The following is a 55,725-nucleotide window of genomic DNA, read 5'->3' on the forward strand; positions in this document are numbered from 1 at the left end:
TCGATGCCGCCGGCGATCGCCAGGTAGCTGCGGCAGCCGGCGTCGATGACGGCGCCGACCTTCAGCGTGGAACCGGCCTTCACCGCGTGGGCCTGCCACCAGGCCAGCGGCGCGCCGTTCAGCGTGGCGGCGGTGGGTGCGCCGGTGAGGGCGATCACCGTGTCGCAGTTGAAGCGCAGGGTCGGGCCGCTCATCGTGCATTCCAGGCCGGCGGCGCCTTCCGGGTTGCCGACCAGGCGGTTGGCGGCGCGCAGGGCCAGGTCGTCCATCGGGCCGGAGGGCGGTACGCCCACGTCCCAGTAGCCGACGCGGCCGGGCCAGTCCTGCACCGAGGTCTGCACGCCGGGCTCCAGCACGTCGAAGGTGGCCGGGCGGTAGTCGAAGGTATTGAGGTAGCGGGTGGTCTGGCGGCCGGCGCGGAACACCTCGCCGTCGAGGATCTGGCGCAGGTAGGCCCGGTTGGTCTCGATGCCGTACACGCGGGTGGCGTCCAGCGCGGCGATCAGCTTGTCGGTGGCGGCTTCGCGGCTGTCCGCGTGGACGATGATCTTGGCGACCATCGGGTCGTAATAGGGCGGCACTTCCGAGCCGGTGGCGACGGCGGTTTCGACGCGCACGCCGGGCGGAAAACGCACCTCGGTGAGCAGGCCGGAGGACGGCTGGAAGTTCTTGGCCGGGTCTTCGGCATACAGGCGCACCTGGATGGACGCGCCTCGAGGCTGCGGTGCGGCGGCGGGCAGGTCCAGGTCGCCGGAGGCGAGCAGCACCATCCACTCCACCAGGTCGGTGCCGGTGACTTCCTCGGTGACGCCGTGTTCCACCTGCAGGCGGGTGTTCACCTCCAGGAAGTAGAACTCGCCGCTGTCGGCGTCCATCACGAACTCGACGGTGCCGGCCGAACGGTAGGCGATGGACTCCATCAGGCGCACCGCGGTGGCGGCCAGCCCGGCGCGCTGGGCGGCGGACAGGCCCGGCGCCGGGGTTTCTTCGATGACCTTCTGGTTGCGGCGCTGCACCGAGCAGTCCCGCTCGCCCAGGGCCAGCACGCGGCCGCGGCCGTCGCCGAAGACCTGCACCTCGATGTGGCGGGCGGCGGTGACGTACTTCTCCAGGTAGATGCCGGCCTCCTTGAAGTTGGCGCGGGCCAGGCGGTCCACCGAGGCGTAGGCCTCGTCCAGCTCGGTCTCGCCGCCGATCAGGCGCATGCCGATGCCACCGCCGCCGGCGGTGCTCTTGAGCATCACCGGGTAGCCGATGCGGGCGGCCTCGCGGCGCGCCTCGTCGACGCCGGACAGCAGGCCGCTGCCCGGCAGCAGCGGCACGCCGGCCTGCTCGGCCAGCTCGCGGGCGGTGTGCTTGAGGCCGAAGGCCAGCATCTGGGCGCGGGTCGGGCCGATGAAGGCGATGCCGGCGGCCTCGCAGGCGTCGGCAAAGTCCGGGTTCTCGGACAGGAAGCCGTAGCCCGGGTGGATGGCCTCGGCGCCGCTGACACGGGCCGCGGCGAGGATGGTGTCGGCCTTGAGGTAGCTCTCGGCGGCGGGGGCTGGGCCGATGCACACCGCCTCGTCGGCGAGGCTGACGTGCAGGGAGTTGGCATCGGCTTCGGAATGCACGGCCACCGAGGCGATGCCGAGCTTCTTGAGCGTGCGGATCACCCGGCAGGCGATGGCGCCCCGGTTGGCGATGAGGACTTTGCTGAACATGGTGGAGGCTCTCGGAGCGAGGGGGCGGGTCGTCCCGCCCGGTCATCCTGTCCGCCCGGGTCGTCCCGGGGGCCGGCGAGTGCCGGTTGATATGCGATGCAGCCTGGCCTTGGGAGGCCGCAAGAAAACGCCGGGCCCTCGGGGGCCGTCAGTTCCAGATGAGGAATTGAACGGGGGTGGGGTTGTAGGCGTTGCAGGGGTTGTTGAGCTGCGGGCAGTTGGAGACCAGCACCCACAGGTCCATCTCTGCGCGCAGTTCGACGTACTTGCCGGGGCCGGACACGCCGTCGTCGAACTTGAGGCCGCCGTCGGCGGTGACCGGCACGTTCATGAAGAAATTGACGTTGGGCACCAGGTCGGCCTTGGTCAGGCCGGAGTCGGAGTGCTGGATGGCCAGCAGGTAGTTGTCGCGGCAGCTGTGCATGTACTTCTTGTGCAGCGCGTAGCGCACCGTGTTGCTCTCGGCTGCGCAGGCACCGCCCAGCGTGTCGTGGCGGCCGCAGGTGTCGGCGACGATGCTCAGCATCGGACGGCCTTCGTTGCTCATCAGCACCGAGCCGGTGGTGAGGTAGATGCCGCCCTGCTGCAGCAGGGTCTGGGTGGCGCTGTAGTGCTCGTCGGTGTCGTGGCGGTTGTAGAAGATCACGTCGGCGGCCTGGTTGCCGTGCAGGTCGACGATGCGCAGGGTCTGGCCCTGCTTCACTTCGTGCAGCCAGGGTTCGCCGGCGGGCAGCACCACATCGGTGACGGCCCGGGCCGGGTCGAGTTCGCTTTCCCGGAGGCGGATGGCGGTGGCGGTCATGGCGGTCTCCTCAGGCCAGGTAGTGCAGATCGGTGTTGTGCAGTGCGCGGGCGCCTTCCGGGCGGAACTGGCGGCAGTAGTCGTCCGCCGCCGCCGGGCCGGAGCGCCAGGCGACGATGCCCACCGGCGCCGGCGCGTAGTCCGGGCGCGGGTCGAGGGGGTGCGGCGCGGCGGACACGGCGACGATCGCGTCCATGTCGAGGCGCACTTCCACCATCGCGCCGGCCGGCGCGTGATTGGGCTGGAAGTGGAAGCGGCCTTCCTCGTCCACGCTGACCTTGCTGAAGAAGTTCACCGGCGCCACCAGGTCGCGGCGGCGCAGGCCGTACTTGCCGATCTCGATCAGCAGGCCGTCGCGGCCGGCGCGGTACATGCCGTTGCGGTACTGCTGGTAGGGGTGCTGGCCGTATTTGTCGTGCATGCGCGGGGCGTCGAGCAGCAGGCCGAGGGGGTCGTGCCAGCCGAGGCTGTCGGCGGTGATGGAGGCCATCGCGCAGCCCATGTCGCTCATCAGTACGTGGCCGCGGCCGTAGTGGGCGGTGTGCTGGGCCTTGAGGGAATCCGGCATGTTGTAGCGCTCCAGCGGCTGGCGGGCGTTGTAGAGCACCATCGACAGGTTGGCGCCGGCGGCCTGGGCGACCAGGCGCAGGGTGGTGCCGCGGGGCAGGACCCACGACCAGTGGCAGCCGCCGGGGACCACGTCGGAGAACAGGATCTTGTCTTCCGGCAGGTCGGCGGCGAGCTGTTGCCAGCGGGTGTCCACGTCCACGGCGTCGGTGGGGGTGAGCAGGGCGTTCATGGGTTCAATCCGTGGTGAGGGCAGCGCCGGCGTCGCTGGCGGCGTTGAGGCGGGCGAGCTGCTCGAGGTCGGTCTTCATGCCGGAGGTCTCGCGGATGCGTTCCAGAATCTCGCGCTTCAAGGCGAGAAACTCGGGGGCGAGCTTCATGTCCTGGTGCCGCTCGGCGGGCAGGGGCACGTCGTAGAGGGTGTCGATGCGGCCGGGGCGGGGCGCCATCAGCACGATGCGCTGGCCCAGGTAGATGGCCTCTTCCACGTCATGGGTGACGAACACGATGGTGCTGCCCTCCATGCGGTGCACATGGCGGATGAGGTCGTGCATCACCTCGCGGGTCTGGGCGTCCAGCGCGCCGAAGGGTTCGTCCATCAGCAGGATCGGCGGCCGGCTCATCAGCGCGCGGGCGATCGCCACGCGCTGCTGCATGCCGCCCGACAGCTGGCCGGGGTAGGCGTCGGCGACGTGGCTGAGGCCCATCAGGCGGATCAGCGCGTCGGCGCGACCGGCGGCCTGCTCCACGTCGGCGGAGGTCCGGTCGTTGGTGTGGGCCTTGAGCTGGCGGCAGAACTTGATGTTCTGGGTCACCGTCAGCCACGGGTAGAGGCTGTAGTGCTGGAACACCATGGCCCGGTCCACGCCGGGGCCGGCGATTGGCTGGCCGTTCACCGCGATGCTGCCGCGGCTGAGGCTCTCCAGCCCGCCGATCATGCGCAGCAGCGTGGATTTGCCGCAGCCCGAGGCGCCGACGAAGGTGACGAACTCGTTGGGGCGGATGGCCAGGTTGGCCTTGTCGAGGGCCTGCACCGCCTGGGCGCCGTGACCGAAGGTCTTGAAGGCGTCGCGGATGTCGATGCTGGCGGTCATCGGTGTCTCCCGGCGAGGTAGGGGAAGGCCTTGCGATGGACCAGGCGGAAGCCCTGGTCGATGAGGAGGCCGATCAGGCCGATCAACAGGATGCCGGCGAAGATCTTGTCGGTCTGCAGGAAGCGCTGAGCCTTGAGCACCGCATAGCCGAGGCCGGAGTTGGAGGCCACCAGCTCGGCCACCACCAGGTAGGTCCACGCCCAGCCCATGGTCACCCGCAGGGTGTCGAGCAGGGCCGGCTTGGCCGACGGGACGATGACCTTCTCGAGGATCTCGCCGCGGGTGGCGCCCATCGTCTGGGCCGCCTCGATCTGCGCCAGCGGCACGCGGCGCACGTCCTCGGCGACCATCAGCACCATCTGGAAGAAGGTGCCGATGAAGATGATCGCCACCTTGGAGCCTTCCTCGATGCCGACCCACAGCATGACCAGCGGGATGAAGGCTACCGCCGGCATGTAGCGGACGAAGTCGGTGAGGGGCTCCAGCAGGGCCTGCACGGCCCGGTAGCTGCCGATGAAGAGGCCCAGCGGCAGCGCGATGGCGGCGGACAAAGCCCAGCCGGCCACCACGCGCCAGGTGCTGATCGCCACGTCGGCGGCCAGGTCGTCGTCGGTGGCCCAGCTCCAGATGCGGGCCAGCACGTCGGCCGGGCCGGGCAGGAAGACCTTGTCGGTGCCGTCCAGCTGGCTCGCCACCAGCCACGCGACGAGCGGCGCGACCAGCCCGAACAGGGCCAGCAGCCAGTACTGGCGCGGGTCGATGGCGGCGCGGATCTGCCACAGGGAGCTGCCGCCCCCGCCGGCTCGCTTGCTTGCGCTCATGGCCGTCTCACTTGCCGAGGGCTTCGGCGAGCAGGCTGGCGTCGACGCCCTTGGCGGCGTCGGGCTTGCCGTCGATCAGCTTCTTGTCGAGCAGGAAGGCCGAGATGGTCGGGGCGACGGCCTGCAGGGACCTGGCGTCGGCCGGCGTCAGCGCGGCCTGGTTGGCCGCCGCGTCGAAGAAGCGCGTGCCGGGCAGGAAGACCTTGTAGTCCTCGGGCTTCATGCCGACCACCCTGGACATGATCTTCGCCGCCTCGTCCGGGTTGTCGCGGATGAACTTCTCGGTGTCGAACCAGGCCCGGATCATGCCGACCAGGTCCTTGTGCTTGGTCTTGATGGCCTTGTCCTGGGCCACCAGCAGGTCGGGGATCAGGCCCGGCATGTCCTTCGACGTGAACAACGGCTTGCCCTTGCCGCTCTTCTCGATCTGCGCGACCCACGGGTTCCACACCACGGCGGCGTCCACGCGGCCGGCCAGGAAGGCCGCCGCAGCGTCGCCGGCGGACAGGTTCACCACCTTCACGTCCTTCTGGGTGAGGCCGTTTTTGGCCAGCGCGGTGGCGAGCACGAAGTGGGAGATGCTGAACTCTTCGAGGGCGATGCGCTTGCCTTTCAGGTCGGCGAAGCCCCTGATCTTGTCGCTGACCATCAGCGCGTCGTTGCCGGCGGAATTGTCATTGACCAGCACCGCCTTCACCGGCACGCCCTTGGCCAGCGGGCCCATGGTGTCGGACCAGGTCTGGCAGTTGGCGTCGAGCTGGCCGGAGGACAGCGCGGAGATGGAGTCGGTGTAGTTGGCGAACCACACCAGCTTCACGTCGGCTTTGTATTTCTTGAAGAAGCCCTTCTGCTCGGCCACGTACCAGGCCACCCAGCCCGGCCAGTCGGACACGCCGACCTTGATCTCGGCGAAGGCCGGCGCCGGTGCGGCGAGCAGTGCGCTGCCCAGGCCGAGCACGGCGAGGGTGGTCTTGATGCGCTTGAGGAGGGATGCTCCGCGGCGGGACGGGGTGGCGGCGGCGGAGGTGGCGCGCGTGTCGCGGAGGACGGTCGGACGAACGCGGCGGGTGTCGGTCTGGTACATGAAGGGCTCCTGTCGTTGGGACAAAAAGGGCGAGAGGGCGCTTCATCCAAAGCGTTCCTCCCGGGCTTTTATCCCTCCGTGGAGCCACGACATGCCTGCTCGGCTTATCGTAGCCGGCAGCTCTCGGACCAGACATCCCCCGATATGTGCGCATATCCGAAACGGGACCGGAACCCTAGCCACCCTTCGATGAAGCGAACGCGATACAGCGCGATTCGCTCCCTCTCGCCGATCGTTTAGCAATAGCGGTGCCAGTTATCGTGACGATCCTGTGAAAGCCTTGTGGATACTGGCGTGCCAGGCTTTCGCCGGGTGGGCCGCGGGTGGCCACCGGGGCGGCGGGCACGCCATGCCGGCGGGGTGAATGCACCGCCGTGGTGCCGCCTGGAATGGGCAGGCACGCCGCGGGTGCATCGTTCGAGGGTGGGCTGCGCCCGAATGGGGCGTGGCGGATGTGCCTGCCATGTATATGCAAAAGTCGGCCCGCTGCCGCCCCGCGCCGGCTGGCCCGCTTTCTGCTAGGAGGACGGCGCGCATATCCGGAACCTCAATCGGAGTCTTCTCTCGTGATGCTTGATAAAGCCATCGCAGGGTCCCTGTGCGCCCTGTCCGTCCTCGCCAGTTCCGCCAGTCCCGTCCTTGCGGCCGATGAAGCCGCGCCGCCCTACACCCTCACCGGGCATGTCGATCTCGCCAGCCGCTACTACCTGCGCGGCGCGACGACCACCTACGGCAACGCCAAGCCCGGCCTCGGCAACCAGGGCGCGGACGCCCCCGAGTCGGACCGCTTCACGCCCCAGTGGGGCGTCGATTTCACCCACGAAAGCGGCTTCTACCTGGGCTACTGGGCGTCGGCGATCAACTACTCGTACAAGCAGCTGGGCCGTTCCTACGACCAGTACGCGGCCACCGGCAACGTGGCGGTCAGCGACTTTCAGGAGGGCAAGTCGGTGGAGAACGATCTCTACGGCGGCTACACCGGCAAGCTCGGTGACGTCTCCTACACTCTGGGTCTGACCGCCTACTACTACCTCAACGGCCGCCACGCCAACGCCACCGAGACCAAGCTCGGCCTGGCCTGGCAGGAATACGCGCTGAACGCGCAGACCCTGCTCAACGACACCGTGTGGGGCAACCGCGGCGACACCTACTGGACGCTCAACTACACTCGCCCGCTGCCGGCCGAACTTACTTTCACGGCCAGCCTCGGCTGGTACACCTACGCGCGGGAGGGCAAGTACCTGGGCACCGGTGATGTCGTCAGTGGCGCATCCTGCGCGCCGGGCACCGCCTTCGTCGTCAATGGCTGCTTCGCCGGCAAGGGCCCGGTCAGCGACGGCTTCCGCCACCTCGTCCTCGGCCTGTCCCAACCCATCGGCAGCACCGGCCTGACGTGGACGCTGCAGGGCATCATCGGCGGCGACAACCGCTTCGGGGTGAACCAGGTGAGCAAGCTGGTGGGGCTGATCAGCTACGGGTTCTGAGCGAGGCGATTTTCTCGGGTTGCGGGGCCGATGTCCCCGCATCTCGGTGCCGAACCTCGGCTCGGAAAGCCCGGATGGTGCAGGTGGAAACCCGCTAAGTTGGTGTGTTCACCAACGTTCTGGGAGATCTCGGTAAAAAATACAAAGTAGATGGTTGATGCTTTGTGCATAATCATGCCTTCGAAACGCACGGGGCAACAGGAAGCCGGAACTTCTTGGGACCCAACTGACGAAGGACAACAGAAGTGCACTTTCTCCAGCGTTGGATGACATATCTGGCATCGCTAGTGCTGTCAGCGTGTGTGGTATTGCCACACACCAGCGGTAGCAAGCATCAAGAGGTCTTTGCAAAAACTATACTGATTCCCTTGGCGGACGGAAATGCAGCCTATTTCTTGCGTCGTTGCACTCTTGATTCGTGGGGTGTTGGCTCGTGGCCCTGTGAGACCCAATCCCATAACGCTTTATTGGTCAGGCCGACAGATTGGGAGCCAAGCAGAGAAATTAGGTCGATAGTCGCACCAAAAAAGCAACCCAGTTCGATCACGCTGCCAGGCGAGTTGTATATCGGGTACGGGCAGGCGACTTTTGAACGTCCAATCAGCGGGACGTATGACACTGATGCCGAGTTCATTGGGTACTTCCCCGGCACGGGCCTCGTCTGGCTGGAGTCGAAGCTTCCATCGTCCGAACTGTCGGAGAAGACGTTTAAATATAAAGTAATTGAGATATATGAGACTCAAAAGGAGCCCTTCGCCCCCCGGCTGGTTTTACGGAGCGGTCAAAATGTTTGGGTTTTTGTAGAGAAAAATGTCACTTGCGGAGATGGAGCGTGCTTTTCCGTCAATAGCGTACTTGGTCCGTCCAGCCCGGAGTTGCCTGAATATTTGAACCGCAAATTCATGTTGTTTCATGCTGATGTCGGTGTTGATCGCTTTCTCGAGCAAGTGCTCCCTAGCCGAAAGGATGGTAAGAAGTCATCTAATGCCCGCATGCCCCCTCCTCCGGGAAGTATCTTTAATTTTGACTTGATAAAAGTCGTGCCACGAAGCCGAAGTTCTCCGTATGTCGAAGAATATAAATGCTACAGCGAAACTCACCACATAGAAAAAATTGCCTGGATGTTATTGCCGGTGCCTTTTCCAGTCGGGTTGAAAGGAACAGAAAAGAGGTATTTTCATAGTTGTCCGAAAACGGCAAGCAATCAGAATACGGCTACTGCCCTGAACAGATTGGAGTCTGTCCCATAAATAGTGGTTCCTAATCGGAATTAGAAAATACTATCCCTAATACTCCATAATTCTATTATTGCTGGACTGCGGCCATTGACCGGAAACTCTTGGAGAATTGTTCCGTGACGTATCAGCTGAAAATGTAGGTCTCAGCCCCTTTCTGTAGCGGACTATCGTCAGCTTGGCGGTGGCAATCCTCTGTGTCGACGGCATTTCCCCGCCGTCGTTGGCAAAATTGACCGGCATCAATTCCCCGATCTGTATCGGCAGTAAACCATTCCATCTGTTCCTTCTGCGGCCGGGCTGGTGGCGAAGAATGACGGCTGCCGAGCAATGGGGAAAACGATGACTGCCAATATCATGACTGCAACCGTGGCGGGGCCCGCCTTCGAGGAGGCGCCAGGTGGGCGGATTCCCGGCAACAAGGGGATCTGGGTGGGGATCTGCTGCGAGTTCATCGAATTCCTGGTGCTCTTCGTCGTCTATTTCGTCGCCCGCGCCCATTTCCCGGAGGCCTTCGAGAAAGGCGCGGAGGGTTTGTCCACCACGCTTGGCACCGTGATCACGCTGGTGATGGTCAGCAGCAGCTTCTGCATCGCCTGTTCCACGGCGCTGATCCGCGCCGGCCGGCGCCGGGCCTCAATCGCCTGGCTGGTCGGCGGGCTGGTGCTGGCGCTGGGCTATCCAGTCGCCAAGATCATCGAGATCCAGTGGAACCTGGCCCACGGCATCGACGGGCAGGCCGGCATCTTCTCGGGCGTCTATTACTACCTGACCTTCAACCACATGGTGCATGCGGTGTGGGGCATCCTCGGCATCCTGTGGGTGCTGGCGCGCCACCTGGCCGGCGGCTATTCCGCCGACGACTACAGCGGCCTGGAGGCGCTGGCCTGCTACTGGCACGCCACCGACATCATCTGGCTGGTCATCTTCTCCTTCTTCTACGTGCTGGTGTGAGCATGAACGACATACACCGTGAATCGGCGGCCCCGTTGGCGCCGCTCGTCAAGACCTGGCTCGGCCTGCTTGCGCTGACCGGGCTGTCCCTGCTGCTGGGTCATGGGTTGCACGGCCAGGTCGGGTTGCAATGGCTGGTGGCCGCCATCCTGTGGCTGAAGGGCTGGCTGGTGATCCGCCATTTCATTGAGGCCGACAGCGCCCATCCGCTGATCCGCCGCGTGCTGTACGGCTTCATCACGATCACGCCGGTGCTGCTGCTGGTGACCGCCCTGTTCGGCCGCCAGCTGGCGCGGCTGACGACGCTGTAGGCAGGCGCGGCCTGCACTGTCGCGGCGGTGGCCGCGGAGATCACATGTAGGCCGCCAATAATTGCCGGATCCCGATAGCCGCCTGCCGTTTCCGGACAGGCGGCGGCCTCGTTCCGACATATCGTCCTTCCGCCCGCCCGGCCTCCGGGTTTCAGGGCGGGCGCGTCAAGCGGACCACAACGATATGAGGAGACAAGGCATGACGGCGAATACTTTGACGGCCGTTCTGGATTCCGTTCTGGACCAGGCGGTGAACCGGGCCGGCGGGGTGCCCGGCGTGGTGGCGATGGCCACCGACCGGGATGGCAATTTCTATGAAGGCTGCGCGGGCCGGCGGGAGCTGGGCGCCGAGCCGGCGATGACGCTCGATTCGGTCTTTGCGATCTTTTCCACCACCAAGGCGCTGACCGGCACCTGCGCGATGCAGCTCATCGAGGAGGGGCGCCTGTCTCTCTCCGATCCGGTGCGCAAGTACCTGCCGGAGTTCGCCGAGCTGCAGGTGCTCGACGGCTTCGACGCGGCGGGCCAGCCGCGCACACGGCCGCCGAAGCGCGAGGTGACGATCAACGACCTGTTCCTGCACACCTCCGGCCTCGGCTACGAGTTCTTCAGCCAGGACGACCTGCAGTACCGCACGGCGAAGGAGATCCCGACCATCGTGTCCTGCGAGTTCCCGGCGATCCGCACGGTGCTGCTGCACGATCCGGGCGAGCGGTGGACCTATGGCGTCAACATCGACTGGCTCGGCCTGGTGGTGGAGGCGCTGCGCGGCCAGCGCCTCAGCGCGGTGATGAAGGAACGGATCTTCGCGCCGCTGGGCATGGCCGACATCGGCTTCACGATGTCGGAGTCCATGCGCGCCCGCCGCGTGACCATCCACGAGCGGGCCGCCAACGGCGCGCTCAGCCCGTTGCCGGAGCTGGTTTTGCCGCAGCCGCCGGCGATGGACTGCGGCGGCCACGGGCTGTACGCGACGGTCGGCGAATACATGAAGTTCATCCGCATGCTCCTCAACGACGGCGCCGGCCCCCACGGCCGCGTGCTGCGCCCGGAGACCGTGGCGCTGATGGCACGCGACGGGCTCGGTTCCCTCGAATGCACGGGCTGGCCCACCTCGATCCCGTCCCTCGCCAATGCCGGCAGCTTCTTCCCCGGCGTGCCGAAGGGCTGGGCCTACACCTTCATGACCAACCGGGCGCCGACTCCGTCGGGCCGCCCGGCCAATTCCCTGGCCTGGGCCGGGCTGGCCAATTCCTTCTACTGGATCGACCGCCAGACTGGCATCGGCGGCTACTGGGCGACCCAGTTGCTGCCCTTCCAGGACTGCGTGTCCTACCCCCAGTTCGTGGAGTTCGAGACGGCGGTTTACCACCACCGCTGAGCTTCCCCCGAAAAATTGCCGGCGTGCGACAGGCGACTGCCGGATTGAGACAAGACCCGATCCGGGGCCTGCCACAGTAGGCCCCAGGGCGTCAGGCCGTCCCGAACGCGAGAGACTGCCGCCGCCACCAGAGGAGAGTTGGAGACATGAAACGACGTACCCCCATGGGCCGTCGCTGGCACGCTGCTGCCTGCGCCGTGGCCCTCGCGCTGCCTGGGCTGGCTTGTGCCGTGACCATCGATGCCGGCGACTACACCTACCTGCCGGTTGGCACCAGCCTCGCCGTCGGCTACTACCAGCATACCGAGGGCCGCCAGCTCTACGCCGGCGGCAGGAAGGTGGCTGATCAGGCCCGCGTCGAGGCGGACGTGGGTATCCTGCGCGGCGTGCATTATGTGGACATCGGCGGCCTCACCATGGCGCCCCAGTTCCTGCTGCCCTTCGGCCGCGTGCATACCGGCGGCGATCTGGCCGGCGTGGACGCCACCAATGGCGTCGGCGACCTGATCCTGGCGTCCACCATCCACCTGATGAAGGACCCGGAAGGCCGCCGCGCCTTCGCGGTGACGCCGTGGTTGTGGCTGCCCACCGGCCGCTACGACCGCAACGCGCCGCTCAATCCCTTCGGCGAGAACCGCTGGAAGTTCGCGCTGCAGACGGGCTGGATCACGCCCTTGTCGGAACGCCTTACGCTGGATCTGATCGCCGACGGCCAGGTCTTCGGCCGCAACGGCGACTATGGCTCCACCGGCGCGACGCTCCGGCAGCGCCCGGCCTGGGAGCTGCAGTCCCACCTTCGCTACAATCTCGGCGCTGCTACGTGGGTGGGCGGCATGCTGTCCCAGGCAGGTGGCGGCGAGACGGAGATCGACGGCGTCGCCCAGGGCGACCGCCAGCGCCGTACCAAGGCCTTGCTGAGCGTGGCCCATTTCGTGGCGCCGGGCTGGCAGGTGCTGACCTCGCTGGGGCGGGATCTGTCCGTCCGCAGCGGCGTCAAGGAGGATGCGCGGCTCAACCTGCGCCTGCTGAAAGTGTTCTGAGTTCGCCCTTCGCCCCGGGAGCGCCGCCCGGGGCGGTCGCAAGGTCTTGGGAGCTGCCATGGAAAGCCTGTGCAATGCCCTCGTCGTGGACGCCGGCGGACGGCCGACCGACGCCCACCAACTGATCGTCACCCGCGACTTCGACGAGCTGGAGGCGTGGACCCGGCGCGTCTACATGCCTTATTCGGTGCGCCCCACCGGCAACATCCTGGTGCCGAGCTCCGACCTGCACGCGGTGCATATCGGCAGCATGATCCTCAGCCGCTTCTCCTATGGCATTCCCGTCCATCTCAGCGACTTCTCGGAAGGGGCCGGGATGGGCATGGCGCTGACCACCGTGCGCGGCGCCGGCAGGCACTGGGTGGACAGCCACGAGCCGGCAGAGACCGCAGCCGGCGAGAGTTTTCTCGTCGATACCAGCCGCACCGAATACTGGGCCGATTTCGATCCGGACCACCTGCAGGTGAACATCACCTTCCCGCACCGCTACCTGGAGGAGCTCTACCTGCGGTGGACCGGCCAGCCGGCTCACGACGCCTTGTGGCGCCTGAAGATCCGCTTCGGCGGCGCCGGTTCGCCGTGGCATGCGCTGCTCGCCTACTGCTGCCGCTGCGTGGCGGAGTATCCACGCCAGGTCAGCGAGGGGCCGCTGGGGCGCCAGCTGGAGGAGATGCTCGGCACCCAGATGCTGATGGAGTGGACCCGCCGCTGGGGCGAGCTGCCGGCCCGCCCGTGCGCGCTGGCGCCGCGCTACGTACGCCAGGCCGAGCAGTACATGCGCGAGCATGCCCGCGAGGCGCCGACCCTGAGCGCTGTGGCGGCGGCGGTGGGGATCAGCGTGCGGGCGCTCAGCGGCGCGTTCCGGGAGTTCCGCCGCACCACGCCGATGGTCTTCCTGCGTGAGGCGCGCCTGCAGGGCGTGCGCCAGGCTCTGCTGGCGGCCCCGCCGGAGAGCACTGTCGCGGCGATTGCGGAGCAGTGGGGCTATTACAGTCTCGGTGTCTTTGCGGCGCGCTACCGGGCGCGCTTTGCCGAGAACCCGTCTGACACCTTGCGGCGCATGGGGCGCTGATGCGCGCCGCCGCAATGGGTCAAAAACCACAATCCTGGTGTGGTTTATTACAAAGTGGCACGTTCATGTCTGCCACAAAACCGTTGAGCGCGCTCTAATAGTTGATATAACAAAATTTATATAACTGGTACGGAACATGCAGGCGGTTGGTTTCTTGTTCCTGCAGGTTGTCGGCGACAGAACCGGCACCGCGGAACAGATGCTGATCGCCTAGTGATTTTTATCGGAGAAAGGATTCGTCTCATGTTCCGCCGTTTTGTCAGCCTCGCGCTTGCCCTGCTGGGTGCGTTCGCGGCTACCACCGCCTTTGCCGGTCCCGACTGGTACCTGATCGAACATGGCCGCCAGCTGAAGCGCGCCGCCCTCGCCAGCGGCGAGGCTCAGGTTGTCGTCCAGCCGGTCAGCTACGGTCCGCGCGCCCAGCCGGTGGCGGCCAACCGCAGCATCGAGCAGGCTCCGGCCGTTGCCGTGCCCACCAAGCTGGCCTGCGGCCAGACCGCGGCTGCAAGGGGCTGCTGACGCGCCGCTGCCGCTGGCAGCCCGCTTCCATCGGCCATCGCGGGCGTATCGTCCGCGATGGCCGATCTGCTTTTTGAGGTGCGGGATTTCAGGTTGCGGCTGCAGATGGATGAATCTGCGTTTATGGGAGGCGGTGCGCCAGGGCCGGGTCGAGGCTGGCCATGAAGTGTTCCACGGCGCGGGTATAGGCGTTGTCGAGGCCCAGCTGGCTGTTGATGTCGCCGTGGGACAGATCCTCGCCGAGCACCTGCACTTGCATGCCCAGCTCGTCGGCGCGGCCGGCGAGGCGCCGGGCCTGCTCGCAGGAGTCTTCCCGTCGGGTCGAGCAGACTGCCAGCAGCGGCGCGGCGCCCGGCGTCAATGCGTGGTAGGGCGACAGGGCGCGCCAGTAGGACGGGTCGGTGCCGAAGGGGCGGTCGTAGAGGCGCAGATGGCGCTGGTTCATGATCGCCTCCACGTCCATCGCGGCGCTGTCCAGCGCCACTGTGCCGAGTACGGGCAGCGGTTGCGGCGTGAAGCGGGCCGACGGCGAGACCGCCAGCAGAGCGGCCAGGTGGGCGCCGGCGGAGTGGCCCATCAGCACGAAGCGCTGAGGGTCGCCGCCCCAGGCCACGGCCTTTTGCTGGGCCATCGCCAGAGCCCGCGCCACATCGCTCAGCTGCACGTCGACGCCGGCCTGCGGCAGCATGCGGTAGTTGATCGAGATGAAGACGATGCCGCGCGTTACCCAGCGTGTCACCTTGGCGTCCACCACGCGCTCCATGGCCTTGTCGCCGATGGCCCAGGCACCGCCATGGACCATCAAGATCACCGGTGCGTCGTGGGCCTCGGCCGGAATGTACACGTCCATCGTCTGGGCCGGATCGGCACCGTAGGCGACGTCGGTCAGCTTGCGGACGCCGGCGGGCAACGCGTTTGTTGCACTGGCGCGGGCCGCTTGCCGTTCGCGCAGGCGCTCGAGCAGCGGACCGGCGTCGGCGGCGGGCGCCAAGATGGCAAGGGCGAGGGCCGCACACAGGCGGCGGGCGACGGGCTTCATCGGGGCATTCCTCATGGTGGCCTTGGGTCAGCGCGAACACGGAATCGGGGTGCCGCTAGGGTCGCTGCAGGTTGCCGTGTGGCTCACGCCGTCGCTCCGGCTGTAGGTCGTGCTGCCCTGGTAAGTATTACCCTGTGAGCCGGTGCCGGTCGTCGTGCGCTGACCGCTGATGTCGCCGTCGGTGCTGCGTGTCATGCTGCCCTGGCTGCGTACCGAACCGTTGGGGCCGCTGGCTGCGAAGCCTCCCGTGCGTTCAGCGCTGCCGTCTGCATTGCGGGTAAGGTGGCTGGCACGCATGCCCTGGCGACCTTCGGTGCCCCGGAAGGCGCCGCCACGGAACGATTCCCGGTTGCCGGCTCCGTCGCCATGCGTGACGCGTCCGTGGACGACGGCACCGCCATCGGCACCATGGAAGCGGGTGATGCGCTCACCGGCGTGGGCTGCCGTCGTGAGGCCGAGGGCAAGGCTCAGGGCCGCAAGGGCCGCAAACCGGGGAAGCGTTACGGACATGACGTACTCCTTGGAAAGGGGGTATGCCAATACTCTAGCCCGGTCGCCGGGTGCAGGCGATTCTGGCGGTGGCACCGTTCGTTAGGTTTTGTGATGCTTCGTCGCTTTTGTCATCGTTTGCAATAAACCCGTGGCGCCGCTTGCCTGCACCTTCAATACCGGCCGGCGGCACAATGGTGACTCTACCCAAATCCAGTTCCGCCATGCCCAATGCCCGCATCCTGGTCCTCGACGATGAAGCTGAACTGCGCGCGCTGCTGCAGCGCTACCTAAGTAGTCAGGGCTTCGAGGTGCGCCAAGTGTCCGACGGTGAGCAGCTCGACCGTCTGCTGGCCCGGGAACCCTATGACGCTCTGGTGCTTGACCTGATGTTGCCCGGTGAGGACGGGTTGTCCATTTGCCGACGCCTGCGGGCCAACGGGGAGGCTATCCCGATCCTGATGCTTACGGCCCGCGGCGATGCCGTGGAGCGCATCATCGGGCTTGAGATGGGGGCCGATGACTATCTGCCTAAGCCCTTTGAGCCCCGCGAACTGGCGGCCCGGCTGCGGGCCTTGTTGCGCCGTCAGCAACTGGCCCGCGGCAGTGCGTCATTGGCGGGCGACGGCGTGGTGCGTTTCGGTCCCTTCGTCCTTGACCTGGGTGCCTGCCGGTTGAGTCGGGATGGCCGGGAGGTGACGCTTACCTCCGGCGAGTTTGCCCTGCTGCAGGTATTGGCGAAGCACCCGGGCCGACCCCTCGGGCGGGAGCGCCTGCTCGATCTGGCCTTCGGATCTCGCAAGGACAACAGTGAGCGTAGCGTGGATGTGCAGGTTCTGCGCCTGCGCCGGGTTCTTGAGGAGGATCCTGCCACGCCGCGTTACATCCGTACCGTCTGGGGGGCGGGCTATGTCTTTGTCGGTGATCGGGAGACCCCACCGTGACGCGGCGCTTCGGCTGGCCCCGGAGCCTCTTTGGCCGTCATGTGCTGCTGATCATCTGCTTGATCCTGTGTGCCGAGTGCGGCGTTGTCACGGCTTACTACGTCTTCGTCCAGAAGCCCCGTATCGAACGGATGAGTGAGGTCACCCTGCGTTACCTGAATCTGTTGTCGGGGGCCGTGGCCCACATGAGCGTCGCCGAGCGGCAGCGCTTCCTCGCCGATCTGGGGCGGCAGAATGCGTCGGCGTGGGTCTCGCAGGGGCAACCCGAAGGATTGGTTACCCCTCCCACGCTGCTGATGCGGTGGGCGCTTGAGCGCCTGCAGGCACGCTTGGGGCCGGATGTCCGCCTTGGCTGGTCGGCGGGGCCGCCTTCTCTCCTGTGGGTTCGTACCGACCTGGGTGGCGAGTCCTGGTGGCTGGGGCTGGAGGCCGGCGGTCTGGCCGCGGAGCGCAGCAGGCTGGTCCTGGGGGTAATGGTCGGCGCCGGCGCGCTGGCGATCCTTGGTGCAACGCTGATTCAGCGTCACCTTCACCGCCCACTGGCGCTCCTCCAGCAGGCAGCGGAGCGTCTGGCGGCCGGCGAATACCCGGTGATCCATATCGCGGCCGCGCCCACCGAGATCGCTGGCTTGGCGATGGCCTTCAATGGCATGGTGCGCCAACTGGAGGCCAACGAGAAGGAGCGGGCGCTGATGTTGGCGGGGCTGTCCCACGACCTGCGGACGCCACTCGCAAAATTGCGGCTGGCGGCGGAAATCCTAGACGTGGAAGGCGAAGACGAATTGCTCCGGGGCATGGTGCGCAATATCGGGGTGGCGGAGCAGATCATCGAACAGTTCATCGATTTTGCCCGTCTGGGGGCGGAAGAGCCCCGTGTGCCGTGCGACGTGGACGAACTGGTGGGCGATGTCGCCGCCAGCTTGGCAACGCCACGTCTCATCGTGGAGAGACCGGCGAGTACACTCCCGACCCTGGTTTGCCGGCCGCTGGCTTTGCGACGGGCGGTGGTCAATTTGGTGGAAAACGCGCTGAAATACAGCGATGCCACGGTGTGGATGTCCGTGGGTACCGGCGTGGATACATTGCTCATCACCGTACGCGACCAGGGGCCCGGGATTCCTGAGGAGGCGTTGAGCGCGATGCGACAACCTTTTGCCCGCCTGGACCAGGCTCGCGGTGGCCCAGGCGGGGCGGGATTGGGGCTGGCCATTGTCGAGCGCGTCATGGCCTTGGAAGGGGGGCGTCTGGAACTGATCAATCGGGACGGCCTTGAGGCGCGGCTCGTGCTGCCGCTGGCGAGCGTAACGTGATCACTTCCGTGGCCGGCATCAGCCGCCCTGGGCTTGAGCCACGGTTTTCTCGTTGTGCGTGGCCTCGATGCGTTCGTAGAGTTCCTGGGCCTTGATCGGCTTGGTCAGGTAGTCGTCCATGCCGGCGTCGAGGCAGCGTTCCCGGTCGCCGTTCATCGCGTTGGCGGTCATCGCGATGATCGGCACCCGCGGCTGCCCGGCCGCCTGTTCCAGGCTGCGGATCTGGCGGGTGGCTTCGAGGCCGTCGAGTACCGGCATCTGCATGTCCATCAGGATCACGTCGAAATGGCCGGCTCCGACCATGTTCACCGCGTCGGCGCCGTTCTCCGCCAGGCTCACCGCGTAGCCGCGCTTCTGCAGCAAGACCTGCGCGAGGCGCTGATTGACCGGGTTGTCCTCGACGAGCAGGACCCGCGCGCCGCTGGCGGCCGCCTCTTCCGGCGGTGTGGCCGCTGCGCTGGCAGGCGCGGCGGTGTCGGCTGCGGCAGCCGTCCGGCAGGGCAGCGTGAAGTGGAAGGTCGAGCCTGCGCCCGGCGCGCTGACCACCCAGATACGGCCGCCCATCAGCTCGATCAGGCGGCTGCAGATCGACAGACCCAGGCCGGTGCCGCCGAACTTGCGGGTGATCGACGTATCTTCCTGGGAGAAGGCGTCGAAGATGTGTCGTTGGGCCGCCGCGGCGATGCCGATGCCGGTGTCACGCACCGAGAACTGCAGTTCCTGGCCGTCGCCGCGGCCGACCTTTACCGCCACCTCACCGGCCTCGGTGAACTTCACCGCGTTGCTGAGCAGGTTGATGAGCACCTGGCGGATCCGCAGCGGGTCGCCGCCGAGCATGCGCGGCACGTCGTCGGCCACCTGGAAGCGTACCTGCAGGCCCTTCTCCTCGCCCTGCAGCGTGACCGGGCGCAGCGCGTCCCGCAGCAGTTCGCGCAGGTCGAAGTCGATGTTCTCGATGGCCAGCTTGCCGGCCTCGATCTTCGAGAAGTCCAGGATGTCGTTGATGATGGTCAGCAATGCGCCGGCGGAGGAGCGGACGATGTTCAGGTAGTCCCGCTGTTCGTCGTCGAGCCGGGTGTCGAGGGCCAGCTCGGTCATGCCGATGATGCCGTTCATCGGTGTGCGGATCTCGTGGCTCATGTTGGCCAGAAAATCGCTCTTCGCGCGGTTGGCGGCCTCGGCGGCGTCGCGGGCCTGTTCCAGCGCGAGGCGGCCGGCCTCCCGTTCGGCGACCAGCCGGCCGATGGCGGCGGTCACCGCCTCGATGTCCTGGTCGGATGGCGTGCTCGGCGCCGGGCTGGGCAGAGCCTGCAGGCCGGCCAGTACCTCGCGCAGGGAGGTCAGCGCCTTCTCGCGCTGGCTGAGTTCCTGCTGCAGGCGGGCGGCGGTCTGGTTGAGCACGTCGAACATCGGGCGGAATTCCAGCGGCAGGTCGGCGAGCAGTTCCTCGTCGTCCTGGGGCACGCGCGCTTCGTGCCGGCTTTCGTCGAAGCCCTTCACGCGGCCCAGGCTGCCCAGCCACAGCTTGAGGGGGAACCAGATCAGTACGAGGCCGCCGGTGAAGCCCAGCAGGGTCAGCAGCAGCGCCGTGCGGAACAGCCGCCACAGTCCGCCGGCGATCATGTCCACGTCGAATTCGAGGCGTAGTACGCCGTAGTCGCGGCCGCCGGCCGAGATGTTCCGATTGACTTCGTAGAGGTCGGCGGCAACGCGTTTGCGCAGCCAGTCCGGCGGTGTGACCGGTGGCTTGTCCCGGTTGACGCTGCGCAGGCCGCCGCCGGCCAGATCGATGAAGGTGGCGGAGGCAAACTGGGAACCGAGGATGGATTTGTCGAGGGTGCGCTGGATGGTGTCGTAGTCGCCGATCACCGCGCTGTCGGTGATGGTCTGGGCAGTCACCTCGATCAGCATCGTGGCCGACTGCTGGGCGGTTTCCAGTTCCTGAGCGAACTGGTACTGGTAGAACATGACGAGCCCGCCGCCGATGAAGAACAGCAGCGCAACCGAGTACAGCGCGTAGATGCGTGTGACCAGTGACTGCGGCAGCAGCCTCGAGAGCTTGCCCATGGGCCGGGGTCTTTATCCGTCAGCGCAGGGCGGCGGGGGCGCTCTGGTAGAACTTGCGATACGACACATAGTCCGCGCCGCTGGCGGGGATGAAGTAGGCGTCGCTGCCGAGGCCGACTTCCTGGGATGCGCGGTGCAGGATCTCCTGGCCGTGAGGATCCCTGTGCATGCCGAGGAAGGCCGCCGAGACGGCTTTCAAGTCCTTGTCGGGCACCCGGCCGGAGACCATCAGCGCCAGGTCGTGGTAGGGCTCGGAGGTCCATAGCACGCGGAACTTCTTGCCTTCCCGGTTGGCGTAGCCTTCCACCAGCATGGAGTTGCTGCCCACTGCTCTGGCCTTGCCGGCGAACAGCTGGGCCATCGCCGCGTTCTGGTTGCCGCCGAAGACGGTCTTTACGTCCACGCCCCTCGACAGCAGGTAGGCGTACGGCACCTTGTAGCCGATGAAGGCTTCGGGGCCGGCAAAAGCCACTTCCTGACCCTTGAGCTCCTCGATGCGGGTGATCGGCGAGTCGGCCGGCACAACGATCTGGCCGCGCAGCGGTGGCGCGTTGCGCCGCCCGAAGACCTTCCAGCCCAGGGATTCGCGCTCGGGGCTGAACAGGTGGTTGGTGAACACGAACTCCACTTCCTGGGCCAGTACGTAGCTGGTGGTGTCGGCCGACGTGCGGCCGATCTTGAGCTGCAGTCTGACCCCGCTCTTCTCCGAGACGTACTGGATGATCGGGTTCCAGTAGGCGGCCGTCTTGTTGATGTCCCACTGGTTGACCGGCGAGAAGCGGTAGACCGTCTCCTCGGCATGGGCGGTGGCGATGCCCAGGGCCAGGGCGAGGACAGTGGCGAAGCGGACAAACATGTCGGATCTCAGCAAAGGGAGGCGCCGCCGATTATAGACATTCAATCCCGGCGTTGCCTTGGCGTGCCTCATGGCGCCAGCCGCACCTTGTACCAGCCGCCGTCCGGCTGCAGGCGGTAGGCGATGCGGTCGTGCAGGCGCGAGCTGCGGCCCTGCCAGAATTCCCAGTAGTCCGGCACCAGCCGGAAGCCGCCCCAGTGGGGTGGGCGCGGCGGGTTGAGGCCGAAGCGCAGGCCGTATTCGGCGGCGCGGGCGACCAGTACGCCACGGCCGGCAATCTGCTCGCTCTGCGGCGAGGCCCATGCGCCGACGCGGTGGCTCAGCGGGCGGCTGGCGAAGTAGGCATCGGACTCCTCGGCGGAGACCTTCTCGACGCGGCCCTCGATGCGCACCACCCGTTCCAGCTCGACCCAATGGAACTGCAGCGCAGCGAAGGGATGGGCTTCCAGTTCCCGGCCCTTGCGGCTGGCGTAGTTGGTGTACCAGACGATGCCGCGCGCGTCGTAGCCCTTGATCAGCACGATGCGGGTGGACGGCCGCCCGTCGGCGCCGACCGTCGCGACGGTCATCGCATTGGGTTCCGGCAGGCCCCTGTCCAGCGCTTCCTGCAGCCAGGCGACAAACTGCTTCAGCGGGGAGTCGGCCGCCTCGTGGTCGTCGAGGCTGCCGTGTTCGTAGCTCTTGCGCAGGTTGGCAAGTTTGGGATCGTCATTCATTGCGGCTTGGGACAGCGGTGGAGATGTGGAATTGTGGCACTTCGCGGGCATGTTGGCCGGGCTGCCCGCGGAAATGGCGCGGTGGTATCGTGAGTGCTCCCGTCCGAGGAGCCCGTCGATGGCCGCTGTTCCCCGTCTCCGCGTGATGTTCTCCAGCCGAGCGCTGTCGCCCGTGTTCGGCGGTGAGTTGCTGACCGACCTGCGCCTGGAACTCAAGGCGCGTATCGAGGGCATCCGCGTTGGCGGGCATCAGCTCTTCGAGGTGTGGATCCACGAGGACGATCCGGAGCCGGCCGGCAAGACCATCCTCGAAGGTTCGCTGGAGGAGATCGCCAAGGCCGACATCGTGCTGGCGCTATATACCGGTGAGGCCGGCAGCGCGGACCACGGCAGCGAAATCGGCATCTGCCACGCCGAACTGCAGGAAGCCCTCACCCATCGGCGCGACGTGGTGTCGGTGATTTCACTGGAACCGACCTTTCCGGCGGTGGAACATCGTGACAAGGTGTTTCAACAGTACGTTGCCGCCCGGCGCCTGATCCACACGCGGGTGGCTGATCGCGACGCGCTGTTCGACGCCGCGCTGCGCCTGGTTTTGCAGCGGGCCGTCGAGCTGGCCAAGCGCGGTGCGCGGCCTGCCGGGCGGCGCGTCGACCAGGGGGCGGCGCTGGACTGGGCGCGCCTCGATCTGCCGGGGCGCGCCGAGGCGATGCGCGCGGCCCTCGTCGAGGCGCTGGATGGCGAGGTGGCGGAGGACGGCGTCGTGTTGTCCGGCCTGGGCCTGTCTGGACTGGCACCGGCCCGCCTGCTGCTGCGCGTCGAGGCGATCCCGGCAGCGCTGGGCGTGGCGGCGGCGCGGGAACGGGTCGGCCAGCCCTTCTACCAGGACCACGACTACGCGGCGCTGCTGACGGAGGTGGACGCCGTCGGGCCGCTGCATGTGATCGCCTGCCACCGGGGCGTCACTGAATCCCAGGCCCTCAGGTTGCTCGGTACCAGCAACGCGGTGGCGGTGGCCTCCGAGTTCGGCGTGTTCGCCGCCGAGGACGTCATGCAGACCCAGCTTGTGCTGTTGTCCCACTGCGTCGAGGAAGGCGCCATCCGCCTCGGCCTCAGGCGCTTCCGCGAATGGCTGGAGCGGGAGGGGGAGGCCGCGAACCTGTTGCGTCGTGCGCGGGCCCGCCGCGGCATCGTCGAGGCCATCGCGCGGGGGCGGGCCGCCCTGTGATGGATGCCACTACCCAAAATGTGTTGTTACAGGATCGACCTTGAAGAAGCGTGGACCGGCCTGCCAGCATGAAGCACTGCCTGCCATGCGGGCCTTCCATGATCCCAAGGAGAACCACAATGAAACGCCTCAAGCAGACTCTTGCTGCCCTGCTTATCGTCAGTACCACTCACGTGGCCTTCGTGCAGACCGCCCAGGCCACCATGATCGGCACCGAGCAGGTCGCCCAGGCCAGCCAGGGCACAACCCGCAGCGGCGCCGAGGCGCGCGCCCACCTGAACGAGCTGCTCGACCGTGCCGACGTGCAGTCTCGTCTGGAGAGCATGGGCGTCAAGGCGGCGGATGCCCGCGAGCGCGTCGCCGCGCTGACCGACGAGGATGCCAGCCGCCTCGCCACGCAGATGGACAAGGCGCCGGCCGGCGGTTTCATTGAGGTGATCATCTTCCTGTTCCTGCTGCTGCTGGTGACTGACATCCTCGGCTTCACGAAGGTCTACCCCTTCACCCGCTCCATCCGCTGATTTGACGAATAAATCTACTGCGCGACCCGATCTCGCGATTGCGGTGCTCGCCGTACTCTTGTACGGCTGCGCTCCTCGTCGCGACCTCGGGCCTGCTCGCTACGATTTCTTCGCCAAATTACGAACCCATGAGTGACATTTTTAAAAAACGGCGGCGTTTGCTTGGTGCGGCTGGTGCGCTGGCGGTGCTCGGGCTGAGCGGGTGTGCGACGCAGACGGCGGCCTTGCGGGCGGCGCGGCCGGCCGGGGTGCCGCCGCGGGTTGAGCTGGCCGCGGTGCCGTATTACGCGCAGGAGGATTACCAGTGCGGGCCGGCGGCGCTGGCGATGGCGCTGGGGGCCAACGGCTTCGGCGTCACGCCGCAGGCGCTGGCCGGGCAGGTCTTCCTGCCGGGACGGCTGGGTTCGCTGCAGATCGAGATGTTGGCCGGCGCGCGGCGCCAGGGGGCGCTGGCGGTGGAGATCCCCGGCACGTTGGAGGCCTTGATGCGCGAGACGGCGGCAGGGCATCCGGTGGTCGTGTTGCTCAATCTGGGGCTGTCGTGGGCGCCGACCTGGCATTACGCGGTGGTGATCGGCTACGACCTGGACGACGAGTCCTTCCTGCTGCGCTCCGGCCCGATGGAGCGCCAGGTGATGCCTTTCCGGACGTTTGAGCTGACCTGGGAGCGGGCTGGCAAATGGGCCTTCGTCGTCGTGCCGCCGGGCCAGCTTGCCGCGACGGCCGATGAGGCGCTGACGACCCGCGCGCTGGTGGCCTTCGAGAAGGCGGCGCCGGCCGGGCGTGCGGTGCCGGCCTACCGGGCCGCGCTGGCCCGCTGGCCGGATAGCCTGACGCTGGCGATGGGCCTCGGCAACAGCCAGTACCAGATCGGCAACCTGCGCGGGGCGGAAGCCGCCTTCCGCGACGCGGCCAGACGCCACGACGCAGCGGCCGCGTGGAATAACCTGGCCAACGTGTTGCTGGAGCTGAGGCGCCCCGTCGAGGCCCGCAAAGCCGCCCAGCGCGCTGTCGAGCTCGGCGGCCCGGCGGCAGACGCGGCACAGGACACCCTCAAGCGCATCGGCCGCTAGCGGCGCTCAGACCTTTCATGCGTACCACCCCTTGGGCTGCAAGGGTGCCGCTGCGGGTCAGCGCCCGCGCGTGTCGTCTGCCAGCGCCGCCGCACCTTCTACCGGTGCCGGTCAGAACACCACGTCGTAGGTTGCGGTGAGCAGTCGTGCGTTGCCGAAACGGTTGAAGCCGTCCACGGTGTAGTTGGGGCCGCTGCGGTCCTTCTGGAAGTCGAGCTGGACCTTGACGGCGCTGGAGGTGGTCAGGTCGTAGCGCAGCGTGAGGGACTCGGTGCGGTGGGCTTCCTGGCCGTCCGGGTCGGCGCCGGCGGAGATCTCGGCCTGGCTGCGGTAGTTGGACACGGTGACCATCGGCGTCCATTTGCCGAGGCGGTAGCCGACGCCCAGGATCTGCGCGCGGTCGGTGTAGCCCATCACATCGTTGTGGGCGATGCGGATGAACTCGCTGCGCACCAGCACGTTCTCGTAATCCACGTTGAAGCTCACGCCGTAGATCTGCTGCTTGCCGGCCGGCGAGCTGAAGGACGTATCGGGGTCAATGTAGCTGCCGAAGGTCGGCGAGCTCGGATCGGCATCGAGGGAACCGCTGACATTCTTCTGGCGGACCTTCGACTGCAGATAGACGAGGCGGGTCTCGAACCAGTCCCGGGTGAGGGTCAGGTCGCCGCCGACAATGTTGTCCCAGCGCACATCGGTGCGGTTGTTGCGGCCGCGGTAGACCTTCCAGTAGCCGCTGCGGTCCTTCGCCTCGTAGCCGGCGAGCAGGTTGGCGTTGGCGTCCCAGCCGCTCCACTGGCCGCGATAGGCCAGGTTCATGCCGTTGTAGTTGACCGCTTCCCAGCCATACAGCTGCGGCGGCAAGTGGGTCCACGGCAGGGCCACGCCGATGTCCTGGGTGTCCGAGTAGTAGAACATCGGGATGCGCTTGCGGCCAGCCTGCAGCGTGAAGCTGTCGTTCACCTTGAAGCTGGCGTAGAGCCATTCGAGGTTGATGGCCCCCTCGCGGGCGCCGCGGGAGACCAGCTGGCCGGTGACCGAGAAGCGCCGGTCGGGGAAGGTGGCGACGCCCTGCACGCCGAGCTTGGAGTCGGGCTTCCATTGCACGCCGCCCTTGCCCTCATAGACGCCGCCCTGGGCGTAGTCGGAAACGAAGACCGGCTTCTTGAAGTCGCTGACGGTACCCGGGGTGCCGCCCAGCATGTGGCCCAGGCCGAGGGTCATGAAGCCGGAGCCGGCGAAATCGACGCCGCCCACTTCGACGGCCGACGCCGGCGCACTGGCGCACAGCAGTACCGCCACGGACAGGGCCGCGGCGCAGGGGATGTTGCGGAAAGACATGGAACCTCCAGATGCGAATTCGGTAAAGGACGCGGCGCGGCCTCAGTGGACGGTCAGGACGACCTTGACGGTGGCGTCGGCGGCGGCTTTCTCGACGTAGCCGATGCCGCCGGGGGCGGCCGCGACGGCCTTCTTGACCGCCGCGCTGTTGGCCGCCTCGGGCGGTGGCGTGCCCTTGCCGGTGAAGGCCAGCTTGGACCAGTAGGCCTTGGCCTGGGCGGCGGACTTGCCGGTGATCTTGGTGTAGAACTCGTCGCGCAGCGGGCTCGCCTCGGGCTGGTCCTGCGGTGCGGCGGCCGCGCCGCCGGGCAGGCTGGCGGCCTTGCCGAGGAACACATCGGCGACCTGCTCCTTGGTCATCGCATCGGGGCCGCCCTTGCCGACGATCACCACCATTTCGGCCGCGGCGCCGTGGGCGGCAAGAATGCCCAGCAGGCACAGGCCCGTCTGCAGCTTGCGCTGCAATCCGTCTAGAAACATGACACTCCCTTGTGTGCGTTGTTGTTGCCCGCGCGGGCGGGCTGGTATCAGAAACTGGCGTTCTTCTTGAAGAAGTCGAAACAGCGGCGGATGGCGTTCTGCTCGTCTCCGCCCGCTCTTGTGAATTCGACCCCGTAGATGAACTTGCCGCCTTCACGGCCGGAGCGAACGATGCGGCAGTGGATGAGCACGGGGGCCTGACGGGCGTAGTTGTCCAGGTCGTCGTCGGGAATGAAGACGGCTACTTCGATGGGGGATGCCTCGTCGACAGCCTGGACCAGACGCAAGCGAAGGCCGCTGAGGGAGAAGTCGACGCAGATGCCGTCTTGCGTTTGTTCGCCTTGCTTCACCCGGACGAGCAGGCTGTGTTCGGCGCGGGGCGAGCGTCTTTGTTCGTTGACCGCCTGGGAGATCGGCTTGCCATGCTGGAAGCTGAAGCTGGTCATGATGTTGTGCAGCCGTTGGGTGACTCCGCGCAGGTCCTCGCCGATGGCTGCTGTGGTCTCGACCTTGGTGCCGCTTTCGCGCAGCGTCGCAAAAAGTGTCTCGGTCGTATTTTCGAGGAGGGCGAAACGGTCGAGCTGCTGATGGCTGGCCGAGGCGATGCCCTGGATGGACTGGGCTGATTCGACGGCGTTGAGGGCCATGCCTTCAATGGTCCCGCTCGTCTTGCGCGCCTCATCCTGGTTCCGTCCGACCTGTTCGACGACCTGATGCATGGTGCCCGACACCTGCTGCACTTTGCCCGACAGCTGTTCGATGATCTGCTCGACTTCGCTGGCCGAGATGGTCGTGCGTTCGGCCAGCTTGCGCACTTCGTCAGCGACTACCGCGAAGCCACGACCCTGTTCACCGGCACGGGCCGCCTCGATGGCGGCGTTGAGGGCCAGCAGATTGGTCTGCGCGGCGATTTCCTTGATCGTGTTGGCAATCGACTGGATCTGCTGGGCGGCCCCCTCCAGATCCAGTATTTCGTCGGCAGCGCGCATGACGCGGGCGCTCGTGTCCTCCATGGAGGCGATGTTCTTGTGCACGTTGTCCAGACCGTCCTTGGCCAGCCCTTCGACAAGAGCGGAGCGCTTGGCTCCGGCAATGGCCTGTGTCTGAACGTCTTCGGAAATGTGGTGGAGCTGCAGCATCGCGTCCGCCACTTCATGGGAGCGGCTGCTCTGCTGACGGCTGACGTCCGATATCTCGTTCGAGATCTTCGCGACCTGGTAGGCCGACTGGCCCATATGCCTGCTGCACTCCTCGATCTCCAGCAGGATCACGTTGAGCTTGTCGCGCATTGTTTTCATGGCGAACAGGAGACTGGAGCGATCGTCATCGGCGACCTGCACGTCTACGTGGAGCTGACCGTCGGCAATCTGCCGGGCGATTTCGGATGCGTAGGAAGGGTCGCCGCCCATCTGCCGCAGAATGCTGAGGGTGACCAGGCTACCGAGCACCAGCACCGCAAGGGTGGCGCCAATGCCGACACCGATCATTTCGTTTTGTGCGAACTCCGTGGCTTTTTCGGCTGAAGCGGTCTGTGCCTCGACATTTGCGGCATTCGTGTTCACCAATTGAGTGAGCAGCTTTTCGGCAGCGAGATACGATTTCCGCTGGGCACCTCCCAGCATGTAGTATTTCTGGAAGAGTTCCTTCTGGCGCGCCGCGTCGTGGTTGCCGGCGAGTTTGTTGATCAGGTCGATGATGTCCCGGTCGATTTTCTTCCAGGCGTTCCATTCCTGGACAAAGGCCTGCCAGAGCGCGTCTTCTTGTGGCGATCGGGGGATCGACTCGTAGCGCTTCCAGACCGGTTCCAGATCCGCCCAGGATGTCTCCTTGTCATGGGCGATGGTGGAAAACTGATCCTGCGCGTCAGCATCGTTCTCCCACAAGGCAACTTCGTAGGTGCTGGATTTGAGGGCGACCTGAATTTCGCGGATGCCCTGGATGGCTATCACCGACGGCAACCTGTGCCTCCCGATCTCCTTGACTCCATCTATGCCTTCACGGATACCCGCCACGCCGGACAAGATTGCTGCGACCAGCGCAATGATGGCCACTGCACTCAGCGTGAGCAATTTTTTGCGTAAGCTCATTCGAGCAAGCATTTTCTTTCCTTGTCCTTGTTAGACGGATAATTGCCGTGTTGGTGGATCCAGCGCACGGATTGTCCACGGAATAGGCTTCTTATTCTTTCGGACGCAGACGGGTCAATAAGTGACTGGGCGCAGAACTCTTGTCTGGAGAAGTGATATGAATTCTCCTTTCGACTCGCCGGCTGCTTCTTTATGGCGTCTGGAGCGACCCGATACTTTATCTCATTGGCCCCGGACTATTGCAGGAAAAAGTGATTTTTATGTAGGTGACTGACTACGGATTATCATTTTTTCTATTTGAAGAAAGCTGGAATGGAGTTTGCCAAGCGTACTCGGCTAAATAAGCCGGATTTCTTGCGGATTGCATGGAGAGGGGCGAACGGGTTTGGTGACCTTTTTTTGTCCGTGCCCCCTGGGTGCGTCCATGATCAATGGCGGGCCTGGTGGGTGAACTGCGGATGTGCGCTGCGCAGGTCGGCAATGTGCCGGGCAACGTCGTTGTTATCGAGTTGCAGAGTTTCGATGGCGGACTAGGAGGCGGGCGAGGCAGGGCAATCGCACCTTAACGTCATACCCCCAGCAGCTGGGCGCGAAACGCATCGACAGTGGCTGCGAGCATGCGCTTGGACTTGATGCTGGCCTTGCGCGTCGTATCGAGTCGCAGCAGGTTCATGACGATGTGGCGGACGATGGCCAGGTTGTTGGCGGCGTAGCCGCTGCGTACGCGTGACTGATCCTCGTTGAACTGCACATCCAGACACCAGTGAAGCCGATTCTCCACCTCCCAGTGACTGCGCACGGCCCGTGCAATGCGCTCGGCATCGGCGGGCAGACTGCTGATGTAGAAGAGGCGCTCGGTGCTGGTGTGGCCACCGACCGTGCGCTCGCGTTCGAGCACCGCAAAGCTGGCCAGATCCTGCCAGGCGTCGCTCTGGTAGAGCCGGCCGACGCCCTCATAGGCCCGGCATCGGCGTACTTCGATGCGCCCGTGATCCTGGGTCGTGGTTTCGTGTGTGGAACAGGGCGTCAGGGGGGCTCGGGGATCGAGGCCGGCGAACAGGATCGAATCGTACAGATTCGGATGGTTCTCCTTCACGCACAGCACGTAGTGGGCGCCCCGTTCGCGAATCGTGCGCGCGATCTTTGTCTGCGTTCCCATCGCATCGATCGTCACCACGCAGCCCTCGAGTGCCAGCTTGGCGAGCAGTTCCGGAATGGCGGTGATCTCGTTGGACTTCTCGTCGGTGGCCATCTGGCCCAATACAACGCCTATGCCGGCGGCGAACGCGCTGACCAGATGCAGCGGAGCGGCCTCGGCTTTCGTCTTGCTGCCCGTGCGCCGGCTGGTCTTACCGTCGATGGCGACGACCGTCTCTTCGGCCAATGCGGGCACCACCATGCCGACCCAGCGTCGGAAGGCGGATTCGAACTCGTCGGGGGCAATCATGCCGAACACGCGCCCCATCGTGTCGTGAGACGGGATGCCGTGCTCAAGCGCGATGAACCCGCGCAACCAGTCGAGCTTGGCTTCGGCCCACAACTCGATGTCGACGAAGTCGTCCACGCCCGAGAGCACCGCACAGACCGCCACCGTCAGCAATTCGGCCAGGTCATGGCGGGTATGGCGCGCACTGCGCGGGTCGGAGATCGAGACGAATACCTGCGTCAGCGGCATGACGTTTCCCATCTTCATCGGATGCCCAAAAAGGCAGGAAACTACACAATTTGGGCCGCGGTGAACAGTCACGTCACGAATTTGTTGCGTTTTAAGAGGGGCGTTTCACTATGCAAAGTAGGTGCGATTGCCCTGGCGGGCGAGGGCGGACTGATCGGACATGGGTGGCGTTTGGCATTCCGGACGGTGCCTGTTCCGGTTGAGCGGAGGAGGTGCCGTCCGGCTGCCCTCATTGGGCGAGCGATGAAACTCTGGTGAGGTAGAACTTTGTCTGCTTGTTGTCCTTTTTACTGGAGGCGACATAGGCCTTGTCTGGCGCGATCAGTACGAAGCGGGTCATGCGGCCTCTGGCGTCGGTCACGTCCACCCAGTTCTGGGTGTCCTGATAAGTGGGCGCGGGGCTGATCTCGGGGTCCCGGCCCTGGGCGTTGACCTCGAAGCTGTCGGGCGAGAAACGGAAGCCCAGTTCCATGTTGAGCTTGCAGTTCTGGATCGGGGCGAGCTGGTCATTGACATAGAACTCGCAGTGGGTGGCCTTCCAGGCGCCGAAAAGCCGGTTGCCGGCCTTGATTGCCTGAGGCGCCGGCGCTGCTGCCGGGGCCACCGGAACCGCGGTCGGACGCACGGCTGCGGTCCGTTTCGGGGGTTCCGGTGTGGGTTCGGAGCATTTCCAGCGTGCTTCGTTCTGCACCGAGAAATCGAAACCGGAGGTCCGGCTATTGGGCGAGTTGCCGCCGGCATCTGTAGAGACGAAGGCGAAGACCGGTTTCTTGTCCTTCAGCGTGACTTCATAAACAGCGCTGCCACTGAGCCGTCCGGCGTCTTCCGCGCAGACGCCGCGCAGTTTGCGGATCTTGGTGTCGGACGAGAATTGCGCGCGAAGCACGTCGTCGAATTGCTCCTGCTCGAAGATCTTGCCTTGGCCTTCCGATATCGACACGCTCAACTCGAACACCATGGTCCGCGGGCCCTGGGCGGACACCATCGCGGGGCCGAGCTTGTCGAGCTTGGTTTCGCCCCAGTTGGGGCCGTTCGGTCCTTCCTTCTTCTTCCACTTAACGCCCTTGATCTTGTTCAGCATGGTCCATTCGTTGGCGGTGTAGTCCCCCGTGGCCGGCACCGGGAAGGGCTCGAGAATCGATTCAAGCGTGGCGGCGCTGCAGGTGGTGGAAAGAAACAGTGCGGAAAGGAGTGCGAAACGTTGTCTCATTTTTTATGCCTTTTGTTTGGAGAAAAAATCTTAGCAGCTCCTGTCGTGTGAATTTCTGTCAGATGAAAATGGGGTTGTGAGAATTGTCATGCAAAAATTGCGGTGGCAATAAGTGCGAAGCGGATGGCTATCACATGCAGGTAATTGCCATATTGAATTGGATCAATTACACGAGATTTGGACGGAATTGATCCCCGTCATCCTTCCTCTTCAGCGGGGCGCGCAAAAAGCAGATAAGGCCCGTCCGGCGAGTCGCCGTCGGCGACGGCCTGCCAGCCCTGGTGGGCGTAGAAGCCGATGGCCGGGGTATTGGCCTTGAGGCATTTCAGCGTTGGCGTGGCTGCGGTGAAATAGGCCGAGCAGTGAGTGAGCAGCATCTTGCCGATGCCCTTGTGCTGGAAGTCGGGGTGGACGAAGAGGGTGTGCAGGAAGCTGTCGGGCTCCCAGATGGAGGCGAAGCCGACGGGCACGTCATCGGCCAGGGCGACGAGGATGCATTCGTCTTCGGTGTCGGCGTCGAAATCGGTGGGCTGGAGGGCGGCTGCGTCCTGCCAGATGAAGGCGGCACGGCGCGATGCGGTGTAGATCCCACGTAGGGCTTCGCGGTCTTGTTCTTCGAATTCGCGGACGGTCAGTCGCATGGTCGGGTGGGTTCGATCGTGGAGAGTATTTCTGGCTGACGAGGGAAAGCTATCACCAAGCTTTCATAAAGCTTTCATGATTGCCCGTGAAGATTGCGGACTTTACGCAATTTCACTGGAGTCGTCACTATTATGAAAGCCCTGCCGGATTCGTCCCGTCGCCACCTTTTGAAGCTCATGTCGGGCGCCCCTCTGCTGCCGTTTTCCTCTGCCATCGCGGGGGCTTCCGCATTCCTCGGCGGTTGTGGCGGCAGCGGTGGTTCCGACGCGCCGGTGGCGCTGTCCAGCGTCAGCTTCAGCAGCATGCCTGCACCGACGCTGGCCAACCCGGCTGCAATGGCCACGACGACGGTTGGTTCCGTGATGTCGGTTAATTTTGCCGATTCGAGCAAGCTTGACTACACGCTGTCCTACCAGCCTTTCTTCATCACCGGCGATCTGGTGGCCGACGGCAAGGGCGGCAAGATCCTTGCGGGCGGCTATTACGACATCAACAACCAGCCCATCATCGACAGGACGGTGGTCGGCCAGGAGCGCCAGTTCTTCTCCGATTCCCCGGACGGCACATCGCTGTTGACCGTCGAGGGCGCGAAGGTCGACGGCGTGAAGGGCAAGCCGGTATTCGCCGTGGTGCAGTTCGAGTACACCACCTGGGCGCAGGACGGCACGACCGACATGTACGGCAAGCTGCCGTCGCCGATCGCCGTGCTGACCCTGGACCAGGATCAGGCTACCGGCAAGCTGTCCCTGGTGAAATACCACAACGTGGATACCTCCAAGGTCAATGGCCTGTGGATCACCTGCGGCGCCAGCCTGTCGCCGTGGGGCACCCACCTGTCGAGTGAGGAGTACGAGCCGGACGCCTTCGTGGCCAGCAATGCGCAGCTCAAGGCCTTCAGCAAGAACCTGTTCGGCAACGAGGCGACCGCCAATCCCTATCACTACGGCCATCTGCCGGAAGTCACCGTCAATGGGGACGGCACCGGTTCGATCAAGAAGCACTACTGCCTGGGCCGTATCTCTCACGAGTTGGTGCAGGTGATGCCCGACCGCCGCACGGTGTTCATGGGCGACGATGCGACCAACAGCGGCTACTTCGTGTTCGTCGCCGACAAGGAGAACGACCTGTCCGCCGGTTCGCTGTATGTGGCCAAGGTCGGGGCGGGCTTCTCCCTCGATCCGGCTGCCGCTGCGGCGTCGCTGTCGTGGATCAAGCTGGGTTCGGCGACGAGTGCCGAGATCAAGGCTCTGGTGGACGGTGGCATCAAGCCGACCGACATCATGGATGTGCGCAGTGTCGATCCTGCCGACGCGACCTTCAAGAAGGTGATCTCCAACGGCAAGACCGAGTGGATCAAGGTGATCAACGAGAAGGCCGCCGCCTTCCTGGAAACCCATCGCTACGCGGCCTATGTAGGCGCCAGCATGGGCTTCACGAAGATGGAAGGCACGACCGTCAACATCAAGGACAAAGTGGCTTACTCTGCGCTGCAGAACTGCCAGGACTCGATGGTCGTCGGCGGCAAGGGTTATACCGCCGGCAACGGCATCTCCATCGACAAGGCCCTCAAGGCCGGCGCGGTGATGGCGCTCAACCTGAAGGGCGGCCTGAAGGACGACAAGGGCGCGGCCATCAACAGCGAGTGGATGCCGGCGGATATCAAGGCGCTGCTGGTCGGCGAGGACATCGCGGCCGACGCGCTGGGCAACACCGGCAACCCGAACAAGGTCGCCAATCCGGACAATCTCAAGTTCTCCGAGAAGATGCGCACCCTGTTCATTGGCGAGGACAGCAGCCAGCACGTCAATAACTTCCTGTGGGCCTACAACATCGACACCAAGGCGCTGTCGCGCATCATGTCGATCCCCGCCGGCGGCGAATCGACCGGCCTGCATGCGGTCGACGAGATCAACGGCTGGACCTACATCATGAGCAACTTCCAGCATCCGGGCGACTGGGGCAGCATCCACAACGTCGTCAAGGACACGCTGGATCCGCTGATCAAGGCCAACTACAAGAACAAGTCCGGCGCCGCGGTCGGCTACCTGACCAGCGAGCTGAAGCAGTTCAAGTTGGCGAAGTAAGCATCTCCGCGACTGCCGTGGGCGCGGCGCCATTCGCATGGCGTCACACCTGCGACACAGTTGTGGTCCGTTTCCATCGACGCTTTGCGAGTTCGACGGTGGCGGTGGCCCCGGTACCAATCCCGAGCGGCGGTTCGTGGCTGATCCTTGTCCGACGCAAGGGATCTGCTGGATCTGTTATACGGCCCGGGGCGGCGTGTCCACCAATGCAGCCTTCAGCGCACTTGCATACGCATTGCGGGCTGTCTGCAGCGCCGCTACGTGGGCCTGCAGGCGGGCCAGTTCCTGATCCACGAACTGAATGCCGGCCAGCTGGGTGCGGGCGTCGGCGGAAAGGGTGTCGAGGTCGTATTCCTGATTGTCGATCTTGATGGTGGCCATGTTCGCAGGGTTCCGGGGGGGAGGTTGGAGGACGGTGTGGGAGATGCCGGGGCGGCTGTGGCGTGCCAGCACGCAATTGGCGTTTCCGATCGTCTGTATTGCCTTCTCGGTCTGATCGACCGAGTGATGCCAGCGTTTGGCGCGGTATTGGCGGCAATGGCGTAGCGCCTGCTGCCGGCCCTGTTCCGGAGAGCCGGCAAGCGTCAGCCCACGTTGGCCGGCCAGATAGCGGGCGACGCGTTTGAAGAGCGCGAGCGGCATCGGGGGTTGGGACAGGATCGCGTCGCTGGGGTGGAAGCCCAGGCTCTGTGTGAGGCCGAGCATGTAGCCGGTGGCCTCGCGGAGCGTGACGATGCCTGCCGGGCTGACGTGGATCAGTGGGCAGTAGGGCGCCAGCTCGGGCAGTACGTGGTTGGGGTGTAGCTCGCCTTGCCAGTAGCGTCGGGCGACTTCGCTGAAGTGCTGATAGTCGCGGATGGCGACGAACTGGGCATCGGCGAAAGGCAGGATCTCCACTTTCGGTTTGGTGGGCGTTACCGTGTCGTTGGAGACATCCAGGTACAGGGTGCCGAGTTGGAAGGCGTTCTGGAAATAGCTGCCGCGCAGATCACCCCACACTTGGCGGAATTCACCGCCGGCTTGCAGGAAGGCCCTGAAGGCCGCGTGGCCCTGTGCTGCGGCGCTGGCCAGACGGCTGTCATCCACGCTGCGTAGTTGCTTCTGGACCGCGAGGGAGATTTCCAGGCATTGCCCCAGCGGATAAGGTTTGCCCAGCTTGACCGGCTGGCGAGTCTGCAGCGCAGGGTCTACCTGAGCGCGTACGGCCAGAAAGAAGGCTTCCAGTTCGGCGAGGGCCGGTAGCAGGAAGTGCTGGGTCAGTGCGACTTGGGTGGGGGAGTCCAGTGTCTGCGGTTCGTTGGGGAGCCGGCGGCGCATCGCGTTGGTGCCCTGCGTTTGCGCTGCGTCAGCGGCGATACGATCATTCATGCAACATTCGGCCACCTGTCTTGTACTGGGCGCAGTGTAACCGCAAGCGCCTGACTCACGCCGGACGTCGCCCCTCGAGGGGAATGGTGTGGCGTGTTAGCGTTCGGCCAGTTGGCGGAGATTGCAAACCGTCCGCCAGTTGCGGTCGGTCATCGGCACGCCGAGCAGGCGTTCGCTGCCGGCAGCAACCTTGGAGCGGCCGACGCCGTCGGGGGCGTGGAGGTAGAACACGCTGCCGTCGAGCAGGAAGCGCTCGTTGTCCTTCTTGAGGCTTGCCAGCTTTTGCAGGTCTGGCGCAGGGGGTATGGCGGCCAGGAATCCCAGGTGCAGCGACGTGGGGTCGGCCTCCGCCTCGGGAAACGGATTCCGTTCGCAGGCTCGCAGGATGTCCTCTCTGCGCAGCAGCAGCACCTGGGGCTCGAAACCATGCTGTTCCCCGATTGCCGCCACCAGCTGTGTGGCAATCGGCACGGAGTCGTCGGTATGGCGGAATACGGCGTTGCCGCTCTGGATGTAGGTGCTGACGTCCGTCGCGCCGAGGCCTTCGAGCAGGGCTGTCAGCGATTTCATCGGCAGGGTGTTCTTGCCACCGACATTGATGGCGCGGAACAGGGCGATATAGGTGTGCATCGTGGTCATCAGCAGCCGAGTTCCCGGAAGCGCTTGCGCAGTGCGAAGAGTTGTTGCTGCACAGCGGCGAGTTCGATACCGCTGGTTTGCAGCTCCTGGCGCTCCAGGGGCGGGAGGTGAGTGTCGAGACGCCGGCATTCCTGCTGGGCTTCAGGGCTGAGCTTGAAGCGACGTTCGAAGGCGGCGTATTGCTTGCGGTCCATGCCGCTGAGCGGTCTGATGGCGTCGGACATCTGCTCTCTGAAATGTTCGTGCTGGACGTCTGCTCCGATGCGCTCCTTGCCGGACAGCTTGTTGACTCCGCGGGTGGGTTCCACTTCGATACGCTGGGCGCCGAGGCAGGGAGAGTCGGAGTAGACCGTCTTGCCGCCCTGGTCGCATTTGAAGACGGTGCGGGAGGGCGGCGGCAGCGGCTGGGCCGATACAGGCGAAGCGGCCGTGACAAGGCCGTGGAGACCGAGCAGCAAAGCGAAGGTAAGGCGTGTCACAGGGGAGGAGACTCCTCGGGCATCAAGGGATGCATGCATAGGGCGATCCATGCGCGGGGTGGGGCGAATGCGCCATCCCATCGATGACGCTGCGCGAATGGCGGTGGAGGCAGTCTATGCAGTGTGGTTCGCGTCGCCTACGGATTAGTCCACTCGTCGTTTTGGTAATTGCGCACTGAGTCTCGATACGGGCAGCGGTGGGTTCGTTGGGCTTGGTTCAGCCGGCTTTCCTGAAGCGCAGGTACAGGCCGGCCAACCAGACGACGAGTGCCAGCAGGAAGATGGCCATGCCGCCGAGGATGTCGGCGCTGGAGAGCGTCGGCGGCTGCAGCCGGTTGGCTTGTACGACGAGCCAATGGACGTAGCCGAGGAAGAGGCTCACGACGGCCGCGAACCATTTGCCGTGGTTGCTGATGAAGGAGAGGGTGATGTCCCGGCGTTCAGGGGCCAGCCAGTAGGTGCGGTTGGGGATGTTGAGGTGGGCGCCGCTGCGGCGGGCCAGGCTCCCCGGTAGAAAGGCGATCAGCAGAGGAATGCCGATGAGGAGCAGTGAAAAGCTGACCACGTAAGCTTGGCGCGGCATGAAGCCATTGGCGACGCCGGAGGCCGAGAAGTGTGACGCGACGACCGGCGGCAGTGTTTGGGCGCTGTACCAGACAAAGCCGGTGAGCACGGCCTGCAGCACGAGGAAGGCGAGAGTGCCGGGGGACGGTTTCATGCCATGGTCCATCCGAGGTGTGTTCTCAGGGGCAGCCGATGATGGTCCATGCCGGCAATGGTCTACGGCAGCGCTGCGATGAAATCGGTGACCAGCGTGACGATGGTCTCGGGCTTTTCCCGGTGGGGCATGTGGAAGGTGTTGGGGATGATCTCGACACGGGCGGGGCCGCTGCTCAGCTCTCCGATCAGTTCGGGATGGCGGGTCGAGCCGTATTCATCGTGGAGGCCATGGATGGCCAGCAGCGGGCAGCTCACCTTCGGCAGCACGGGGTGCAGGGACCAGTCGGCGAAATCGGGGGCGAGCCAGGTTTCGGTCCAGGCGTCGAGCACCCAGCGGGCCTTGTCACCGTGGTATCTGCGCAGGCGGTCGACCTGCTTGTCGTCCTGGAACTGTTCCTTGGCGATGCGGATGCCTTCGACCGTGCGGTCTTCCAGGAAGGCCTGGGCGGCGATGGTGACGACTGCCTTGCAGTCGTCGGGAAACTGGGCTGCGCAATTGACGGCCATGCCTCCGCCGACGCTGTGCCCCAGTACGATGAAGCCCGTGAAGCCATAGTGGCGGCGCACGGTGGCGAAATAGTTGCGGGCTTCGTCGGCGATGAAATCGAGATTCAGCGTACCGTCCCGCGGGTCGGAGCGGCCGAAACCGAGGCGGTCGTAGGCGATGACGCGGCGGCCGGTGGCGGCGCTGAGTTCGGCCGGGAAGTCGCGCCACAGCTCGACGCAGCCGAGGGAGTCGTGCAGCAGCACGATGGGCTCGGCGGGCAGCGAGCCGGCGTCGCGGCCGGTGGGTGTCCAGACGCGGGAGAACAGGCGGCCGCGGGGATGATCGACCCGGATGTCCTGGGCTGTGCTGCGGGGGGCGTCGAATTCGGACATGGGGGTTCTCCTTTGGCGGTGTTGGGGGCGGGCCGTCGATGGCTTCCCTTCCGTGCCGGGGGCGGCTTCCGGAGGCGGAACTGGTATCGGGTGGCGCCTTTTTATGATATTGACGTTAACGTAACTCAGAGTGGCCGGTAAATCCCTTTAGGGATAACCCTCGCCGGCTTTGCGCTATTGTCTGTCTCCCAGTGGCGCGGAATGGGGATAATGCTTCATCCGACGCCGATCCCCGTTTGCCATGTCGCCGCTCCGAACTCTGCCTGCTGCGCCCAGCTTGCCATGGGGCGACATCCTCGCGGGCCTGTCGGTGGCCGGCGTGCTGCTGCCGGAGTCGGTGGCCTATGCGGCGATCGCCGGTGTGCCGCCGTCCCACGCACTGCTGGCGGCGCTCGTGGGATTGGTGGTCTACCCGCTGTTCGGCTCAAGCCGTTTCGCGATCGTCGCGCCGACTTCCTCCGCCGCGGCGATCTTCGCCACCGCAGTGGCGGTGGGTGGGCCGGAGATGGGCTACGCGCTGGTGCTGCTGACCGGTGCGCTGTTCGTGATGGCAGGTCTGCTGCATACCGGTTCCATCGGTGCTTTCATCTCGCGGCCTGTGCTGCGCGGCTTTGCGTGGGGCCTGGCGGTGACCATCGTGCTCAAGCAGTTACCCCATCTGGCCGGCGTCCATGTGCCAGGCCGCAACGCCTGGCAGCTACTGGTCGGGCTGATCGATGCGGCGGATGCAATCCACTGGCCCAGCGTCGGGCTTGGCGCCGTCGCGCTGCTGCTGTGGCTGGCAGTGCATCACGGTTTGCGGCGCGTGGTCTTCCTGCCTCAGTCACTGGTGGTGCTGGCGCTGGGCATCGTGGCGTCCGCCACCTTCGACCTGGGCAACCACGGCATCGCTCTGGTGGGGCATATCGAGTGGCGCAGCCTGGCCCTGGAGTTGCCATCATTGACTGCCGAGCGCTGGCTGCGCATGGCCGAATGGGCGCCGGCGCTGCTGCTGATCCTGTTCGCCGAGTCCTGGGGGTCGGTGCGTTCGCTGGCGCTGCAGAAAGGCGATACGCTCAGCGCGGACCGGGAGTTGCTGGCCATCGGTGCCGGCAATCTTTTGAGCGGCATCCTGCAGGGGTTGCCGGTGGGGGCGGGCTTCTCTGCGGCAGCGGCCAACTATTCGGCGGGGGCGCGCAGCAAGGCGGCCGGGCTTGCTGCGGCATTCACCCTGGGCCTGTTGTTATGGCACGCCCGCGATGCACTTGGCTTGCTGCCATTGCCGGTTTTGGCGGCCGTGATGATCGGTATTCTGTCCCATAACCTGTGGCCGAAGGCGGTCATCACCGGCCTGCGGATGGGTGGCGATGCCTGGCTGGCAGTGATGGCTGCGGCGGCGGTGCTGGCCTTCGGGGTGCTGTTCGGCATGTTGCTGGCTGTCGGTTCGTCCTTGTTGCTGGCGATCCATCGTTTCGCGCAGCCGGTGGTCGTGGAACTGGGGCAGTTGCCGGGTACCCGCGATTATCAGGATTGCCAGCGCCACGCGGAAGCGATCCGCATGCCGGGGCTGCTGATCCTGCGGGTGGATGAACCGCTGTTCTTCGCCAACGCGGAACAGGCTTTCCAGTCGGTGCGCGCGACTGCCCTTGAGCGGCGGCCTGGTGTGGTGGTGCTGAGCCTGGAGGTATGCGACGAGCTGGACGTGACGGCTGGCGAGGCGCTCGCCGAACTGGCCACCAACCTGCGCAGCGCCGGCATCGAGCTGGCACTGGCCCGTGTGAAGGACCGCATCCGCGACGCGCTGGCCCGCGCCGGCCTGGTTGGCGAGATCGACCACGCCATCGCCGCTTACTGGAGCGTGGATGACGCAGTGCAGGCCACGCGCCTGCGGAAGAGCGTGAGTGGGGAAGGCCAGACGTGACAAAGGCCACCCGAAGGTGGCCTTTGCCGGCGATGCTTGGTGGGTTGTGAGTGGCTCGAACACTCGACCTACGGATTAAGAGTCCGCTGCTCTACCAACTGAGCTAACAACCCATTTCTTGAAACTGGAGCGGCAGAAGAGTCTCGAACTCTCGACCTCAACCTTGGCAAGGTTGCGCTCTACCAACTGAGCTACTGCCGCATTGAATTCTGGCTCCTCGACCTGGGCTCGAACCAGGGACCTACGGATTAACAGTCCGGCGCTCTACCGACTGAGCTATCGAGGAATAGTTTTTTCGCTTCTGAACCACGTCTTCAGCGAGTTGAAAATTCTAGCACGCATTTAACGCTTTTGTGAACATGTGGCGTCGTCCGATGCGCTAAACCCTGCGCGAAGAGGAAGGGCCGCGATCTTCTCTACACCGCCTCCATGCGGCGGAATACCAGCGGTCGCCCGTTATGGCTGCGTTTTACGAGCCAGGTGGCAAGGGCGGAGTCCATGTAGTCCGCATGTCCTGGAAACCAGTCCACAAGTGCTTGGGCATAGGCGCGGGCGACATCGTATCGGCCCTGTGCCACGACGACCTCCCGCACGTCGTAGGCGGAGCTCAGCACCTTTTCGTGTTCCTCGATATGGCATTCGCCGCCGCCAGGAAAATCTGGAGCGTTCAGCCACGCGTTTTCCTGGGTGAAATGGGCTTCGGCGTGACGAATGAAGGCTTCCAGGGCCCCTGGGATATCGGTATCGCTCGCTTCTTGCAGTGTGCGCACGTGTTCGACAAATTCCCGGTGGGTGTCGTCGATGGACTGGTGGCCCAGCAGGTAGCGGTCACTCCAGGTGAATGTCTGAATCGTGGTCATCAGCGTGTCTCCTCGTTGCAGTTCGATGTGTCCAGTGGCCGGGGCCATTCGCAAGTCAGCCAAGGGCTGAGGCCAGGGAGGGCAGGCCGATCGAATGGTATTTGCGTCCGAAATAGGTCAGCCCTGCGGCGGGGTTTCCGATCTTGACTGCCTGGACCTCACAGATGAACAGATCGTGGGAGCCCAACTGCTGTTGCTGGGTGACGCGGCAGTCAAAGCTGACCAGCGCGCCGCTCAAGGCTGGACTGCCGGTCAGGAGCCGCTCGTGGGCGACCCGGGCAAGACGCTCGGGCATCGTCACATTGCGGTCCGCAAAGAGTTGGGCCACATCCTGCTGCTCGGCTGCCAGCACATTGACGCAGAGCACGCCGTTGCCGCTGAAAATGGGGTGCGCATAGGACGAACGGTTAATGCAGGTGAGCAGGGTGGGAGGCTGGTCGGTCACGCTGCAGACCGCCGTGGCGGTCATGCCGGCGAAGCCCTTTGGGCCATCGGTGGTGATGACATTGACGGCGCCGGTCAGGCGGGCCATGCCATCGCGAAAAAGGTCGATGCTGACCATGGAGGTTTCCTTTTCTGAGCGTACTCGGACGGAGGCTGCCAAGTGTTGCAGCGCTGTCCTGAATGGGTGGAGCCGCGTTGGCCCCACCCTTGTTACGGCCGTTCTGTTAAGGGCCACGTCACCACTTGAAAGCCATGGCGGCGCCGACCCAGTGCTGGGACATATCGACATTCACCCCGTTACTCGGCCCACTGCCGCGGACTTCGGAGCCGAAGGCGCGGGCATACATGACGGATATCTCCGTGTCTTTGCTCAGGGCATAGGTGCCACCAAGGGTGAAGTGATCCTGGGGCGTGACGGGAGCCAGATAGTCGAGGGTTGCGTTTTCCCGGCTGACGATCTGCTGGCCATGGCTGACCCCTGTGCGCAGGGTCAGGGCAGGCGTGGCCTGCCAGGAAACACCGGCACGGGTCACCGTCTGGCTGCGCCAGCCGAAGCCGGGTTCGCTGGCGGTCAGTGCGTTGGCCAGGGAGTCCAGGTCGCCCCAATTGACGCGCATCACGTCGGCCGCCATCACGATGCTTGCCGTCGGGCGCCAGGCCACGCCGATGCCATAGCGTTCCGGAATGTCGAATTCACCGCGATGGGCCAGCAGGTTGCTGTACTTCTTGAGCTTGCCCATGCTGATTCGGGACGAATACATCGCGCCCAGGGTGACCTGCTCGCTCACCTGGCCGGACCAGCCCATCTTGAAGCCGACTCCGGTGGATGAATCCGCGCCCGGGCTTTCCACGCCGAGGGCATCGGGGACGCCGTCAACCTTGAAGCGCTGATAGGCAAAGTCGGCCGAAAAGCCGAGTGCATAGCCCGGCGCAAGCTTGATAGCATAGGTCGGGGACGCGATGATCTGGGTCAGCTTGGCGCTGTCCTTGTCGCGGCCACCTAGCAGAGGCGTGTCATACACGGTACTCACGCCGTTGCCATAGACCGAGATCCCGACGGATTGGTGATCGTCGATGACCCGGTTGTAGCCCAGTTCAGGCACGGGGACGGCTTTCACGCCATCTCCGTTGAACTCGGTACCGCCGAAGCTGGACTTGGGATCCACGATCACCACGGACAGCCCCAGATCGAGGCGATTACCTACAAAGGCCATACCGGCCGGGTTGTTGGCAGCCGCGAGGGCATCCTGAGGCAGGGCAATGGATGCGCCGCCCATGCCCATGGCCTTGATGCCGTAGCCGTGGGGCATTGGGCCGTTGGTCGCATAGGCGGACGAAAAGAGGGCTAGGGCCGCGACTGCTGTGCCCACGCGTACGCAAGCAGGACAGGAAGGGAGTCGGGTTGGGGGGTAGGTCATGTTGGGCTCCGGAATGCGTTTGTTCTTGCCAGTGCGTTGGCCGCCGGCCATTGGCTTGCCGGCGACGGTCGGAGTTCAGGCTGCCAGTGCCGTTTCTTCGATGACACGAGCGGTTGCTTCCGGGTCGTAGAACCAGGTGGACAAGCTCTTGGGGTCATTGAAGGCGTCGGCAAATCTGTGGGCCAGTGTCCCGTTCTGGCAGCAGGTGCCCAGGAACTGCATGACATGAGGCGGCGGCGGAACGAGCATGCTGTTGGTGAAGCGGGCAGACCATTGCGCGTAGTCCCAGTACTGTTCTGCGAGAGCTTCCATCCAGGTGCGGTCGAAGCCGGCCTCGCCGTGGCTCACAATGGCCTCGAGATACATGCTGGCGCCCTTGGAGGCGTTGTTCGAACCCTGGCCGGTCATCGGGTCGTTCAGTACCAGTACGTCGCCAAGTCCGAGCACCGTCCGGCCGGAGGGCAGCACGCCGATCGCGTTGCGCACGGTGGGCGTCACGCGGCCGAACAGGATGCCATTGTCGTCGGTCAGGCGGATGTCCCTGAAACGCGGGGCTTCCCACGGGAAGAACTCGGCAATCAAGGCCTTGGTCATGGCCAGGTGGTCAGCCGGGGTCTTCACGGCATCCCAGCGGTCCATCGGGCCGCCGATCAAGCACTCGATGTTGATGATGTCGCAGGGGCCGGTGTGCGTCAGGGCAGGGAAATGCACCAGTTCGCCGACGCCGGGGTTGATGTTGATGTTCAGGGCCGTGAAATCTTCCCTCGGAACCATGCCATGGACGTAGGTGAGGGCAATGGCGCGCTGCGGGCGGTCGAAGGTGCAGCGCGTGGCGTCTCGCTCGAAGAGCTTGCCCAGTTCGCCCTTGCCGGTGGCCACGAGCACCAGATCCGAGGTGTCCACCAGACGTTCCAGTTCGTCCATGTCCACGTCGCCGATCACCAGATCACCGCCGAGGCGTTCGAATTCATCCATCCAGCGGGGCATCTTGATCCGCTGGTCCACCGACTGGCCATTGGCCGACATACGTGAACGGAAATCCAGCATGGGGCCCGTTTCCGCACTGCCGGCGCGGATGTGAGCGCCTTCTATCGGTGGGCACTCCGCGTCCCAGAAGGCAATTCCCAATTCCCTTTCGTGGTTCAGCGCCATGTCGTACATGGACTGGCTGGAAAGGATCTTGCCCTTCGCAATTTCCTCTCCGGTGCGGTTGGATATGATCCTCACCGTATACCCTTTATTAAGAAGTCCAATACCCAGCTGAAGGCCAGCCTGGCCGGCTCCGACGATGGTGATATTGCGCATGTTTGCTTGCTCCGATTCTGAAAGTCTGTTGAGGCCTGTTTCTCTAGGCAATGTCAATTTCGGGCAAGCGCAATATATTGGCTATGCGTTTATTGCAGGGTCTGTGCAGTGAGTGCAATTTGCACTTGTATTTCGGAATTGAGGAGAAATGGAAATTTCATTCATGGCACACGCCGGAGGGTGTCGCTGGGCGATTCTCCGTAGCGCTTCCGGTATTCAGCTGCAAAACGGCCGAGTTCGAAAAAGCCCCAGCGCGTCGCTACACTGGTCACATTCCGGAATTTCTCGGTATCCAGCAATTCCTGGCGCACCTTTTCCATCCGCAAATCCCTGAGATAGCGCATGGGGCTGACGCCGCGAAACTTCCGGAAACTGTTGTACAGCGTGCGCAGGCTGATTCCCGTCAGCTCGGCCAGCTGTTCGTTGGTAATCGCCGTATCCAGGTGGGCGTGCATGTACTCTTCCGCTACCTTGAGATGCCGGGGCAGGACTTCGGTATCTGGCCTGTCGAGGCTATCGCTGAGGCTGTTGCCCTGCCATACCAGCAGGCCTGACATGATCAGCTGCTCGAATTGCGCGCGCATCAAAGGGTGCGCCACCAGATCGGGGTTTTGCTGCAGGCTGCGGAGAAGTTGGCGGATGGTCGTTTCCCAGGCCTGCCCACCGCCGCTTCGGGTATTCAGGTCCGTGTCGAATTGCAGGGCCTGGCGTAATGGCCGCCCAATAAGGTTTGTCGCATGGCGTTCCAAGGCTTCACGCTCGATGCGGACGACCAGTTTTGAACAGTTCGAGCTCCAGTTCATGGAAAAGGACTGCCCCGGACAGTGGATTGTTCCACTGCCGGGGCGGCTTAATCGGACTTGATTGCCTGACTCTATTCTGTCCTCGCCACGCAATGGCAATTGCACGAGAAAGAAGGCGTCGAGCTCCTGGGGAGCTACGTGGACACCGGCCCCGTAACTCATGATGCTGAAACTCATGGCCGGCGTCCGCAAATAGCGATGCCGATAATTCAATTGCCCACGCCGATCCATCAAGGAAAGGCGGTGATCACAGAATATCCCCGCGACCAATACCCGGGCCTCATCGAGATCCCTTGATTGCAGGAGATCCAGAGCCGTCAGGCGATTGTTCTGCATTGCGCACCCCGAGCAAAATGACAGCGACCTGCTTTATCTTTCAGGCTGCCGGCTTGTCTTCAATGTCTCAGCTTAAATCGTCGGTAGCGGTGAAAGAACTGATCAAACCTGATTGGCTGCAATAATCCCCCGCTCCCGCGCCATCGTGATGGCCGTATCCTCGATCATGTCCTCCTGCCCGCCGACCATGCCGCGGCGGCCCAGTTCGACCAGGATGTCGCGGGCCGGCACGCCGTACTTCTTGGAGGCGCGCTTGGCGAACAGCAGGAAGGAGCCGTACACGCCGGCGTAGCCGAGGGTCAGCGCGTCGCGGTCGATACGGATCGGGAAGTCCATGATCGGCACCACCAGGTCTTCGGCGACGTCGGTGATCTTGGCCACATCCACGCCGGTCTCGATGCCCATCAGGCTGCACACGGCGATCAGCACCTCCATCGGGGTGTTGCCGGCTCCGGCACCCAGGCCAGCGGCGGCCGCGTCGATCCGGGTGGCGCCCACTTCGATGGCGGCGATGCTGTTGGCCACGCCCATCGCCAGGTTGTGGTGGCCGTGGAAGCCGAGTTCGGTTTCGGGCTTCAGGGCTTCACGCACGGCGCTGAGGCGGGCCTTCACGGTTTCCGGCAGCAGGTGGCCGGCGGAGTCGGTCACGTAGATGCAGTTGGCGCCATAGCTCTCCATCAGCTTGGCCTGCTTGACCAGCCCTTCGGGGCTGTTCATGTGGGCCATCATCAGGAAGCCGACGGTGTCCATGTCGAGCTTGCGGGCCATCGTGATGTGCTGTTCGGACACATCGGCCTCGGTGCAGTGGGTGGCGACGCGGATCGTCGACACGCCCAGCTCTTTGGCCATCTTCAGGTGATCGACGGTGCCGATGCCCGGCAGGAGCAGTGCCGAGACCTTGGCCTGCTTCATCAGCGGGATGACGGTGGACAGGTATTCCTCGTCGGTGTGGGCCGGGAAGCCGTAGTTCACTGAGCTGCCGCCCAGGCCGTCGCCGTGGGTGACTTCGATCAGCGGCACGCCGGCTTCGTCGAGGCCGGTGGCGATGGACTTCATCTGCTCCAGGCTCATCAAGTGACGCTTGGGGTGCATGCCGTCCCGCAGGGTCATGTCATGAACGCGAATTTTTGTGCCTTTGAGTTCCATGGCGGTTTTCCTTACGCGGTAACGGGTTTGAGGGTCAGGCTGCCGGCCAGGATTTCCTCGGCGAACATCTCGGCGGTGCGGGCGGCGGCGGCGGTCATGATGTCGAGGTTGCCAGCGTACTTCGGCAGGTAGTCGCCGAGGCCTTCGACTTCGAGATAGACGGACACGCGATTGCCGTCGAAGACCGGGCCGTTCACCAGGCGGTAGCCGGGCACGTATTTCTGCACTTCCTGGATCATGGCGGCGATGGATTCGCGGATCGCGTCCTGCTGGGGTTCGCCTTCGACGAGGCAATGCACGGTGTCGCGCATCATCAGCGGGGGCTCGGCCGGGTTGATGATGATGATGGCCTTGCCCTTCTTGGCGCCGCCGACCTTCTCGACCGCGCCGGCGGTGGTGCGGGTGAATTCGTCGATGTTCTTGCGGGTGCCGGGGCCGGCGCTCTTCGAGGACACGGTGGCGATGATTTCGCCGTATTCCACCGGCTGCACGCGGCTGATCGCGGCGACCATCGGGATCGTCGCCTGGCCACCACAGGTGACCATGTTGACGTTCATCTCGCGCTGACCGACGTGCTGCTTGAGGTTCACCGGCGGCACGCAGTAGGGGCCGATGGCGGCGGGGGTGAGGTCGACCATCAGCACGCCCAGTTCGTTGAGCTTGCGGCTGTTCTCGGCATGCACGTAGGCGCTGGTGGCGTCGAAGGCGATCTGCACGCCGTCGGCCAGCACGTGGGGCAGCAGCCCGTCCACGCCTTCGGCGGTGGTCTTGAGGCCCATCTCGCGGGCGCGCTTGAGGCCGTCCGATTCAGGGTCGATGCCGACCATCCACACCGGCTCCAGCACGGGGCTCCGCTGCAGCTTGGCCAGCAGGTCCGTGCCGATGTTGCCCGGGCCGATCAGGGCGCATTTGATTTTCTTGATCATGGGTTTTCTCTCGGTTGGGTGACGGGCATTCCCGTTCTGGTGTTCTGTTCTTGTCTGGGGATGCAGACTGCGCGGCTTCCGCCCAGGGAGTTCAGGGAGGAAGACGGAAACCGCGCAGCTGCAAACTCTTCACGTCAGACGAAGCGCACCGAGCAGCCGCCGATGCCGGCGATGGTGAGACGCAGGTTATCCCCCGCCGCAACGGGCACCATCGCGCCGAGCGCACCGGAGAGGATGATCTCGCCCGCTTTCAGCGGAATGCCGAGGCGGCCGAGGGTGTTGGCAAGCCACACCACCGCGTTTACTGGCGAGGCCATCGTGGCTGCGCCAGCGCCCGTAACGGCTACTTCGCCGTTCTTTTCCAGCACCATGCCGCAGCTCACCAGGTCCAGCTCGCGGGGATCCACCAGGCGCGAGCCGAGCACCAGTACGCCACAGGAGGCGTTGTCGGCCACCGTGTCCTGGATACGGATCTTCCAGTCCCGGATGCGTGAGTTGACGATCTCGAAGCAGGCCATCACGCCTTCGGTAGCCCGCAGCACGTCGGCTGCCGTGACGCCGGGCCCGACCAGGTCGTGCTTGAGCACGAAGGCGATTTCCCCTTCGGCCTTGGGCTGGATCAGGGTGTCGATGGGAATCGGGTCGCCGGTGTTGTAGACCATGGCGTCGGTCAGCTGACCGAAGTCGGGCTGACCGACGCCCAGCATGTCCATCACGGCGCGGGACGTGACACCGATCTTCTTGCCGATGATCTTTTCACCGTCCTGCAGGCGAAGGGCGATCAGCTTCTGCTGGATCGCGTAAGCGTCTTCAATGGTCAGGGTGGGGTATTGCTCGGTCAGCGGACTGACCATCGAACCCTGACGCAGGGCGTCGTAGAGTGTTTCGGCCAGGTGGTCCGTCAATTTCTGGTCAGTGATGGCGTGCATGCCTTGTTCCTTCGGGGGCGTCTTTGGACCCCGTGCGTGTTTGTGGAAGCGGCCTTCGGGCCTGCCTACAAATGTTTGTGTCCCCAGACGCTGGTCACGTCGAAGAGCTTGACGTCGGTGTCGTCGGGGGGCATTTCCAGCCCACCCCAACCGCATTCGAGCTGGAGCTTCGACGGTGACTCCGCGTAGAACGAGAACATGTTGTCGTTCACGTGACGTCCTATGGAGCGGGTCTGGCGGAAGCCGTGGGCATGGACCCGGTCCAGGGTCAACCCGACGTCATCGATGTGATTGACCTGCAGCATCAGGTGTCCGAGGCGGCGGGGAATGGGCAGGCGGCCGAAGGCCAGGGTGTGATGGCGCGGATTGCAGCGCATGAAGATGAAGTCGCCAGCCAGACCACCGTAATTCTTGGTGGACACGTAGTCGCTGGTGACGAAGCCCATGATTTCGCCGTAGAACTGCTGTACGCGCAGGGGGTCGTCCACGACCAGCATGAGGTGACCCAGACCCTGTTCGCCGGTCACGAAGCCGCCGTGGCCCACCGCGGCGCGGAAGGGGCGCTGGGGCTGGAGGAGGCTGCCGTAGGAGACTTCCACGTCGATCCCGGAGGGGTCGGTCAGCAGGCACATCTCATAGACGCCGCGGGCGGCGCATTCGTCGCGGCTGCCCATGCGGAAAGGATGTCCGGCCTGCTCCAGGCGGGCGCAGACTTCTTGCAGGCCGGCCCGGTCGGCCACTTCCAGTCCAATGACCTTGAGGTCATTCCGCTCGCCGCGGGACACCATGATGCGCCACGGGCGGGCGTCGATCCGCAGTTTCAGGCAGTCGTCACTGCTGTCTTCCGCCACTTCGCAGCCGAATACGTCGCTGCCGAAGACGCGCCAGCGTTCCAGGTCGGAGGCCTCGATTTCCACGTAGGCCAGGCGTTTTACCAGATTCATCGCCATGTCTCCTCAGCGGGTCCGGCGCCACGTCAGTCGGGCCGTACGGGCTTCGGGCGTGCCTTCTTCGAGGCGGGCGACCAGCATGAGTTCGCCGTTGTCGCCGCGGACGATCTTGCGGCGTTGCTTGCCCCCCTGCCAGTTCGGGAAGATGGCCAGCTCCACGTGATGGGTCACGTAATCGCCCTCGAGCGAGTAGGCGCCCGCGTAGGAGAGGTATTCGTTGTAGGCGGCGGCCTTGTCGGCGTCGCTGGCGTCCCACTGGCCGCCGCTGCTGAAGAGCGTGCGCGGTGAGCGGGTCACGAGACAGAACATCGTTCCGTCGCCGTATTCGATGAAGCCTTCCAGCTTCTCGCCAAAGGGATGGACGACGCGCCCATCGTCGTACTCTTGCGTCCACGACTGGATGTACCAGCGTCCCTTGATGTCATCGGTCATCGTTCAACTCCTCGTCACCCGTCGCACGGTGCTCGGGTGGGATTGGACTTATTCGGTCAGGAAGTCGCGCACCAGGCGTGCGAAACGTCCGGCATGTTCAATTTGCGTCCAGTGGCCGCAGTGGCCATAGACGTGTAGTTGGGCGTTAGGGATCAGTTCGCACAGGCGCAGGGAATTGGCGAGGGGAATCACCTTGTCTTCGCGGCCGTGGATGATCAGCGTTTCGTGGGGAATCGCCTTGATCGCGTCCTCGGAGCTGGCGAGCGCCTTGACCCAGCGCTGACGAGGGGCCGGGAACATGGCCGAAAAGGCCTCCTGGGCGCCGGGCTGGATGCTGGCCTCGTAGCGGGAGCGCACGATGTCCTCGGTGATGCGGGAGCGGTCGAAGGCAAAGATGTCCATGATCCGGCGCATGTTGTCCATTGAGGGCTCGTAGCCCCAGACCGCGTCCAGACCAGGCGTCAGTTCGAACTCGACGCCGGCTGCGCCCATCAGTACCAGCCGTCGGACACGCTCGGGATGCTGGATGGCCAGCATCAGGGCGAGGGCTCCGCCAAAGGAGTTGCCGACGATGTCTGTCTGCTCCAGGCCCAGGGCATCCATCAGCCCTACCGCCTGGGCCACCCAGCGCTCTGCCGAATACTGTCCTTCCGGAGCGCGGGCGCTGTAGCCGAAGCCCAGCATGTCGGGCACGATCACCCGGCTGCTCTTGGCCAGTTCCGGCATTGCCAGGCGCCAGTTCACAAAGCCGCTCACACCCGGGCCGGAGCCGTGGATCATGAGAACGGGATGGCCTTCGCCGAGGTCGTGATAATTCGTCCTGACGCCATCGATATCGATGGAAAGACCGATTTCCGGGTTCTGCTGCATTTTTGCTGAAATCCTTTAGGGATGCGGGTCCCTGAGCCCGTATCGGGGACTGGCCGGCGCCTGAATGACAGAACGCACATCCTGTCTCGATGCTGCGCCGGCCGACGCCATGGGATTGAGTGCCCGTTGCGCGCCGATCGATATCGTCGCGTCGGCATGCAACGGAGGGGCTCAGAACTCCACCTTGTCCACCTTGTAGCGCGGCGGCTTGCCGTCGGCGGTTTCGCGGAAGCGAATGGACGAGGTCTTGGTCGCGCCGTTTACGCCGCGTCCAGGCTTGGCGATGCCGCGGTTCCAGCGGGAACACAGCTTGCGCCAGGTGATCGGGGACAAGTCGGTGGCCACAAGTTGTTCGTCTTCCCAGCCGGTACCGTCGGCATAGAAGTTCTGCATCGCTTCCCGGGCGTAGATGTCGCAATCATTGAAGCCGTGAAGTGCGAGGGGTTTGTACACCCGCTCGAAGCGGTACTTGTGATCTTCCAACTCCTCGGGCGTCTTGCAGACGCGGACGAGCACCTCCCAGTATTCGTGGGTGTCGTCGGTGATGGGGACGTTCCATTCGTACTGTACGACGTGTTCTTCCGGCCAGTTTTCGACCATCAGCACACCGGGCATCACGATGGACGTGCGGTAGGGACGCGCATTGACGCCCTTTACTTCCACACCCAGCTCCTTGTTTGCCAGGATGGGTTGCCACTTGTCGGTGAAGAGCCACTGCATCATGCCCTTCGGGCCGTTCTCGTCTTCGACCACGGTGATTGCGTCGTCACCGGTCGGCACGATGCCCAGGGGCAGGACCCAGTTCATAGCCTGCACGATGCTGCAGTCCTTGTGGACCAGGATGTGGGCATTGTCGAAGCCGTTCTCGATGGCAATACGCCAGTTGCCGTAGCCGGTGCGGTGCATGCCCATCGCCACGGCACCTTCGTCCAGTAGGCTGGGGGTGTCCGGCCACAGGGGGTGCGGGAAGCGCTCGTTGCTCTTTGGGAAGCGGAAGGGCAGGTCGTGCTCCAGCGGCGGCACGTCCGAGTCCGGATAATCGTCATCGCGCACGAAGACGAAGATCATCCCGGCCACTTCATGCACCGGATAGGTCGTCACGCCGGTGGTGCCGATCAGCTTGTCGTCCGGGTTGCCGACGATGGTGGTCAGGCTGCCATCCTTCAGGTCGAAGGTGAAACCGTGGTACCAGCAGGAAATGGTCTTCTTGTCGAAGCACATCTTCTTTTCGGAGAAGCGCACGCCACGGTGTACGCACTGGTCTTTCAGTGCATATACCTTGTCATCCACCCGGCGCAATACGATGGGGACACCGCAGATTTGCACGCCCTGGACCTGGTCTTCCGCAAGCTCATCGCTGAAAAGGGCGGGATACCAGTGGTTGATGAAGCCCCAGGCAGCGTCCTTGTAAGGCTGATATTGGCTCTGGGTCTTCTGATTATTGACGCGCTCTTCGCTGATGGTATTCAGTTTCTGGGTGCGCCGACGAATGATGGGTTGCTCCGACATCTTGATCTCCCGATTGCTGATTGAATGAGGTCGCGGTGAATCTGGGAGATATGGTATTGGGCGGGAATTGAGTCGACGCTCCACTTACTGCTCTGCTTATCCCCTTAGTGCACGAATGAAATAAGGTATCTTCGGGAGCGTCGAATGGGCTTCCCCGTTGCTGGAAAAGCCCACTGCCCGCCCTTAGCGGGCAAGGGTCTGCGAAGGGCTTTCGCCGAAGCGGCGTTTGTAATCGGTGGTGAAATGGCCGAGATGGGTGAAACCCCAGTGATACGCCACCGCCGTTACTGTGGTGTCGGAAGGAGACAGGCGCTTGAGTTCTTCATTGACCCTGCGCATGCGCACCTCTTTCAGATACAGCATCGGCGAGGTATTCCGGAAGCGGCGGAAGCCATTGAATATGGAGCGGCTGCTGACTCCCGCGTGTTCTGCCAGATCGACGATGGTGATCGGCTGATCGGCATTGTCCTCGATATAGCGTTCTATACGTTTGACGAAAGCCGGCGCAATCGAGCGCTCCTCACCCGTCAATTCCTCCGTGTAATTGTGCGGTTGGCAGGTGAGCAGGGTGGCAATGACTGCCTGTTCTACCTGGGCCGCCATGATCGGGGAGTCGAAACACTGCTCGTCCAGGGCCAGGGATTCGTAGATCCAGCGCAGAAGTCCGGTCCACCGGCTGCCGGCGACGCCATCCAGCATCATGGACGGCAGGAACTCGATGGGCTGGCGCAGGGCGCGGCCCAGATGCTGGATACAGCTGCGTTCCAGTACCTCGCGTTCGATGCGCACCACCAGCTTTTCGGTATTGGCCTCGTGATGGATGACGGAGGGGGAGGTGGCATTGATGACCGAGCCTACCTTGCCGCTGGAGCAGACCGTCTGACCACCAACATCGATCACTTCGCGTCCGCTCAGCGGCACCTGAGCCAGATAGAAGGAATCGAAGCTGCCGGGATCGATATCCACCGCCCCGCCGTAGGTAATGCGTCCGAAGCCCACGTCGCGCACCTTGCGGTAGTGCAGCCGTGCGTTGATGGGGCGCAGGCCGTCCAGCTTCCTGAGGCGGCTCTCGCAGAAGGTGCGGACGCCCCACTGGCGCGCTTCTTCCACACTCTGGGTCTGGAAAAGATTTGCCCCGGCCATGAGCGGAAGTGCGCTCGATTCCGGTTTATGACCAATAAGTTCCATTTCAGTCTCCTCCGTTGGAACATTGCTCATGTCTGCCTGTTCTTATGAGCGGAATTGGACATCGTTCTCTCTGGAAGCGTATGTCCGAATTAAGTGCAATGTTGCGCAGCGTTCTTGTTTTTATTTCCAGCGCGCCGAGATTTGAACATTGTCCGAACCAAAAAGCACTCTTGCGGTGCAGCATTTTTTCAAGCTGGTGCATCGTCGCATTCCTCTGTCAGGCATTTTCTGGATAAAGCCTGAAAAATCAGGCCTCGACGTCTTTGTGCGTGATTTGAAGATGCAAGCGCCGTGCCGAATTTCGTGTCTCCGGTGATTGCCGGATATAAATAAAAGTGCACTTTCCGGATGCTCGGTGCACTTTTTGTATAGCGCTTTTCGGGTGTTTCAAAAACATGAATCGATTCGCTTGTTCCTGTGCGAAGCATGTTGAAGCCGTCGATTCCAGGAAAAGCACCGGGCACCCTCCTTAATCGGAAAACTGCACTGCCGGGATAAAGCCTTGCCTGATTTGGAGCGACGTCGGCGGGGCCGATTCATAGGATGCGTTCCACGCGCGGTCCTTCGCGCACTCCACGAGTGTGAATGCAAGCCATGGAATCCAGCCTCATGAACGATCAAACGCACCAAATCACGCTGCGCTTCGCGGACGGCGCCACTCATACGGTCCATTCGGAAAGTGGTCGCTCCGTCCTCGATGTTGCCCTCCAGGCGGGCGCGCCGCTCATACATCAGTGTCATTCGGGCAGCTGCTCAAGCTGCATTGCCACCTTGTGCGCGGGCGATGCTGCGACCCAGCCCGGCGCCACGCCCAGCCTGCTGAGCAGCGAATACGCTGCCGGACAGCGCTTGTTGTGCGTGACGCAGGCGAACACCGACTGCGTGTTCGAACTGCCCTACACCAGCACGGCGGGCCAGATCGCGCCGGTTATCGCAAACGCCTTCGTGAATGAAGTCGAGCGGGTCGCTTCCAATGTGATCAGGCTCAATCTTGAACTGGCTGAAGGGGATTGGCTCGATTTCCGCCCCGGCCAATACCTGCAGCTTGAAGTTCCAGGCACCGGTGTGGTGCGCAGCTATTCCCCGTCAAGCATCGCTGCAGACCTGCCGCAGCTGGAGCTGCTTGTGCGCCTCCTGCCGGGCGGCGCCATGTCCACTTGGCTGCAGGAGCAGGCACGGCCGGATGACGTGGTCAAGCTGCACGGCCCCTACGGCGCTTTCTTCCTGCGCGAGGAGCATCGCCGCGCCAAGCACATCTTCGTGGCTGGCGGGACGGGCCTCGCGCCGGTGCTGTCTATGATCGACGGCATCCGCCAATGGGGCGGGCGCAAGCCCCAGATGCTTCTCAATTTCGGCTGCGCCACGCCGGACGCCCTGTTCTGCCTCGACGAGCTTGAACTGCGCCGCCAGTGGCTGCCAACGCTTGAAACCCGGATCACCGTTGACCGTGGAGCGGAAGGCGAGCTGCTGTCCGGCAGTCCCGTGTCCGCCCTGCGGGAAGGCGATGTCACCGGTCCCGACACGGTGGCCTACTTGTGCGGCCCCCAGCCGATGATCGATGCCGCCACCCAGCGCCTGATCGAGTTGGGCATGTCGCCCGAACATATCTACAGCGAGCAGTTCGTCGCCAGCCACTAACCGGAGAGAAACCTCATGAGCATCCCCAGTGTGCCGGCCTTTAGCGCCGAGCAGCAGGCCTGGTACGAAAAGGCCTGCGCCAAGATCGACCCGCAGCGTCTGCAGAAACTCCTCTTCTCGATCGTGGACATCCACAGCCCGACGGGCGCCGCCCGTGCTGCCAGCGAGTTCATGACCAAGCATCTGTCGGAAGTGGGGCTGAAGGCCCGCTATCAGCCGATGACCGAGACCAGCGGCAACGTGCTGGCTGAATTGCGCGGGAGTGGCGGCGGTGCAACGCTGATGCTCTACGCGCCCATCGATACCCACCTGGACCTGACCGAAGCGGAAAGCGAATGGACTGGCGCCAAGGGTGAGGCGGACATGCAGCCCCGCGCGCAGATGCTGGACGACTGGGTCTTCGGCCTGGGCGCATCCAACCCGAAGGCCATGGTGGCTACCCTCACGGAGATCGCCACGGCGCTGATCGAGGCGGAAGTGCCTATCGTCGGCGACCTGCTGGTCGGGATGGCCGATGGGGGCATGCCGGTGGACATTTCCGCCCGCAACCATGGCGGCATGTCGAATGGGGTTCTGCATCTCCTCAACCGCGGTGCGGCGGCCGACTTCGCGGTGATCATGAAGCCCTGGAACTGGGTCTATCACGAAGAGCCGGGCATGGGCTGGTTCAAGATCCGGGTGCACGGCACCCTGGGTTATGCCGGGGTGCCCCATGACCTCCCCGCGTTCCGCAGCTCGGTGGTGCCCGCCGCCACGGTGATCCAGGAACTGGAAGCGTGGCTGCAGGAATACGCCGACCGCAATACCTCCGGCGTGATCAAGCCCCACGGGTGGATTGCCGGCGTGCGCTCCGGCGATCCGGAACGTCCGGCCTTTCCGTCGGCGGTGACCGAGATCTTCTTCGACATCCGGATCAACCCGCGCACATCGCCGGCCAATGTGAAGGCCCAGTTCGTGGAGTTCGTGGCGGATCTTCGCCAGCGCCACCCGGACATTGTCCTCGACTGGGAAATGTATGGCTCCGTGCCCGGCGGCACCACCGATCCGGAAAGCTGGATCGTGCGCTCGGCCAAGCGGGGCTGGGAGCACATCGAGCGGCGCTCCCACGGCATGCCGGACCTGCTTGGGGGGCAGACCGACGGTACGGCACTGCGCCGCTA

52 protein-coding genes, 3 tRNA genes and 1 riboswitch (2 of these 56 running past the window's edge) are annotated in these 55,725 nt (G+C 64.4%); of the genes, 17 read left to right on the top strand and 38 right to left on the bottom strand.

What is annotated here, in order from left to right:
* The 6 genes from uca to AC1PPK_RS04750 form a co-directional block, all read right to left on the bottom strand.
* A protein-coding gene (gene uca, locus AC1PPK_RS04725) for an urea carboxylase (RefSeq protein WP_481116689.1) crosses the window boundary here: on the bottom strand, positions 1 to 1,703 show its 5' end (the start). The gene continues 1,903 nt to the left of window position 1, outside the view; the window shows 1,703 of its 3,606 coding nt (coding positions 1–1,703); the start codon lies at positions 1,701 to 1,703; the stop codon falls past the left edge of the window.
* Positions 1,704 to 1,851: 148 nt separating this feature from the next.
* The gene (locus tag AC1PPK_RS04730; protein ID WP_481116690.1) at positions 1,852 to 2,505 is read right to left on the bottom strand and encodes an urea amidolyase associated protein UAAP2; all 654 of its coding nucleotides are present in this window, start codon (positions 2,503 to 2,505) and stop codon (positions 1,852 to 1,854) included.
* A gap of 10 nt (positions 2,506 to 2,515) precedes the next feature.
* Positions 2,516 to 3,304, bottom strand: a complete 789-nt coding sequence (locus AC1PPK_RS04735; RefSeq protein ID WP_481116691.1) for an urea amidolyase associated protein UAAP1 — start codon at positions 3,302 to 3,304, stop codon at positions 2,516 to 2,518.
* Positions 3,305 to 3,308: 4 nt separating this feature from the next.
* Entirely contained in the window at positions 3,309 to 4,166 is an 858-nt protein-coding gene (locus AC1PPK_RS04740) for an ABC transporter ATP-binding protein (protein WP_481116692.1), read from the bottom strand.
* On the bottom strand, positions 4,163 to 4,987 hold the full coding sequence (locus tag AC1PPK_RS04745) for an ABC transporter permease (RefSeq protein WP_481116693.1): 825 nt from the start codon (positions 4,985 to 4,987) through the stop codon (positions 4,163 to 4,165). The genes AC1PPK_RS04740 and AC1PPK_RS04745 overlap by 4 nt, the downstream gene beginning before the upstream one ends.
* 7 nt (positions 4,988 to 4,994) lie before the next feature.
* Positions 4,995 to 6,071 carry an ABC transporter substrate-binding protein gene (locus AC1PPK_RS04750; RefSeq protein WP_481116694.1) on the bottom strand — a complete coding sequence of 359 codons (1,077 nt, stop codon included), beginning with the start codon at positions 6,069 to 6,071 and terminating at the stop codon, positions 4,995 to 4,997.
* A 55-nt stretch (positions 6,072 to 6,126) separates the two neighbouring features.
* Positions 6,127 to 6,261: riboswitch (guanidine-I (ykkC/yxkD leader) on the bottom strand.
* A 379-nt stretch (positions 6,262 to 6,640) separates the two neighbouring features.
* On the opposite strand from AC1PPK_RS04750, the gene AC1PPK_RS04755 reads away from it, so the two are divergent.
* The 8 genes from AC1PPK_RS04755 (at position 6,641) to AC1PPK_RS04790 (ending at position 14,067) form a co-directional block, all read left to right on the top strand.
* Complete coding sequence (locus tag AC1PPK_RS04755) at positions 6,641 to 7,555, top strand: TorF family putative porin (protein WP_481116695.1); 915 nt, start codon at positions 6,641 to 6,643, stop codon at positions 7,553 to 7,555.
* 245 nt (positions 7,556 to 7,800) lie between these two features.
* Positions 7,801 to 8,805, top strand: coding sequence for a hypothetical protein (locus AC1PPK_RS04760; RefSeq protein WP_481116696.1), 1,005 nt, complete (start codon positions 7,801 to 7,803; stop codon positions 8,803 to 8,805).
* A gap of 327 nt (positions 8,806 to 9,132) precedes the next feature.
* On the top strand, positions 9,133 to 9,744 hold the full coding sequence (locus AC1PPK_RS04765) for a cytochrome c oxidase subunit 3 family protein (RefSeq protein WP_481116697.1): 612 nt from the start codon (positions 9,133 to 9,135) through the stop codon (positions 9,742 to 9,744).
* Between the two features lie 2 nt (positions 9,745 to 9,746).
* Positions 9,747 to 10,055 carry a hypothetical protein gene (locus AC1PPK_RS04770; protein ID WP_481116698.1) on the top strand — a complete coding sequence of 103 codons (309 nt, stop codon included), beginning with the start codon at positions 9,747 to 9,749 and terminating at the stop codon, positions 10,053 to 10,055.
* A gap of 199 nt (positions 10,056 to 10,254) precedes the next feature.
* Positions 10,255 to 11,436, top strand: a complete 1,182-nt coding sequence (locus AC1PPK_RS04775; RefSeq protein WP_481116699.1) for a serine hydrolase domain-containing protein — start codon at positions 10,255 to 10,257, stop codon at positions 11,434 to 11,436.
* A gap of 146 nt (positions 11,437 to 11,582) precedes the next feature.
* Positions 11,583 to 12,476: a transporter gene (locus AC1PPK_RS04780; protein WP_481116700.1), complete on the top strand. Its 894-nt coding sequence runs from the start codon at positions 11,583 to 11,585 to the stop codon at positions 12,474 to 12,476.
* A 58-nt stretch (positions 12,477 to 12,534) separates the two neighbouring features.
* Complete coding sequence (locus AC1PPK_RS04785; RefSeq protein WP_481116701.1) at positions 12,535 to 13,548, top strand: AraC family transcriptional regulator; 1,014 nt, start codon at positions 12,535 to 12,537, stop codon at positions 13,546 to 13,548.
* Between the two features lie 243 nt (positions 13,549 to 13,791).
* On the top strand, positions 13,792 to 14,067 hold the full coding sequence (locus AC1PPK_RS04790) for a hypothetical protein (protein WP_481116702.1): 276 nt from the start codon (positions 13,792 to 13,794) through the stop codon (positions 14,065 to 14,067).
* Between the two features lie 121 nt (positions 14,068 to 14,188).
* On the opposite strand, the gene AC1PPK_RS04795 is transcribed toward AC1PPK_RS04790, so the two are convergent.
* Together AC1PPK_RS04795 and AC1PPK_RS04800 are read right to left on the bottom strand one after the other, a co-directional pair.
* Positions 14,189 to 15,106, bottom strand: coding sequence for an alpha/beta hydrolase (locus AC1PPK_RS04795; protein ID WP_481116703.1), 918 nt, complete (start codon positions 15,104 to 15,106; stop codon positions 14,189 to 14,191).
* A 27-nt stretch (positions 15,107 to 15,133) separates the two neighbouring features.
* Entirely contained in the window at positions 15,134 to 15,616 is a 483-nt protein-coding gene (locus AC1PPK_RS04800; RefSeq protein ID WP_481116704.1) for a hypothetical protein, read from the bottom strand.
* Positions 15,617 to 15,819: 203 nt separating this feature from the next.
* On the opposite strand from AC1PPK_RS04800, the gene ompR reads away from it, so the two are divergent.
* Positions 15,820 to 16,539, top strand: a complete 720-nt coding sequence (ompR, locus tag AC1PPK_RS04805; RefSeq protein ID WP_481116705.1) for an osmolarity response regulator transcription factor OmpR — start codon at positions 15,820 to 15,822, stop codon at positions 16,537 to 16,539.
* Complete coding sequence (locus AC1PPK_RS04810) at positions 16,536 to 17,849, top strand: ATP-binding protein (protein WP_481116706.1); 1,314 nt, start codon at positions 16,536 to 16,538, stop codon at positions 17,847 to 17,849. Before ompR ends, AC1PPK_RS04810 begins: the two co-directional genes overlap by 4 nt.
* An 18-nt stretch (positions 17,850 to 17,867) precedes the next feature.
* Here AC1PPK_RS04810 and AC1PPK_RS04815 read toward each other — a convergent pair whose 3' ends face one another.
* The 3 genes from AC1PPK_RS04815 to pdxH all read right to left on the bottom strand — a co-directional run bounded on the left by AC1PPK_RS04815 (position 17,868) and on the right by pdxH (position 21,488).
* A complete protein-coding gene (locus tag AC1PPK_RS04815) occupies positions 17,868 to 19,916 on the bottom strand; it encodes a hybrid sensor histidine kinase/response regulator (protein ID WP_481116707.1) in 2,049 nt (682 codons plus the stop codon).
* Between the two features lie 19 nt (positions 19,917 to 19,935).
* A complete protein-coding gene (locus tag AC1PPK_RS04820; RefSeq protein ID WP_481116708.1) occupies positions 19,936 to 20,772 on the bottom strand; it encodes a phosphate/phosphite/phosphonate ABC transporter substrate-binding protein in 837 nt (278 codons plus the stop codon).
* Positions 20,773 to 20,840: 68 nt separating this feature from the next.
* The gene (pdxH, locus tag AC1PPK_RS04825) at positions 20,841 to 21,488 is read right to left on the bottom strand and encodes a pyridoxamine 5'-phosphate oxidase (protein ID WP_481116709.1); all 648 of its coding nucleotides are present in this window, start codon (positions 21,486 to 21,488) and stop codon (positions 20,841 to 20,843) included.
* Positions 21,489 to 21,606: 118 nt separating this feature from the next.
* On the opposite strand from pdxH, the gene AC1PPK_RS04830 reads away from it, so the two are divergent.
* The 3 genes from AC1PPK_RS04830 (at position 21,607) to AC1PPK_RS04840 (ending at position 24,310) form a co-directional block, all read left to right on the top strand.
* Complete coding sequence (locus AC1PPK_RS04830) at positions 21,607 to 22,716, top strand: hypothetical protein (protein WP_481116710.1); 1,110 nt, start codon at positions 21,607 to 21,609, stop codon at positions 22,714 to 22,716.
* Between the two features lie 119 nt (positions 22,717 to 22,835).
* Positions 22,836 to 23,237, top strand: a complete 402-nt coding sequence (locus tag AC1PPK_RS04835) for a PA2779 family protein (RefSeq protein WP_481116711.1) — start codon at positions 22,836 to 22,838, stop codon at positions 23,235 to 23,237.
* Between the two features lie 128 nt (positions 23,238 to 23,365).
* Complete coding sequence (locus AC1PPK_RS04840; protein ID WP_481116712.1) at positions 23,366 to 24,310, top strand: PA2778 family cysteine peptidase; 945 nt, start codon at positions 23,366 to 23,368, stop codon at positions 24,308 to 24,310.
* A gap of 111 nt (positions 24,311 to 24,421) precedes the next feature.
* Here AC1PPK_RS04840 and AC1PPK_RS04845 read toward each other — a convergent pair whose 3' ends face one another.
* The 6 genes from AC1PPK_RS04845 to AC1PPK_RS04870 form a co-directional block, all read right to left on the bottom strand.
* A complete protein-coding gene (locus AC1PPK_RS04845) occupies positions 24,422 to 25,648 on the bottom strand; it encodes a hypothetical protein (RefSeq protein ID WP_481116713.1) in 1,227 nt (408 codons plus the stop codon).
* Between the two features lie 42 nt (positions 25,649 to 25,690).
* Complete coding sequence (locus AC1PPK_RS04850; protein WP_481116342.1) at positions 25,691 to 26,128, bottom strand: hypothetical protein; 438 nt, start codon at positions 26,126 to 26,128, stop codon at positions 25,691 to 25,693.
* A gap of 47 nt (positions 26,129 to 26,175) precedes the next feature.
* Entirely contained in the window at positions 26,176 to 28,215 is a 2,040-nt protein-coding gene (locus AC1PPK_RS04855) for a methyl-accepting chemotaxis protein (protein ID WP_481116714.1), read from the bottom strand.
* Positions 28,216 to 28,783: 568 nt separating this feature from the next.
* Entirely contained in the window at positions 28,784 to 29,908 is a 1,125-nt protein-coding gene (locus AC1PPK_RS04860; protein WP_481116715.1) for an ISAs1 family transposase, read from the bottom strand.
* Positions 29,909 to 30,119: 211 nt separating this feature from the next.
* Positions 30,120 to 31,100, bottom strand: a complete 981-nt coding sequence (locus tag AC1PPK_RS04865) for a hypothetical protein (protein WP_481116716.1) — start codon at positions 31,098 to 31,100, stop codon at positions 30,120 to 30,122.
* 197 nt (positions 31,101 to 31,297) lie between these two features.
* Positions 31,298 to 31,741, bottom strand: a complete 444-nt coding sequence (locus tag AC1PPK_RS04870; RefSeq protein ID WP_481116717.1) for a GNAT family N-acetyltransferase — start codon at positions 31,739 to 31,741, stop codon at positions 31,298 to 31,300.
* 132 nt (positions 31,742 to 31,873) lie between these two features.
* Here AC1PPK_RS04870 and AC1PPK_RS04875 point away from each other — a divergent pair, with 132 nt between their 5' ends.
* Entirely contained in the window at positions 31,874 to 33,826 is a 1,953-nt protein-coding gene (locus AC1PPK_RS04875) for a PhoX family protein (RefSeq protein ID WP_481116718.1), read from the top strand.
* Positions 33,827 to 34,003: 177 nt separating this feature from the next.
* Here the strand turns inward: AC1PPK_RS04875 and AC1PPK_RS04880 are convergent, their stop codons facing one another.
* The 5 genes from AC1PPK_RS04880 to AC1PPK_RS04900 form a co-directional block, all read right to left on the bottom strand.
* Positions 34,004 to 35,194 carry a hypothetical protein gene (locus AC1PPK_RS04880; protein ID WP_481116719.1) on the bottom strand — a complete coding sequence of 397 codons (1,191 nt, stop codon included), beginning with the start codon at positions 35,192 to 35,194 and terminating at the stop codon, positions 34,004 to 34,006.
* Between the two features lie 96 nt (positions 35,195 to 35,290).
* Complete coding sequence (locus tag AC1PPK_RS04885) at positions 35,291 to 35,833, bottom strand: DUF1697 domain-containing protein (RefSeq protein ID WP_481116720.1); 543 nt, start codon at positions 35,831 to 35,833, stop codon at positions 35,291 to 35,293.
* Positions 35,833 to 36,312, bottom strand: a complete 480-nt coding sequence (locus AC1PPK_RS04890; protein ID WP_481116721.1) for a hypothetical protein — start codon at positions 36,310 to 36,312, stop codon at positions 35,833 to 35,835. Before AC1PPK_RS04890 ends, AC1PPK_RS04885 begins: the two co-directional genes overlap by 1 nt.
* 217 nt (positions 36,313 to 36,529) lie before the next feature.
* Complete coding sequence (locus AC1PPK_RS04895; protein ID WP_481116722.1) at positions 36,530 to 37,030, bottom strand: hypothetical protein; 501 nt, start codon at positions 37,028 to 37,030, stop codon at positions 36,530 to 36,532.
* 62 nt (positions 37,031 to 37,092) lie between these two features.
* Positions 37,093 to 37,911, bottom strand: a complete 819-nt coding sequence (locus tag AC1PPK_RS04900) for an alpha/beta fold hydrolase (RefSeq protein ID WP_481116723.1) — start codon at positions 37,909 to 37,911, stop codon at positions 37,093 to 37,095.
* Between the two features lie 241 nt (positions 37,912 to 38,152).
* Between AC1PPK_RS04900 and AC1PPK_RS04905 the strand changes: the two genes are divergently transcribed.
* A complete protein-coding gene (locus AC1PPK_RS04905) occupies positions 38,153 to 39,811 on the top strand; it encodes a SulP family inorganic anion transporter (RefSeq protein ID WP_481116724.1) in 1,659 nt (552 codons plus the stop codon).
* Between the two features lie 37 nt (positions 39,812 to 39,848).
* Here AC1PPK_RS04905 and AC1PPK_RS04910 read toward each other — a convergent pair.
* From AC1PPK_RS04910 to AC1PPK_RS04985, 16 genes are all read right to left on the bottom strand, one after another.
* Positions 39,849 to 39,924, bottom strand: a tRNA-Lys gene (locus AC1PPK_RS04910).
* A gap of 12 nt (positions 39,925 to 39,936) precedes the next feature.
* A tRNA-Gly gene (locus tag AC1PPK_RS04915) sits at positions 39,937 to 40,012 on the bottom strand.
* A 9-nt stretch (positions 40,013 to 40,021) separates the two neighbouring features.
* A tRNA-Asn gene (locus AC1PPK_RS04920) sits at positions 40,022 to 40,097 on the bottom strand.
* Positions 40,098 to 40,227: 130 nt separating this feature from the next.
* Complete coding sequence (locus AC1PPK_RS04925) at positions 40,228 to 40,671, bottom strand: hemerythrin domain-containing protein (protein ID WP_481116725.1); 444 nt, start codon at positions 40,669 to 40,671, stop codon at positions 40,228 to 40,230.
* Positions 40,672 to 40,726: 55 nt separating this feature from the next.
* Positions 40,727 to 41,233: a flavin reductase gene (locus tag AC1PPK_RS04930; protein ID WP_481116726.1), complete on the bottom strand. Its 507-nt coding sequence runs from the start codon at positions 41,231 to 41,233 to the stop codon at positions 40,727 to 40,729.
* A 118-nt stretch (positions 41,234 to 41,351) separates the two neighbouring features.
* Complete coding sequence (locus AC1PPK_RS04935; protein WP_481116727.1) at positions 41,352 to 42,533, bottom strand: OmpP1/FadL family transporter; 1,182 nt, start codon at positions 42,531 to 42,533, stop codon at positions 41,352 to 41,354.
* A 75-nt stretch (positions 42,534 to 42,608) separates the two neighbouring features.
* Entirely contained in the window at positions 42,609 to 43,838 is a 1,230-nt protein-coding gene (locus AC1PPK_RS04940; RefSeq protein WP_481116728.1) for a styrene monooxygenase/indole monooxygenase family protein, read from the bottom strand.
* A 161-nt stretch (positions 43,839 to 43,999) separates the two neighbouring features.
* Positions 44,000 to 44,977 (bottom strand): AraC family transcriptional regulator, encoded by a 978-nt coding sequence (locus AC1PPK_RS04945; protein WP_481116729.1) that lies wholly within the window; start codon positions 44,975 to 44,977, stop codon positions 44,000 to 44,002.
* A gap of 102 nt (positions 44,978 to 45,079) precedes the next feature.
* Positions 45,080 to 46,123: a 4-hydroxy-2-oxovalerate aldolase gene (gene dmpG / locus AC1PPK_RS04950; RefSeq protein WP_481116730.1), complete on the bottom strand. Its 1,044-nt coding sequence runs from the start codon at positions 46,121 to 46,123 to the stop codon at positions 45,080 to 45,082.
* A gap of 11 nt (positions 46,124 to 46,134) precedes the next feature.
* Positions 46,135 to 47,049 carry an acetaldehyde dehydrogenase (acetylating) gene (locus tag AC1PPK_RS04955; protein WP_481116731.1) on the bottom strand — a complete coding sequence of 305 codons (915 nt, stop codon included), beginning with the start codon at positions 47,047 to 47,049 and terminating at the stop codon, positions 46,135 to 46,137.
* 134 nt (positions 47,050 to 47,183) lie between these two features.
* A complete protein-coding gene (dmpE, locus tag AC1PPK_RS04960; RefSeq protein ID WP_481116732.1) occupies positions 47,184 to 47,978 on the bottom strand; it encodes a 2-oxopent-4-enoate hydratase in 795 nt (264 codons plus the stop codon).
* A gap of 65 nt (positions 47,979 to 48,043) precedes the next feature.
* Positions 48,044 to 48,922 (bottom strand): VOC family protein, encoded by an 879-nt coding sequence (locus AC1PPK_RS04965; protein ID WP_481116733.1) that lies wholly within the window; start codon positions 48,920 to 48,922, stop codon positions 48,044 to 48,046.
* Between the two features lie 12 nt (positions 48,923 to 48,934).
* On the bottom strand, positions 48,935 to 49,360 hold the full coding sequence (locus tag AC1PPK_RS04970; protein ID WP_481116734.1) for a lipocalin-like domain-containing protein: 426 nt from the start codon (positions 49,358 to 49,360) through the stop codon (positions 48,935 to 48,937).
* 48 nt (positions 49,361 to 49,408) lie between these two features.
* On the bottom strand, positions 49,409 to 50,230 hold the full coding sequence (locus AC1PPK_RS04975; protein ID WP_481116735.1) for an alpha/beta fold hydrolase: 822 nt from the start codon (positions 50,228 to 50,230) through the stop codon (positions 49,409 to 49,411).
* Positions 50,231 to 50,401: 171 nt separating this feature from the next.
* Positions 50,402 to 51,739: a Rieske 2Fe-2S domain-containing protein gene (locus tag AC1PPK_RS04980; RefSeq protein ID WP_481116736.1), complete on the bottom strand. Its 1,338-nt coding sequence runs from the start codon at positions 51,737 to 51,739 to the stop codon at positions 50,402 to 50,404.
* A 183-nt stretch (positions 51,740 to 51,922) separates the two neighbouring features.
* A complete protein-coding gene (locus tag AC1PPK_RS04985; RefSeq protein WP_481116737.1) occupies positions 51,923 to 52,957 on the bottom strand; it encodes an AraC family transcriptional regulator in 1,035 nt (344 codons plus the stop codon).
* A 579-nt stretch (positions 52,958 to 53,536) separates the two neighbouring features.
* On the opposite strand from AC1PPK_RS04985, the gene AC1PPK_RS04990 reads away from it, so the two are divergent.
* The gene (locus AC1PPK_RS04990) at positions 53,537 to 54,565 is read left to right on the top strand and encodes an FAD-binding oxidoreductase (protein WP_481116738.1); all 1,029 of its coding nucleotides are present in this window, start codon (positions 53,537 to 53,539) and stop codon (positions 54,563 to 54,565) included.
* Positions 54,566 to 54,580: 15 nt separating this feature from the next.
* Positions 54,581 to 55,725: the 5' portion of an acetylornithine deacetylase gene (locus tag AC1PPK_RS04995; protein ID WP_481116739.1), read on the top strand. 181 nt of this gene lie beyond the right edge of the window; only the first 1,145 of its 1,326 coding nucleotides appear in the window; the start codon lies at positions 54,581 to 54,583; its stop codon lies beyond the right edge, outside the window.

This window comes from Zoogloea sp. JDB1, assembly GCF_056724025.1.

Bases quoted from the DNA above. Each gene is read 5' to 3' on its own strand.
- AC1PPK_RS04860 (WP_481116715.1), bottom strand. From the start codon at position 29,908: ATGAAGATGGGAAACGTCATGCCGCTGACGCAGGTATTCGTCTCGATC.
- AC1PPK_RS04875 (WP_481116718.1), top strand. From the start codon at position 31,874: ATGAAAGCCCTGCCGGATTCGTCCCGTCGCCACCTTTTGAAGCTCATG.
- dmpG (WP_481116730.1), bottom strand. From the start codon at position 46,123: ATGGAACTCAAAGGCACAAAAATTCGCGTTCATGACATGACCCTGCGG.
- AC1PPK_RS04955 (WP_481116731.1), bottom strand. From the start codon at position 47,049: ATGATCAAGAAAATCAAATGCGCCCTGATCGGCCCGGGCAACATCGGC.
- AC1PPK_RS04905 (WP_481116724.1), top strand. From the start codon at position 38,153: ATGTCGCCGCTCCGAACTCTGCCTGCTGCGCCCAGCTTGCCATGGGGC.
- AC1PPK_RS04970 (WP_481116734.1), bottom strand. From the start codon at position 49,360: ATGACCGATGACATCAAGGGACGCTGGTACATCCAGTCGTGGACGCAA.
- AC1PPK_RS04940 (WP_481116728.1), bottom strand. From the start codon at position 43,838: ATGCGCAATATCACCATCGTCGGAGCCGGCCAGGCTGGCCTTCAGCTG.
- AC1PPK_RS04850 (WP_481116342.1), bottom strand. From the start codon at position 26,128: ATGTTTCTAGACGGATTGCAGCGCAAGCTGCAGACGGGCCTGTGCCTG.
- AC1PPK_RS04790 (WP_481116702.1), top strand. From the start codon at position 13,792: ATGTTCCGCCGTTTTGTCAGCCTCGCGCTTGCCCTGCTGGGTGCGTTC.
- AC1PPK_RS04980 (WP_481116736.1), bottom strand. From the start codon at position 51,739: ATGTCGGAGCAACCCATCATTCGTCGGCGCACCCAGAAACTGAATACC.
- AC1PPK_RS04895 (WP_481116722.1), bottom strand. From the start codon at position 37,030: ATGAAACCGTCCCCCGGCACTCTCGCCTTCCTCGTGCTGCAGGCCGTG.
- AC1PPK_RS04815 (WP_481116707.1), bottom strand. From the start codon at position 19,916: ATGGGCAAGCTCTCGAGGCTGCTGCCGCAGTCACTGGTCACACGCATC.
- AC1PPK_RS04975 (WP_481116735.1), bottom strand. From the start codon at position 50,230: ATGCAGCAGAACCCGGAAATCGGTCTTTCCATCGATATCGATGGCGTC.
- AC1PPK_RS04985 (WP_481116737.1), bottom strand. From the start codon at position 52,957: ATGAGCAATGTTCCAACGGAGGAGACTGAAATGGAACTTATTGGTCAT.
- ompR (WP_481116705.1), top strand. From the start codon at position 15,820: ATGCCCAATGCCCGCATCCTGGTCCTCGACGATGAAGCTGAACTGCGC.
- AC1PPK_RS04965 (WP_481116733.1), bottom strand. From the start codon at position 48,922: ATGAATCTGGTAAAACGCCTGGCCTACGTGGAAATCGAGGCCTCCGAC.
- AC1PPK_RS04925 (WP_481116725.1), bottom strand. From the start codon at position 40,671: ATGACCACGATTCAGACATTCACCTGGAGTGACCGCTACCTGCTGGGC.
- AC1PPK_RS04880 (WP_481116719.1), bottom strand. From the start codon at position 35,194: ATGAATGATCGTATCGCCGCTGACGCAGCGCAAACGCAGGGCACCAAC.
- AC1PPK_RS04870 (WP_481116717.1), bottom strand. From the start codon at position 31,741: ATGCGACTGACCGTCCGCGAATTCGAAGAACAAGACCGCGAAGCCCTA.
- AC1PPK_RS04990 (WP_481116738.1), top strand. From the start codon at position 53,537: ATGAACGATCAAACGCACCAAATCACGCTGCGCTTCGCGGACGGCGCC.
- AC1PPK_RS04930 (WP_481116726.1), bottom strand. From the start codon at position 41,233: ATGGTCAGCATCGACCTTTTTCGCGATGGCATGGCCCGCCTGACCGGC.
- AC1PPK_RS04735 (WP_481116691.1), bottom strand. From the start codon at position 3,304: ATGAACGCCCTGCTCACCCCCACCGACGCCGTGGACGTGGACACCCGC.
- AC1PPK_RS04785 (WP_481116701.1), top strand. From the start codon at position 12,535: ATGGAAAGCCTGTGCAATGCCCTCGTCGTGGACGCCGGCGGACGGCCG.
- dmpE (WP_481116732.1), bottom strand. From the start codon at position 47,978: ATGCACGCCATCACTGACCAGAAATTGACGGACCACCTGGCCGAAACA.
- AC1PPK_RS04865 (WP_481116716.1), bottom strand. From the start codon at position 31,100: ATGAGACAACGTTTCGCACTCCTTTCCGCACTGTTTCTTTCCACCACC.
- AC1PPK_RS04775 (WP_481116699.1), top strand. From the start codon at position 10,255: ATGACGGCGAATACTTTGACGGCCGTTCTGGATTCCGTTCTGGACCAG.
- AC1PPK_RS04780 (WP_481116700.1), top strand. From the start codon at position 11,583: ATGAAACGACGTACCCCCATGGGCCGTCGCTGGCACGCTGCTGCCTGC.
- pdxH (WP_481116709.1), bottom strand. From the start codon at position 21,488: ATGAATGACGATCCCAAACTTGCCAACCTGCGCAAGAGCTACGAACAC.
- AC1PPK_RS04835 (WP_481116711.1), top strand. From the start codon at position 22,836: ATGAAACGCCTCAAGCAGACTCTTGCTGCCCTGCTTATCGTCAGTACC.
- AC1PPK_RS04755 (WP_481116695.1), top strand. From the start codon at position 6,641: ATGCTTGATAAAGCCATCGCAGGGTCCCTGTGCGCCCTGTCCGTCCTC.
- AC1PPK_RS04740 (WP_481116692.1), bottom strand. From the start codon at position 4,166: ATGACCGCCAGCATCGACATCCGCGACGCCTTCAAGACCTTCGGTCAC.
- AC1PPK_RS04795 (WP_481116703.1), bottom strand. From the start codon at position 15,106: ATGAAGCCCGTCGCCCGCCGCCTGTGTGCGGCCCTCGCCCTTGCCATC.
- AC1PPK_RS04800 (WP_481116704.1), bottom strand. From the start codon at position 15,616: ATGTCCGTAACGCTTCCCCGGTTTGCGGCCCTTGCGGCCCTGAGCCTT.
- AC1PPK_RS04855 (WP_481116714.1), bottom strand. From the start codon at position 28,215: ATGAGCTTACGCAAAAAATTGCTCACGCTGAGTGCAGTGGCCATCATT.
- AC1PPK_RS04730 (WP_481116690.1), bottom strand. From the start codon at position 2,505: ATGACCGCCACCGCCATCCGCCTCCGGGAAAGCGAACTCGACCCGGCC.
- AC1PPK_RS04745 (WP_481116693.1), bottom strand. From the start codon at position 4,987: ATGAGCGCAAGCAAGCGAGCCGGCGGGGGCGGCAGCTCCCTGTGGCAG.
- AC1PPK_RS04845 (WP_481116713.1), bottom strand. From the start codon at position 25,648: ATGTCTTTCCGCAACATCCCCTGCGCCGCGGCCCTGTCCGTGGCGGTA.
- AC1PPK_RS04840 (WP_481116712.1), top strand. From the start codon at position 23,366: ATGAGTGACATTTTTAAAAAACGGCGGCGTTTGCTTGGTGCGGCTGGT.
- AC1PPK_RS04830 (WP_481116710.1), top strand. From the start codon at position 21,607: ATGGCCGCTGTTCCCCGTCTCCGCGTGATGTTCTCCAGCCGAGCGCTG.
- AC1PPK_RS04885 (WP_481116720.1), bottom strand. From the start codon at position 35,833: ATGACCACGATGCACACCTATATCGCCCTGTTCCGCGCCATCAATGTC.
- AC1PPK_RS04945 (WP_481116729.1), bottom strand. From the start codon at position 44,977: ATGCAGAACAATCGCCTGACGGCTCTGGATCTCCTGCAATCAAGGGAT.
- AC1PPK_RS04770 (WP_481116698.1), top strand. From the start codon at position 9,747: ATGAACGACATACACCGTGAATCGGCGGCCCCGTTGGCGCCGCTCGTC.
- AC1PPK_RS04765 (WP_481116697.1), top strand. From the start codon at position 9,133: ATGACTGCCAATATCATGACTGCAACCGTGGCGGGGCCCGCCTTCGAG.
- AC1PPK_RS04750 (WP_481116694.1), bottom strand. From the start codon at position 6,071: ATGTACCAGACCGACACCCGCCGCGTTCGTCCGACCGTCCTCCGCGAC.
- AC1PPK_RS04820 (WP_481116708.1), bottom strand. From the start codon at position 20,772: ATGTTTGTCCGCTTCGCCACTGTCCTCGCCCTGGCCCTGGGCATCGCC.
- AC1PPK_RS04900 (WP_481116723.1), bottom strand. From the start codon at position 37,911: ATGTCCGAATTCGACGCCCCCCGCAGCACAGCCCAGGACATCCGGGTC.
- AC1PPK_RS04935 (WP_481116727.1), bottom strand. From the start codon at position 42,533: ATGACCTACCCCCCAACCCGACTCCCTTCCTGTCCTGCTTGCGTACGC.